This is a genomic window from Kocuria sp. CNJ-770 (genome assembly GCF_001942375.1).
GTDB classification, from domain to species: domain Bacteria; phylum Actinomycetota; class Actinomycetes; order Actinomycetales; family Micrococcaceae; genus Kocuria; species Kocuria oceani.
The window spans coordinates 1-56964 of record NZ_MKJW01000022.1 but is presented as its reverse complement, the minus strand read 5'-3'; the positions used below and the strand labels follow the sequence as shown (position 1 = coordinate 56964).

Here is a 56964-nt window from a genome sequence, read left to right as displayed (position 1 = left end):
GACGCAAACATCGATCATGACGGGCGTCCTGCCGTGCCCCCACTTGTGCTCACGCTACCCCTGCGGGACCGGCGCGGGCAGTGCCGCCAGGGACTGCGTGCCTACGATGAGGGCGTTCCGTCCGCGAAGTCCAGGAGGTACCCGTCATGGTCCGTTCCGTCATGGTCGAGCAGTCCGGAGGTCCCGGGGTCCTGTCCCTCGGCGAGCGCCCGGACCTCAAACCGGGCCCGCAGCAGCTGCTCGTCGAGACCCGCGCCGCGGGGGTGAACTTCATCGAGGTCTACCAGCGGGAGGGCGTCTACCCCGTGGAGCACCCCTTCACGCCGGGCTCCGAGGGCATGGGCGTGGTCACGGGCGTCGGCTCCGCGGTGGAGCACTTCGCCCTGGGCGACCGGGTCACCACGTCGCAGGCCACCCGGACGTACGCGGACGCCTTCCTGGTCGACGCGGACAAGGCCCTGCGGGTGCCCGCCGGGGTCTCCGACGAGGTCGCGGCGGCCCTGCCCCTGCAGGGGCTCACGGCCCACTACCTGGTCCGCTCCACCTACCCCGTGCAGGAGGGCGACGTCGCCGTGATCACCGCCGGCGCGGGCGGGGTCGGCGGTCTGGCGGTGCAGCTGCTGAGATCGCTGGGCGCCACGGTCGTCGCCCTGGTCGGCTCGCAGGACAAGGCCGAGACGGCGCGCTCGCTGGGCGCCGACCACGCGCTCGTCGGCTACGAGGGCTTCGCCGAGCGGGTCCGGGAGCTCACCGGCGGCCGCGGCGCGGACGTGGTCTACGACTCCGTGGGCAAGGACACCTTCGACGAGTCGCTCCGGGCGCTGCGCAAGCGCGGGGTGCTGGTGCTCTTCGGCGGGTCCTCCGGCCAGGTGCCCCCGTTCGACCTGCAGGGCCTGGCCCGGCACGGCTCCCTGTACGTCACCCGGCCCACGCTCAACGACTACCTGCTCGACGAGAAGGAGCGCAACTGGCGCGCCGGCGAGCTCTTCGACGCGGTGCTCGACGGCTCCCTGACCGTGCGGGTCGCGCAGACCTTCCCGCTGGCGCAGGCCCGGCAGGCCCACGAGGTGCTCCAGTCCCGGGCCGCCCAGGGCAAGCTGCTGCTGGTCCCGTGAGCGCGGCACCGATGCACCGCTACCTCGGGGCGGACGGCGCCCGGGACCCCTACACCCCGTTCGTCGGGTGCTGCGCGGCCACCGTGGAGCACTACGACCTGGACCTCGACTACGACGTCGAGGACAACGGGCTCGAGGCCCGGGCGGTCCTGACCTGCCGCGCCCTCCGGGACACGGACCGGATCGAGCTGGACCTCACCGAGCTCGCCGTGACCGACGCCCGCGTCAGCGGCGGCGGGCTCGGCGGACTGCTGGGTCCCCGCAAGGTCGGCGTGCAGCACCGGGGCAGCCGGCTCGTGCTCACCCTGCCGCGGCCGGTCGCCGCCGGGGAGTCCTTCGTGCTCACCGTGGCCTACGAGGGCTATCCGGAGTCCCTCGACGGACCGTGGGGCGAGATCGGCTGGGCCGAGCTCGACGACGGTGTGCTCGTCGCCGGGCAGCCCACCGGCTCCTCCACCTGGTTCCCGTGCGTGGACCACCCCTCGCACCGGGCGACCTACCGGGTGAGCGTGCACGCCGACGCCGACTACGAGGTCGTGGTGCACGGCGAGCTGGAGTCGGTGGCCGAGCGCGACGGCGAGCGGCACTGGGTCTACACGTCCCGGGTGCCGCTGCCGCCGTACCTGGCCACCGTGCAGATCGGGCCGTACCGGCGCAGCGAGCTCGCCGGCTCCCGGGTCCCGCAGTATCTCGTGTGCTCGAAGAAGCGGCAGAAGAAGGCCGAGAAGACCTTCGCCGATCAGGGCAGGATGCTCGAGGCCTTCACGGAGTGGTTCGGCCCCTACCCCTTCACCAGCTACACCGTGGTGGTCGTGGACGAGTCCCTCGAGGACCCGTTCGAGTGCTTCGCCTGCTCCGTGTTCGGCAAGAACCAGCTCGGCACGGACTGGGAGGAGCAGCGGCTGGTGGCCCACGAGCTGGCCCACCAGTGGTTCGGCAACAGCCTCGTGCTCGCCTCCTGGCAGGACATCTGGCTCAACGAGGGCTTCGCGTCCTACGCGGAGTGGGTCTGGTCCGAGGCCTCCGGGGACAAGCCGGCCCGCTGGCACGCGGAGAAGGCCCACCGGACCCTGTCCAAGATGCGCCAGGACCTGGTGATCGGCGATCCCGGGCAGGTGCGCCTGTTCGACGACGTGGTCTACGTGCGCGGTGCGCTGACCGTCCACGCCCTGCGCGAGGCGCTGGGCGAGGAGGCCTTCCGGGGCATGCTCCGCGGCTGGGTGGCGGCCCACCGCGACGGGTGGGTCAGCACGGCCGGCTTCCGCGAGCACCTGCGCTCCTGGGCGCCCCCGCAGCGCTGGGCCGAGCTCGACGGCCTGCTGGACGCGTGGCTGCTCCGCCCGGAGCTGCCCGCACTGTCCGCCCCCGCCCGGCGCTGACCCGTCCCGCGGCGGCCCGACACGGGACGGGCCCCCCGGACGCACCGCGTCCGGCGGGGGCCCCGTCCCGTGAGCCTGGCGGTCAGTGCCCGGCGGAGTAGAGCCGGCGGGCGTACCACACCCCGGCCACGGCCACGCCGAGACCGGCGAGGAGCAGCAGCGCGGCCCGGATCCGCTGGCCCGTGATCGTCCCGGCGGTGATGCCGTCCCCGAACTCGCCGGCCTCGGCGGTCTCGACGACCTGCAGGGTGCCGTCCTCGACGGCGAGCAGGGCGTCGGCCTCCTGGTGGAAGTGGCCCTCCCGCTCGCCGGTCTGCGTGCCGCGGAAGACGATCTCCTCCCCCGCCTCCGGGACACGCGGATCGGCGAGCCCGGAGTCGAACGGCTGCGCGGTGACCGCCTCGTCCGCGGGCAGTGCCCCCCGGTAGATGGGGTTGTACGTCTTGGTCTGCAGGTCGTTGGTCATGTCCTGGTACGTCCCGGTGATCACCCACGACCGGTCCGCGTAGCCGGCCAGTTTCCGGGAGTCGTCCCAGGCGAGGGCCCCGCTCACGGCCAGGACCAGCCCCAGGAGCAGTCCGAGCAGCCCCACCGCGGTGGGTTTCCAGGCGATCGGCCGGCGGGAGCGCCCGGGCTCCCGCTCGTCGTCGTCGAAGGCGAAGAACGCTTCCTGCCGGTCGGTGGTCTCCTCGGTCATGCTGGGCTCCTGGAACGGGGTCGGGAAAGGGGGGACGACCGCGGCGCCGGGCCGAGGTCGGGGACCCGGTGCCACAGTACCGAAGTTCCCCTCCGCCCCCGGGAACCGCGCGCGTGTGACCGGCGGGGCGTGCAACGGCGCACGGCCCGCTCCTGGGGGCGGGGAGCGGGCCGTGCGTCGGCGGGGCGGGTCAGCCGCGCAGTACGGCGCCGTGGCGCTCGGCGGCCACCGCGACGGCGGCCTCGCGGGCGGCGGAGGCCTCGTCCGCGGTCAGCGTGCGGTCCGGGGCCCGGAAGCGCAGCGCGAGGGCCACCGACTTCCGGCCCGGCTCGATCCCGGTGCCCCGGTAGACGTCGAAGACGCGGACGTCCTCGAGCAGCTCTCCCGCCCCCTCCTCCAGGGCGGCGCGCAGTGCGGCGGCGGGGACTGACTCCTCGACCACGAGCGCCACGTCCTGCGTGGCGGCCGGATAGCCGGAGATGGGGCGGGCCTGGACGACGTCGACCTCCGCGTCGATGAGCGAGCTGAGGTTCAGCTCCATCGCCACGGTGCGCGCGGGCAGGTCCTGGGCGGCCACCAGCTGCGGGTGCAGCTCGCCCGCGTAGCCCAGCGGGGTCCCGTCCGGGGCGCTGAGCACGGCCGTGCGGCCCGGGTGGAAGGCCTGGTGCGTGCCCTGCCGCACGGTCAGCTCCACGCCCAGGACCTCACCGGCGAGCCGGGCGGCGTCCAGGGCGTCCTGCCAGTCGACCGGGCGCGGGGTGACCCACGGGCTCTCGGCCGCGTCCCGGCCGGCGAAGACCGCGGCGAGGTGGCGCGGCTGGACCGGGATCCCGGTCTCCAGCTCGTCCAGCACCTCCTGGCCCGGGTGGGCCCCCAGCGGCGGCAGGGTCCGGGTGACCAGCTGCTGCACGGGCCGGAAGACGCGGCCGACCTCGTACAGGGCCAGGTCGCGGAAGCCGCGGGAGGTGTTGCGCCGCAGCACCTCGAGCAGCCCCGGCAGCAGGGAGACCCGCAGCATCCCCTGGGCCTCGCTGATCGGGTTGGCGAGCTTGACGGAGAGCACCGGGGCACCGGGCTCGGGGGCGCCCCACAGCTCGTTGTCGGCCTGGGAGACGAACGGGTAGGCGAGCACCTCGGTCAGTCCCGCGGCGGCGAGCGCGTCCGCCACGCGCTTGCGGGCCTGCTGCTCGGGGGTCAGCCCGCGGCCGGGCGGGGCCACGGGCAGGCGCGAGGGGATCGCGTCGTAGCCCACGAGCCGGGCGATCTCCTCGACGAGGTCCTCCTTGGCGAGCAGGTCCGTGCGCCACGTCGGCGGCACGACGCGCCAGCCCTCGTCGGTGGCCTGGACCTGGCCGCCGAGCTCGGTGAGGACGGAGACGACCTGCTCGGCGGTGTAGTCCACGCCCACCCGCCGTCCCGCGTAGTCCCAGGGCAGCTCGATGGGCTCGGGGGCCGTGGTCGCGTCCACGTCCGTCACCTCGGGCCCGGCGGTGCCGCCGGCCAGTTCCACGAGCAGCTCCACGGCCCGCTGGGCGGCGACCGGGGCGATCTGCGGGTCCACGCCGCGCTCGAAGCGCTTGGACGCCTCCGAGGGCAGCCGGTGCCGGCGGGTGGTGCGGGCGACGGAGACCTCGTCGAAGCGGGCCGCCTCCACGAGGACGTCGGCGGTTCCGTCGGAGACCTCGGTGGTGGCCCCGCCCATGACCCCGGCCAGGCCGATCGGCCCGGAGCCGTCCGTGATGAGCAGGTCCTCGGGGTCGAGGGTGCGCTGCTTGCCGTCGAGGGTGCCGAGGGTCTCCCCCGCGGCGGCCCGGCGCACGGTGATGCCCCCGGCCAGGGCCTGCAGGTCGTAGAAGTGCAGCGGCTGACCGAACTCGAGCATCACGTAGTTGGAGATGTCCACCGGCAGGGAGATCGAGCGGATGCCCGCCAGGCGCAGCCGCGCCGACATCCACGGGGGCGTGGGGGCGGTCGCGTCGATGCCGGTCACCGTGCGGGCGACGAAGCGGGTGCACCCGGGGTTGCCGTGGATGGGGGCGGCGTCGTCGACCGTCACGGGAAAGCCGCCCGCGGTGGGGGCGGGCACCCGCGCGGCCACGGCCTCGGCCGGGTCGGTGAAGGGCTGGTGCACGGCGTGGCAGTACTCGCGGGCCACCCCGCGCACGGAGAAGGCGTAGCCGCGGTCCGGGGTCACGTTGATCTCGGCGGCCTCGTCGTGGAGCCCGAGCAGCTCCAGCGCGTCCGTGCCGATCTCCGGGTCCAGGCCCAGCGTCGAGAGCACCAGGATGCCGTCGTGGTCCTCCCCGATCCCGAGCTCGCGCACCGAGGCGATCATGCCCGCGGACGTGTGCCCGTAGGTCTTGCGCGCCGAGATCCGGAAGTTCCCGGGCAGCACGGCGCCGGGCAGGGTCACCACGACCTTGTCCCCGACCTCGAAGTTGTGGGCCCCGCAGATCACGCCCTGCACCCCGGAGGGGTCGATGCCCTTGCCGGTCAGCGTCTGCTCCTGGCCCTCGGGCACCACGCGCACCGTGCACCAGTTGACGGTCTTGCCGTTGGAGTGGGTCTCCGGCTCCTTGGACAGCACCTGGCCCACGACGACCGGTCCGTGCAGCTCGTCCGCGGGGCGGTGGACGTCCTCCTCCTCGAGGCCGACCTGCACCAGGGTGGCCAGGACGTCCTCGGCGGTGGCGTCCGCGGGGACGGGGGCGTGCTCGCGCAGCCATGACAAAGGAACTCGCATGTCTTAGATCTCCATCCCGAAGTGCTCGCTGAAGCGGATGTCGCCCTCGACCATGTCGTGCATGTCCGGGACGTTGTTGCGGAACATCAGGGTCCGCTCGATGCCCATGCCGAACGCGAAGCCCGAGTGCACCTCGGGGTCGATGCCGGCGGCGCGCAGCACGTTGGGGTGGACCATGCCGCAGCCGCCCCACTCGATCCACCGCGGCCCGCCCTTGGCGTTCGGGTGCCACACGTCCAGCTCGGCCGAGGGCTCGGTGAACGGGAAGTAGTTGGGGCGCAGCCGGATCCGCGCCTCCGGGCCGAACATCTGCCGGGCGAAGTGCTCCAGCGTGCCCTTGAGGTCCGCCATCGACAGGCCCTTGTCCACGGCCAGGCCCTCGACCTGGTGGAAGACGGGGGTGTGCGTGGCGTCGAGCTCGTCGGTGCGGTAGGTGCGCCCGGGGACGACGACGTAGACCGGCAGGTCGCGGGTCAGCAGCGTGCGCATCTGCACCGGGGAGGTGTGCGTGCGCAGCACCAGGTGGGCCTCGGGCGGGTCCACGAAGAACGTGTCCTGCAGCTCCCGGGCGGGGTGGTCCGGCTTGAAGTTCAGGGAGTCGAAGTTGTACCACTCGGACTCGACCTCGGGCCCGTCGGCGACCTCCCAGCCCATGGCCACGAAGGTCTCGCCGATGCGCTCCATGAGGTTCGTCAGCGGGTGCCGTCCGCCCAGCTGCCGGCGGCGGCCGGCGGCGGTGACGTCCACCGCCTCCTCCACCAGGATCCGGGCGTCGCGCTCCTCCTCGAGCACCGCGGTGCGGGCGGCGATCGCCTGGTTCACGCGGCCGCGGGCCTGGCCCACGAGCTTGCCCGCGGCGGCCTTCTGCGTCTTGTCGAGCGAGCCGATCTGCCGGTTGGCCAGCGCCAGCGGGGACCGCTCCCCCGCGTGGGCGAGCCGGACCTCCTTGAGCTGGTCGAGGTCCTGGGCGTTTCCGACGGCGGTGAGAGCCGCCTCCACGGCCGCGGCGATCACCACCTCGTCCGTGGGGTCGAGCCCGGAATCAGCTAGAAAACTCATCATGGCGGCTAGTCTATCCGCATACGAGGTGCGCCTTAGGCCCGGAGGCACTAACAGGAAGAAGCGCGTACGGTGCCAACGTATGTAGCGCATAAAGTAGGAATTCGAGTATCAATTCCATCGGGCAACGATAGGACCCAATAGACGGATGCATAAAATTGAAACCCTATCGCGTATAGACGTCAAGGGAAACATATTAAAGCTCCCCGTATCAAAGCTCGCGCGCACAACAAAAATTTATAGCAATCGCCCCTATGCCTCCATGCTAGCTATGGTCGTAATAGATGAAGACATAGGAATCGACAAACTCAATTATGCAAGGGACATCGCAGGGTGGGATCACACGAGTACTGAAGAAGTGCACTGGTTACCCCAGAAAACATCCGCCATTTCCATCACTTCTTCCGCTGGCACTCACCCCCATAGCATAAGCCTGGGAAAAGTAGGGGATGCAATTCTAATTCAATTGACACCACACAAAAGCCTAACTTTTCTTGATTACGCCATACCATTGAGTCCCAGTTCAGTACTTAGCTTGATTGCAGAAGCATGCAGACGGACAGGAAGTGTAGACGCCCTGACCATCACGCCAGTATTCTGCGATCTATTGCATGTACATTCACTGCAGACGTTACAAATGCTTGAAGAAACATTAATGCGCCTCAGCGACACTCGAGATTTGCATGCGAGCCCAGGCGCCCCCACCCCCCCCTCTCTGGAAGTACCATTCTTCCAAATAAGAAGTGCCCTACTCCGGTACCTTTTTAAAATGCAGGCAGGCAACTTCATAGGACTCCATGAATCGAAAGCAATACGCGACACCATAAGTTCAATAGACGCCCTGTCCATGGCCTCCTATAATGCCCAACTATATCTTCTAAATCGGCAGTTGGAGTACGCCAACTATCAAGATAAAATACTTTCGGAAAACGAGCAAAAAAATCAGTCACGGCTAGCCAAAGCCGCCGGAGCCTTGGTATTTCCCACAATTTGGTTTGGATTCTTGGGTTCAAACTCACTTCCCGAGACAATATTTGGAATACCCTTGGACTCGGCAACGGCACTAGCACTGACCATCCTCGGCGCCGCCCTCTCGAGTCTAGTTGGAATACTGGCAATGGCAGCCCTAACTACCCCCATGTGGGGCCGAGAAAGCGACTTTCAGGGTTCCTAGTTAAGTCAAGCCAAAACTTTTGATGAGTTATTGTATGCAATTTAGGAGTGAAATTGAATTTTGACAGGATTTCTGGACTACTACCGACACTCGGCCCAGTTGAAAGACACAGCCTTTCCCCAAAGGGAAAAACCCCCATATTCACCTTGGCGGAAATTAATGAATCATTTATCCCTCCCGAGTTTTCAATGGTAAGCAAAGAAACACCGCCTGACGACATGCCACAGTTTGTCCTTCTTAGCGCTCCAGCAGCGACCGGAAAAAGTGAGATAGCCCGCCAGCTCAGCGCCAAAACGGGTAATCCCTTATGGGATTTATCAAAGTTCAACCTTGGTCACAATATATTCACCGGATCCCTGGTCCAACACTTTGGGTTCGATACAATAGCTGAATTCATGGGGCGATTAGGTGACGGCCGCGTCAGCTTGATTCTCGATGCCGCAGATGAAGCACTTGTTCGGTCGGGGATAAACAATTACGCCGCGGCCATGGAGGACCTTATTGGACTGGTCAAGTCCCAATCCGTAGACGTGCCAACAGCAGTGATTCTTGGCAGGCCCGATTCAATGCAAACCACGTCGGAGTTACTGAAATCCCACGGGGCCCACTACGAACATTATCACGTCAACTTTTTCGACGAGCCTATGAGCAGGGCTTTTGTCCAAGCTAAGGCGACATTAGGGCAACACTCTGTTTTGCCGGAGATGTCCGATTTTATGACTCGATTCTTTGAAGAGACAAAACTGAGTTTTGGAGTCACACGGTGGGAGGAGATCGATGATTTTTTGGGGTACGCCCCAGTGTTAGACGCCCTGGCTAGATTCTATATTGAAATTGACACCAACCCGCTGGCGTATCTCAATGAAACGTTGAAGGACGGAGGCAACCACCGCACATGGGGTCTGCTGTGGGATATCGTCGAAAGGATTTTGGCTCGGGAAACCAACAAATTTTCGCGCAGTTTTGCCGACAGCGACGAAGAAAAGTACGCCTATGGTGAAAAGTGTTACTCCATTTCTAACCAGATCAGGATGCTAGTATCCCCCAATCCCGCTGAAGCCGATCTCGACTTCCCGGAAACCAGCATCCCACAATGGGAAGAAGACGTTCGCGTTCAAATGCAACAACAATTCAGTGATCATCCATTTTTGTCACTGGACCCGAATCGAGATGCTCAATCCTCCCTCCAAAGGATTTGCAATGTAGCTTTCCGCGATTATATTATGGTTCGTGCTGTCTTGTCTAACCATGATGAGACGATGTATGAGGTTCTTATAGAGACGTCCACTCAAGAATTTACGCATTCTCCCTTATTCGCCAAATTCCTATTCGTTGCTCCTACTGATAGTAAACGAATATCGGAGGACGTACTGCCCCTGCTAATGGACTCTCACTTTAGCTCGCAGTTTTCGCGGACATCTCCTCTGTCCATTAGTCAGGAGTCACATTTTGGAGCCTCTGATGACCTGGCGTTCACACACAGTGACTCTATATTCGTGGCATATATGGATTTGGCCGACGGCGGCCTCGCCTCTACGACTTCAGAACTGCAGTTTGAGGGTCTGGCTTCTGGGTCTTTTCAGCTACGGTCTGGCGCATCAAATTGCTTCATTTTTCTACTTGATTACACGATTAGTTTTGGCATAGGGCGGATGGACTTCGTTTTGGGTCCACGCACGACAATCTTCTGCAAGTCTATCGAGGCGGATGCGAGTGAAATTCGAATAATTGCCGATACTCCGTTCTCAAACTTCCTTCGCACCCAGAGGATTAGTGGCAGTACTCGTGCGGTTCGAGCGCCGTTAGCCAATAGCTTCGCCATTTTCGGCACTCGCTCTGCCTACCCTTGGCATGACTACATAATCGAGCCCCGCCAAGCAGGCTCAACCTTATCTGGTTGGGTCGACCCGGAGGCGGCTGTCGGCCTTCGAGGTTTCGTTTTGTGGGCCAATAGATATGCTTCCAGCGCAGGACAGCCCTCTCGCTACAGGGCCCAACAGATTGACCATTTGCTTGCCCGGCGACGAGTAAGCGAAAGGGTGGTTAGTTTCCTAATCGACAAGGGCTATATGTCCAAACAGGGCTCGCTATACACCATTACCTTTCCATGTAATGTGAGGTCAATATTGCAGGTTGACAGTTCAGATGATACCTACCAACAGCTCATCCGCGAACTGAGCGCCTACAGCTTGTAACGCGCATTGAATGCTTGATCGGTGACAGTAAGACGACGTAATCGTTTTACTGACATGGGTCAACTGCTGATTGTCACCATAGTCAGCTTGTCGACTCGACGCGTTCCACCGAAGTACTGGCCAGCGCCAGCGGAGTTATGATGGACGATTGGAACAAGCTGTAGTGGTTTGCCGCCAACTGGCACACCGCAAAGAGAATTTGACATTGCGTCTTTAGTTCTTACGGATTCGTTGTTGCAACCAGCAGAACGCTAATGATCACTGTCCGGGGCGTGACTACCTTAAGTGGAGTCTTGTTTATCACTTATGCTGACAACTCTCGCACGTCGCATCGGGCGATTTCGTCGCTTTGGGTGGGGTTGTACGGTCAGGAGTTTCAGGTTGGAAAACTGACGGCCTTTGACGTGTACAGATAAGCGGCATTGTTGCAGGTGGGGCAAACAACTTTGCACTCGTCTTACCAAGTGTTCCGGATCGCACGAATGTATGGTTTTCTTGATCGAGCCAAATTCGTCACTAGGGCCTTAGTGATAGCCATATTTTCGGTTCCACCTTGAATTCGCGGTCCAGCCTGCCGGATGTACTTGGCGAGGTTGCTGATAGAAGGAGAGGAGGCGCTAGCGTTAGGAAGGCCTCCAGGTTAAGCGTGGCTTATCGAAGGCCCGCATTCACCACCGAGACTCCCGTGTCGCACCGCAACGCCCACACCAACATCCACGGCAGACTGCTCCTCGTCTCCCGGCACCATGCCGGAATGCCGAACTCCCGCACTTCCGAAGCCATGGAGTCTGGCGCAAGTGCATGACGCACTGGAACACTGGCTATGACGGTGAGGCCGCTTTGCAGCTCCGGTCCTATTCGGTTACACGCCACTTCAACCCTCGCCTGTCCAGGCTTGGAGCTTCGTGCGCGGACGCTGCGCGCGGCGACCTGATAAGGCCAGGACGGGATTGCCGTTGAGCTAGGTCGGCCTGCGCGCACGGTGAGTTGGGTGCCGCGTTGCTATGAGATGCCGTATAGGCCAGAGCTGCACCCGCCGACTGATGCGGTGATCCTTTTGTTGAAGGCCGACGCGGTGTGCCACTTATGCGAACGCCCCGGGGAGCTGGTGCACATGGACATGAAGGAACCCGAGCCGGTTCGCCTACGTGCGGTCGCTGGTCGACGGTTACGCACTCCTGACCTATTCGCAGATTTATGCTGATGGGACGTTCCTCGGCTGCGGAGGATTTCTAGCCCGTTCCAGTGTCTACTTCGCTGGCCATGGGATTTCCCACATCAAGGGGGATGATGACCGATAACACTCGGGCTTTTCCCCGCTCGATTTGCGGGGCGGTCGTCGGCCTCGGCACCACGCAGGTGTTCATACGCACACACTGCTATTGGCAGAATGGCAAGATCGAGCGCTGCAACGGCGGCTTGATCGGTGAGTGGGCATTTCGGCCCGTCTTTACCGGCAACGCACCGTATCCCTTGCCCCCCGGATTGAGAACTACAACTCTGAAAGACGCCACACGACATCTCGCAGACATCCACCGGTCAGCCGCCTGCGACCAAGGCCAGGACCAGCTACACCTAATCTGGGTTCATGGGCGTTCGAGAAAGTGGATCGGTCCGGCTGCGCGCGGCCTGGAACATGGCGAACCTGTCCACCCCCCTGGGGCTGCTGGTGGCCGCGCTCACGGGCACGCCCGTGGTGCGCGGGCCCGAGGGGCTGCTGCTGGGCTTCGGCTACCGGCCGCGGCTGCCCAAGGCGGGGGCGTTCACCGTGGGCAACGTGGTCCTCTTCCGGGCCGGGCCCGACGACGTCGCCGCCCGCCCGCGGCTGCTGGCCCACGAGTCCCGCCACGCCAGCCAGTACGCCCTGTGCCTGGGCCTGCCGTTCCTGCCCCTCTACGGCGCCGCCGCCGGGTGGTCGGTGCTGCGCTGCGGGCACCCGGCCCCGCACAACCCGTTCGAGGTGCGGGCGGGCCTGGCCGACGGCGGCTACCGTGTCCGGCCCCGCCGCCGGAGGAAGCGCACTCGCCCGTGACTGACCACGGTTCCCCCGAGTGACCACGGGACCGTGTGGTCACTCGGGGGTGATGTGGTCACTCGGGGAAGCCGCGGTCAGCAGGGGGCCGTGGTCGATCGGGGAACCGTGGTCGGTTGGGGATGACGTGGTCGGTTGAGGATGACGTGGTCAGTCGGGGAAGCCGTGCTCGGGCGGGGCTCTCGGCGGCCGCCCGGGCGACCGCGGCCGGACGGGGGCCGGGGCGGCCCGGAGGGTGGTGGGCGGCCGGTCAGTCGGTGAGCCGGGCGAGCAGCGCCCGCACGATCGGCAGATCGGCCGGGATCCAGGGCAGCGCCAGCGCGGCGGCGGCGTTCCCGAACGGCACCCAGCGCACGGCCAGGTGGTCCTGTCCGGCCGCGGGGACGGGCGATCCCGCCGCGAGCACACCGGTCCAGACGCGCATCGCCGCCGTCTCCTTGAGCGGCCAGCCCTGCGGGTGCGGGCCGGGCACCTCCGCCAGCAGCTCCACCTGTGCCCCCAGCTCCTCGGCGCACTCGCGGCGCAGGGCGGCCTCGCAGGTCTCGCCGGGCTCCTGCTTGCCGCCCGGGAACTCCCACAGCCCGCGCAGCCCTGCCGGATAGGCGCGCTGGGCGGCGAGGAACGCCGTGGGACGGTGCGGGTCGTCCAGCAGGGCAGCGCCCACCACCTGGGTGCGGAACGCGGCGGGCAGCGGCGCGGTCATCGGCGCGCCCGCCCGGCCCGCCGCTGCGCGCGCGCCGATGCGTAGAGGCACACGGTGGCCGCGGTGCCCACGTTGAGCGACTCCGCCCGGCCGTACACCGGCACGGCCACGCGGTGGTCGGCCAGGGCCTTCTCCTCCGCCGACAGCCCCTGGGCCTCGTTGCCGAACAGCCACACGGTGGGGCGGGCCAGGTCGTAGCCGGAGTCGTCGGCCGGGGCCCGGCGGCGCGGGCGGCGGAGAGGTCCTGGAGCCGGTCGAGGTCCACGTCGCCGCGCCCGTCGGCGGCGAGGACGCCGCAGCCGGCCGCGCGGGCGGCGCCGACCAGCTCGGGCAGGTCCGCGCCCACGGCCACGGGCAGGTGGAAGAGGGACCCGGCGGTGGACCGGACCGCCTTGGGGTTGTACACGTCCACGCTGCCGGTGCTCAGCACCAGGCGTCGGCTCCCGCGGCGTCCGCGGCGCGCAGCAGCGTGCCGGCGTTGCCCGGGTCCTGCACCCGGGCAAGGACGGCCACCAGCTGCGGGGCGGCCCGGAAGATCCCGTCCGCCGGCACGTCCAGGGACCGGCAGACGACCACGACGCCCTGCGGGCTCACCGCGTCGCTCATCGCCGCGAGCACCTCCCGGGTCACCAGGCGGAGGAACACGGCGCGGTCGGCGGCCACGCGCTCGAGCAGCCCGGTGATGTCCGGGTGCTGGGCCAGGGCGTCCTGGGTGACGTAGACGGCGTCCACGCACGGGGACTCGAGGTGCCGGGCCAGGGCCTCCCGGGCGTTCTGCGGTCCCTCGGCGAGGAACAGCCCGCGCTTGGAACGCGCGGAGCGCCCGGCCAGTCCCGCGACGTCCCGCACCCGATCGGCTCGGGGGTTGGACATCGGCCGGTCGGCCAGGCGCTCCGTGAGGTTCACAGCTCCGACGGGGTCAGGCTGCGGCTTCGCGCGGCGCGGAGGTGTCCTCCGGCAGGGCGTTCTTGGCGATCTCGACCAGCCCGGCGAAGGCCTGCGCGTCGTTGACGGCCAGCTCGGCGAGCATGCGCCGGTCGACCTCCACCTCGGCGGCCTTCAGGCCCTGGATGAAGCGGTTGTAGGTCAGGCCGTTGGCGCGGGCAGCGGCGTTGATGCGCTGGATCCACAGCCGGCGGAAGTCGCCCTTGCGCTTGCGGCGGTCGTTGTAGCTGTAGACGAACGAGTGGGTGACCTGCTCCTTCGCCTTGCGGTACAGGCGCGAGCGCTGGCCGCGGTAGCCGGAGGCCTGCTCGAGGATTTCCCGGCGCTTCTTGTGGGCGTTGACCGCCCGCTTCACACGTGCCACGTGTGTACTCCTTCACTTCGGTCCCGGCCGGTCGGCCGGGAGGTCAAATCTGTGCGGGGCGGGGAGGCGGGCTCCCCTGCGGATGCGGTGGGGGTTACTTGCCCAGCATCTTCTTGATGACCTTGGCCTCGCCCGGGGTGACGATCTGGTCGGACGCCAGGCGGCGGGTCAGGCGGGAGGACTTGTGCTCCAGGTAGTGGCGGCGGTTGGCCTGCTGGCGCTTGACCTTGCCGGTACCGGTGAGCTTGAAGCGCTTCTTCGCCCCGCTGTGGGTCTTCATCTTCGGCATGTGGGCCGTTCTCCTTGCGTCTCTTCCGGTGGTGGCCACCGGAGGGCACGACGACGTCCGTCGCACCTCAACGGTGCCCCCCGGGCACAGCCGGGACCGGCTGCGCCCACGGGGCGTTGTCAGTTCTGCTCCGCTCGTGCGGAAGGTCCTGCTGTCCGCTCAGACCCGGGGACCGGGCTTGGCGCCCGGCTTCGGGCCGGGCCGCGGAGCCTTGGGCGCCGGGCGCGGTGCCTGGGGGGCCGCGGCCTTCGGAGCCGGGGCCTTCGGAGCCGCCGGTGCCGCAGGCCGCGGCGCCGCCTCGGCGGGGGCGGCGGGCGCCGCCTCCTGCTCCGTGGCCGCGGCGGGGGCCGCCTCCTGCACCTCGGGCTCCTGCACCTCGGGCTCCGGCGCGGCCTGCTGCGCCGGCTCCTCGGTCCGGGCGGCCTGCTCGCGCAGCTCGGCCGGGAACGCGTCCCCGATCGACTGGGTCACGGGCTCGGCGGAGGAGGTGTCGACCTTCTCCTTGGCCTTGCGGTCGTTCTCGGCCCGGGCCTCCTCGCGCTGCTTCTGGCGGCGCGCCTCGGCCTTGGCCTCGGCCTTGTTCTTCAGCGGGCCCACGACCATGACCATGTTGCGCCCGTCGACCCGGGGGCTCGACTCGACCGCGCCGACCTCGGCGACGTCGTTCGCGAAGCGCTCGAGCAGGCGCACGCCCATCTCGGGGCGCTGCTGCTCACGGCCGCGGAACTGGATCATGGCCTTGACCTTGTCGCCGGCGCCGAGGAAGCGCTTGGCGTGGCCGACCTTGGTCTCGTAGTCGTGCGTGTCGATCTTGAGCCGGAACCGGACCTCCTTGAGGACCGTGTTCGTCTGGTTCTTGCGCGACTCCCGAGCCTTGACCGCGGCCTCGTACTTGTACTTGCCGAAGTCCATGAGCTTGGCCACCGGCGGCTTGGCGTTGGGCGCCACCTCGACCAGATCGAGATCCGATTCGCGGGCCAGCCTCAGTGCGTCCTCGACGCGGACGATGCCGACCTGCTCGCCTGCGGGTCCGACGAGACGGACTTCGGGGACTCGGATTCTGTCATTGATGCGTGGATCGCTGATGCCGTGCTCCTGATGTTCTGCGTGATCGCCCGGAGGCTTCCGGGGACCTCATGGTTCGGTCCGGTCCACAACGGCAAAAGCCCCCGCTGCGGTCGGCAAGCGGAGGCTCATCGGCGCACCACCCGGGGGTGGTGCACTGCGTGACGGCACCGGCACGGGGAACCCGGCGGGCCGTCGTGCGGACGATGTCGTCGCGAACCCGACGACCGTGGTCGGCGCGGGTGGGAGCTTCCTCCACTTGCACACTGCCCGCCAGTCTAGCGCATCGGCCGGGGGTTGGGGAACCGGGGCGCGGCCGGTCCCCATCCGACCCCTCACTCGTCCTCGGTCGTGTGCAGGCCGCGGTGCGCCGAGAGCAGCTCCGTCTCGGGGCGGGCGGCCACGAAGCGCTCGAGCTGGTCGAGGACGTCGACCAGGTGGGCGGAGTCCCCGGTGACGACTCCGGCCCCCACCAGGGCCCGGCGGTGCAGGTCGAGGTGACCGACCTCCGCGACGCTCACCGGGAAGCGGCGGCGCAGCTCGGCCACGAGGGGCCGCACCACCGACCGCTTGGCCTTGCGGGAGTGCACGTCCCCCAGCAGCAGGTCGAACTCGATCCACCCGATCCACACCTCGGTCCCGCCCCTCCCCGGCCGGCACCGGCCTCCCCTGCAGGATAGGCCCGGCGGGCGGGAGCGTTGTGGCAGAGTTGGACCATGACTTCCGAGAACACCTTCCGCTTCGACGACGACGCCGCCCGCTCCGGCCAGGACATCCCGCAGGAGACGGTGCAGGCCGTCGACGAGCAGATGCGCGACATCGCGGAGGTCCCCGCCATCGAGGTCATCACGACCGCCGCCGTCCACCTCATGAGCGCGGCCGCCGTGAAGTGCGGCCTGGCCGCCGGCGAGGACGCGGACGAGCTCAAGGACCTGGACGAGGCGCGCAAGCTCATCACCGCCCTGGCCGGGTTCGTCACGGCCGCCGCCCCGGAGATCGGCTCCCAGCACGCCGCCCCGCTGCGCGACGGCCTGCGCACGCTCCAGCTGGCGTTCCGCGAGGCCTCCCTCTACCCGGACGCCCCGGGGCAGGGGCCGGGCGAGAAGTTCACCGGTCCGGTGAGCTGACCGGGCTCCCGAGCACCACGTCGACGCGGGCTGATCCGAGACACCGGGTCAGCCCGCGGTCGTGAGGCGCAGCTGCATCGAGTCCACGTCCTCGGCCAGGGCCGGCTCGACGCTGAGCCGGGCCTGGAAGCGGGCGAGCACGTCGTCCACCTGCGTCCGGTCCAGCCCGGCGCGCAGGGAGAGCACGACCGCCAGCTCCGGGCCGGCTCCCCCGCCGTCGACCACCGCCCCGTCCGCGGCCCGGGCCGCGACACCGCTGCCGGGCGCGGTCCCCGCCGAGGTCACTCCGGGCAGTCCCTCGGCGCAGCGGCGCACCGCCTCGGCGACGGCCGGGCTCCGGTAGGACGGCGTCCAGGCCCGGCCCTGGGCCAGCGCCCAGAGCGCCGGCCGGCGCACCACGAAGGGCAGGTCCGCCCCGGGGTCGAGCACGAGCAGCTGGGTGCCGTCCTTGACCGCCGCGACCGCCGCCCGGCGGACGTCGGTGGCCACGGGCCGGGCCTGGGGGTGCCAGGCGGTCAGGGCCGCGGTGGACGTGAACACGGGCAGCACCGGGCGCCCGTCGGCCGCCCGCAGGGACACGAGCGCCATGTTCGCCTCCTTGTCGGCCACGTGCCCGGAGGCGGTCACGGTCGAGGAGGCCACCTCGGCCACGACCGGCACGAACACCCGGGTGCCGGCCAGGGCGGCGACCACCTGCGACTCGTCCACGGTGCCGGCCCGCAGGCCGGCGAGCGCCTCGAAGACCGCCGCGGCGGCGGCGCCGTCGTCGTCGGGGAACCGGTGGGTGTGGCTGGTGCCCTCCCCCAGGTTGCGCCCGGCCCAGGCCTGCCCGCCGGTGTCCTCCGTGCCCCCGGCGCTCGCGAGCTGGGCCTCGATGTGGGCGGGGAGCCGGCGCTCGGTCACCGCGCCGCCGGACGGCCCGCCACGTCGAGGGCCTCCCCGAGCGTGAACCGGCCCGCGTAGAGGGCCTTGCCCACGATGGCGCCCTCCACGCCGGAGGGCACGAGCGTGCGCAGGGCCGCGAGGTCGTCGAGGGAGGAGATGCCGCCGGAGGCGACCACCGGCTTGTCCGTGCGGGTGGCGACCTCCTTCAGCAGCTCGAGGTTGGGCCCTTTCAGGGTGCCGTCCTTGGTGACGTCGGTGACCACGTACCGGGCGCAGCCGTCCTCCTCGAGGCGGTCCAGGACCTCCCAGAGGTCACCGCCCTCCTCGGTCCAGCCGCGCGCGGCGAGCGTGGTGCCGCGCACGTCGAGGCCCACCGCGATGACCTCGCCGTGCTGGGCGATCACCTTCCGGGTCCACTCGGGGTTCTCGAGGGCGGCGGTGCCGAGGTTGATCCGGGCCGGGTCCAGGGACAGGGCCCGCTCCAGCGAGGCGTCGTCCCGGATGCCGCCGGACATCTCGATCTTCAGCTCGAGCTCGGCCGCGACGCGGCGCAGCACCTCGATGTTGTCCCCGCGGCCGAAGGCGGCGTCGAGGTCCACGAGGTGGATCCACTCCGCGCCGGCCTCCTGCCAGGCGAGCGCGGCCTCCAGGGGGTCGCCGTAGCCGGTCTCGGAGCCGGCCTCGCCCTGGACCAGGCGCACGGCCTGGCCGTCGGCGACGTCGACGGCGGGCAGCAGCTGCAGGCGGGGGGTCTCGCTCAGGGGCATGGGATCTCTTCCTTCTCGGGCTCCCGGACGGCGCGGGGCCGGCCGGGGCTGCTCGGGTGGTGGAGCCGCTCGGGGAGCCGCTCCGGGTCGGGGACGTGCGGGACGGGCGGGCTCAGCGGGCCTGGAACCAGGAGTACCAGCCGTAGCCGATGAGCCCGGCGGCGACCAGGGCCAGGACCACCACCGTCCAGGCCGGCATCTTCTGCCGGTGGAACGAGATGGCGCCGCCGGCGATGAAGGCGCCGAGGACCATCACGACGACGGCGGCGCTCACGCGGCGTCGTCCTCCTGCTGGAGGGTCGGGCGCCCGGCCAGGGTGTCCCCGCCCAGGGGGTCACCGGCCTTGAGGTGGTCCAGCCGCCCGGTCCGCGGGAGGGTGCCCAGCCAGTTGCGCAGCAGCTGGATGCCGGCCTCGGAGGACTTCTCCGGGTGGAACTGCGTGGCGCACAGCGCCCCGTTCTCCACGGCGGCGATGAACCGTCCCCCGTGCTCGGACCAGGTGACCTGCGGCGGCTTCATCTTCAGGATGTTCTGCGGGAAGTCCCACTCCTGCACCCCGTAGGAGTGCACGAAGTAGAAGCGCTCGTCCTCGATGCCCCGGAACAGCACCGAGTCCTCGGGCGGGTCGACGGTGTTCCAGCCCATGTGCGGGACCACGTCGGCCTTCAGCCGCTCGACGACGCCGGGCCACTCGCACATGCCCTCGGTCTCCTGACCGTGCTCGACGCCGGACTCGAAGAGGACCTGCAGGCCCACGCAGATGCCCAGCACGGGGCGCCCGCCGGCGAGGCGGCGGCCGATCAGGCGCAGGCCGTCGACGGAGCGCAGACCGTCCATGACCGCGGCGAACGCGCCGACGCCGGGCACCACGAGCCCGTCCGCGTCCAGGACGGCCTCGGGGTCGGCGCTGAGCACCACGTCGGCCCCGGCGGCCTCGAGGGCGCGCACGGCCGAGCGGACGTTGCCCGCGCCGTAGTCGAGGACCGTGACGGTGGGCCGGGCGGGGCGCTCCGGCCGGGTGGACTCCTCCGGCATGCGATCTCCTTCCGCGCTCACAGGGCGCCCTTGGTCGACGGGACGCCGCTGACCCGGGGGTCGGGCTCCACGGCCTGGCGCAGGGCGCGCGCGAGGGCCTTGAACTGGGCCTCGGCGATGTGGTGCGGGTCCCGGCCGGCCAGCAGCGTGATGTGCAGGCAGATCCCGGCGTGGTGGGCGAGGGACTCGAAGACGTGCTGGACCATCGAGCCGGTGAAGTGCCCGCCGATGAGGTGGTACTGCTGGCCCTCGGGCTCCCCGGTGTGCACCGCGTAGGGGCGGCCGGAGATGTCCACCACGGCGTTGGCCAGGGCCTCGTCCAGCGGGACGGTGGCCTCGCCGAAGCGGCGGATGCCGGCCTTGTCTCCCAGGGCCTGCCGCAGGGCGTCCCCGAGGACGATGGCCGTGTCCTCGACCGTGTGGTGGACGTCGATGTGGGTGTCGCCGGTGGCCCGGATCCGCATGTCGATGAGGGAGTGCTTCGACAGGGCGGTGAGCATGTGGTCGTAGAACGGCACCGAGGTGTCGATGTCGTTCGCGCCCGTGCCGTCGAGGTCGATCTCGACGGACACGGAGGACTCGCTCGTGCGCCGCTCCAGGGAGGCGCGGCGGGGGGCACGGGTGCCGGTGGGGCTCTGGTCGGTCATGCGGGTGGAACTCCTCGCGGGCGCGGCGCGGCCGTCGACGGGCCGCGGGGTGGCCCGGGCCGCCCCGGGCGGGCGGCGCGTCGGGCCCGGTGGTTGTCTGCCTCCATGCTATCCGGGACGGAGGGCCCCGGCTCGCGGGGCCTCAGCCGGCGGAGACGATCCGCTCCATGCTGGTCAGGAAGGCGGTGGTCTCCTCCTCCGTGCCGGCGGTGACCCGCAGGTGGCCGGGGATCCCGACGTCGCGCACCAGCACCCCGTCCTCGAGCAGCGCCTGCCACATGGCCCGGGAGTCCGGCATCCCGCCGAAGAACACGAAGTTGGAGTCCGACGCCGCCGGTGCGAGCCCGAGCCGACGCAGCTCCTCGACGATGCGGTCCCGCTGGCGCTTGATGTCCTCGACGTTGGCCAGCAGCGCCGCCGAGTGGCGCAGGGCGGCCAGGGCGGTCGCCTGGGTGACGGCCGAGAGGTGGTAGGGCAGGCGCACGAGCCGGATCGCGTCGGCGACCTCGGGAGCCGCGGCGAAGTAGCCCAGCCGGGCACCGGCGAGCGCGAAGGCCTTGCTCATGGTGCGGCTGACGATCAGGCGGGGCCGGCCCGCCAGCAGGGACAGCGCGGTGCCCGTGCCCCGGTGGGAGAACTCCGCGTAGGCCTCGTCCACGACCACGACGGCCCGGTTGGGCTCACCGGCCTCGTACACGGCCGTGACGACGTCCTCGTCCAGGGCCGTGCCCGTCGGGTTGTTGGGCGAGCAGAGGAAGACGACGTCGGGGCGGTGCCGGCGGACCTGCTCGGCCGCCGACTCCGCGGTGAGCCCGAAGTCCGCGGACCGTTCCCCCGCCACGAAACCGGTGTGCGTGCCCGCGGCCAGCAGGGGGTACATGGAGTAGGTCGGGACGAAGGTGAGCAGGGAGCGCCCGGGGCCGCCGAAGGCCTGCAGGACCTGCTGCAGGATCTCGTTGGAGCCGTTGGCCGCCCAGAGGTTCTCGGCCTCCAGCCCGTGGCCCAGGTATCCGGCGAGCTCCTCGCGCAGGGCCGTGAACTCCCGGTCCGGGTACCGGTTGAGGGTCCGGGCCGCCGCGGTGACCTCCTCCACGATCGCGGCGTGCACGTCCGCCGGGACCGGGTGGGTGTTCTCGTTGGTGTTGAGCGCCACGGCGACGTCCAGCTGCGGGGCGCCGTAGGGGGCCTTGCCGCGCAGGTCGTCGCGCAGCGGGAGGGCGTTGAGTCGGTCCAGGTTCTGCGTCACCCGAACAGTTTAGACCTGCCCGCGGCGCCCGCCCGCGGAGGGCTCGAGCGGGGTGGAGGGGTCAGTGGGCGGCGCCGAGCTCGATCAGCAGCACGCCGCCCATGATGAGCGCGATGCCCAGCACCATGAGCCGGCTCAGCGGCTCGCCGAAGAGCAGCCGGCCCGCGACCGCGGTGAGCGCCACGCCCGCCGCGGCCCAGATGCCGTAGGCCACGCCCAGCCCCAGACCCTGGCGGAGGGCGAGGGCGAGCAGCGTGAACGCGAGCAGGTAGCCGGCCAGCACGGCGGCGTACCAGCGCCGGCGGCCCTGCGCCGCGACCCGCAGGGACAGGGTGGCGGCGACCTCGGTGAGGATCGCCCCGGTCAGGTACAGCCAGGCCATCAGGCGCCGCCGTCCCCGGCTGCCCGGTGGGCGCCGACCTCCACGCAGAGCACCCCGGCGACCACCAGGCGATGCCGGCGAGCACCAGCGGGCTCAGGACCTCCCCGAAGACCAGGGCCGCCAGGAGGGCGGTGAGCGTCACGCCCGTGGCCGCCCAGATCCCGTAGGCCACGCCGACGGGCAGCCCGCGGCGCAGCACCGCCGCGAGGAACACGAACGCGGCGCTGTAGCCGGAGACGACGAGCAGGTACCAGCCGGGTGTTCCAGGGCGGCCTTCAGGGCCAGCGAGGCGGCCACCTCGCTGCAGATCGCGGCGCCCAGCAGCGGCCAGACGGTGTCCCTCCGGCTCCGGGGAGGCCGCGGGGCACCACGGGCGGACACGATGGACGGCGGGCTGCCGTGGTCGGGACGCGGACGGCGGGCTCCAGGGCTCATGCCCCGACCCTACCGACGCGGAGCACGGCGCCGGGACGGAGTGCCCGGCGGCAGGTCCGGCGTTCGGCCGGCCGGGACGGACGGCCCGTCAGGCGGCGGGGACCTCCAGGAGCTGGCCCGCGTGGAGGAGAGAGCTGTCGAGGTCGTTGAGCTCCACGATCTCGTCCATGACGTCCCGCGGGTCCCGCTCCGGGTCGGCCTGCACGGCCAGGTCCCACAGGCTCTGCCCGGGGTGCACCGTGGCCTGCTCCGTCCCGGCCCCCGTGACGGGCTCGCTGGTGGCCGTGGCCGTGGACGGGACGAGGAAGATCACGGCGAGCACGACCAGTGCCGCGGAGCCGGCCAGCACGGGCAGGCCCAGCAGCACCAGGCGACCCCGCCGGGTCAGGACCAGCGGAGCGCGGGAGGTCCCTGCCGACGGGCGGGCCCGGCGGGCCGCGCGGGCCGGGCCGCCGAGGGGCCGGGGGCGGCGCGCGACGACGGCGCTGAGGGTGGCACTGGCACTCATGACATGAACTCCTTGACGTTCCCGCACGGGGCGGGCGATCTCGAACACCGGTCCGACCGGCGGCCCGTCCGGGCCTGCATGCGATCGAACATACTTTCGAATACCGATGACCCATGTCTAGCACGCGTCTGCGAAGGCTGTCGACACCGGGTCGTACATATGTTTGAAGACACACGGCGTGTCGCCTAGGCTGGGAGCACGTTCGGGCCTCGGGCCGGCACGCGTTCCGACTTCCCCCGGCTCCCTGCTGGCTGAGACCCATCGAAGCACCCGGGTCCGACATCGGAACGGGGCCGGCGCGCACCGGAGGCACCACCAGCCGGACGCGAAAGGACGACGCTCCCATGGCTCAGCCCCCCACCCCCGAGGAGTCCCGCGCCCGGGCCGGGCGCACCGGCGGCCGCGCCCGCGGCCGGGGTCTCAGCGTGCGCCAGCGCACCATCCTCGAGGCCATCCAGCGCTCCATCGCCGAGCACGGATATCCGCCCTCGATGCGCGAGATCGGCGACCTCGTGGGCCTGGCCTCCCTCTCCAGCGTCACCCACCAGCTCTCCCAGCTCGAGAAGCTGGGCTACCTGCGCCGGGATCCGAAGCGCCCCCGGGCGATGGAGGTCCTCACGCCCCTGCAGCTGCGCGACGCGGCCGCCCCGGCGACCCCGGAGGCCCCGCACGAGCCGGCGGACGCGCCCCGCGGCCCCCGTGCCGGTGCACCGGGCGGCATGGCGGAGCTGTCCACCTCCGCGGACGTGACGATGGTGCCCCTGGTGGGCCACATCGCCGCCGGCGGGCCCATCACCGCCGAGCAGGACGTGGAGGACGTGCTGGCGCTGCCCCGCCAGCTGGTGGGCCACGGCGAGCTGTTCATGCTGCGGGTCAAGGGCGACTCCATGATCGACGCCGCCATCTGCGACGGCGACTGGGTCGTGGTCCGCCGGCAGAGCGCCGCCGACAACGGGGACATCGTGGCCGCCCTGCTCGACGACGAGGCCACGGTGAAGACCTTCCGCCAGCGCGACGGGCACACCTGGCTGCTGCCGCAGAACACCCGCTACGAGCCCATCCTCGGGGACCACGCCACGGTGATGGGCAAGGTCGTCTCGGTGCTGCGCAGCCTCTGAGAGCCGCTGTCCGGCACGCGCTGTCCGACAACCCGCTGTCCGGCGCCCGCAGCGGCACGGGGCCCGGCCGCTCGGCCGGGCCCCGTGCCGCGTCCTGACCGGGTCAGGCCGTCGCCAGGCGCGCCAGGGCCCCGAGCACCACCGAGCGGTCCGTGGTGGTCCACAGCGGCGGCAGCGACCCGCGCAGGAACCCCCCGTAGCGGGCCGTGGCGATGCGGGAGTCCAGGATCGCCACGACACCTCGGTCCCCACCGGCCCGGATGAGCCGGCCGGCGCCCTGGGCCAGCCGCACGGCCGCGTGCGTCGCGGAGACGGACATGAACCCGTTGCTCCCCGCCCGCTCGGCGGCCCGGCTGCGGGCCGTGGACAGCGGGTCGTCCGGACGCGGGAAGGGGATCCGGTCGATCATCACCAGCCGGCACGAGGCCCCCGGCACGTCGACGCCCTGCCACAGGCTCATCGTCCCGAACAGGCTCGTGGCGGGGTCGTCCGTGAACTCCTGGACGAGCCCGGCCAGCGAGGACTCCCCCTGGCAGAGGATCGGCAGGTCGGTGCGCCCGCGCAGGGCCTCCGCGGCCTCCTCCGCCGCCCGGCGGGAGGAGAACAGGCCCAGTGCCCCGCCGCGCGAGGCCTCGAGCAGGGCGAGCATCTCCTCCAGCTGGGCCTCGGTCAGGCGCCGGCCCGGCTTCTCCAGGTGCTTGGCGAGGTAAAGGATCCCCTGCCGCGGGTAGTCGAAGGGGCTGCCCACGTCCACGCCCTCCCAGCGCGGGGCGCCCTCGCCGCGGAGCCCGAGGGCCCCGGCGGCGGCGTCGAAGGAGGAGCCGACGGAGAGGGTGGCCGAGGTCAGCACCACGGTGCGGCCGTCGAAGAGGCCCTCCCGCAGGGTCCCGGCCACCGACAGCGGCGCCACGTGCAGGGTGGCCGGGTCGGTGTCCTCGGCGGGGACGTAGCCGCGGCCGGGCTCCCAGCCGCCCTGCCGCGAGATCCAGAGCACCTCGCGGGAGTCGGCGGCGGCGAGGATGCGCTCGGCCAGCTCCAGCACGTCGCTGACCCGTGAGCGGGCCATCTGCCGTCCGGCGTCCCCGTCCTTCTCACCCCCGGAGCCGCCCTTCGACTCGCTCATGACCGTGCGTGCGGCGTCCCGGACCTGGGCCACGGCCGCCGCCTGGGCGCCGTCGAGGCCCCGGTGCAGCAGTTCGGCGGGCGCGCCCAGCAGCGCGGCCTCCAGGTTGGCGGCACCGGCGGTGAGGGAGTCGGGGTTCGCGGCGGTGTGCTTGCGCGCGGAGGCCGCCGCCGCGCGCACCATGGCCGCGGAGAGCTGGCCGGTGACCGCCCCCGTGACCCGGTCCTGCAGCTCGTGGGCCTCGTCGATCACCACGACGTCGTGCTCGGGCAGGACCGTGATGCCCTCGAACGCGTTGATCGCGAGCAGGGCGTGGTTGGTGATCACGATGTCCGCCTCCCCGGCCCGCTGCTTGGCGAGCTCGGCGAAGCACTGCTCGACCAGGGGGCAGCTGCGGCCCAGGCACTCCTTGGCGGTCACGGAGACCTGGCGCCACGCCTTGTCGCTCACGCCCGGGAGCAGCTCGTCGCGGTCACCGGTGTCGGTGGCGCGCGCCCATTCCCGCAGGCGCTGGACCTCCTGGCCCAGCCGGCCGGGCTGCTCGGTGGTCTCCGGCTGCGCGGCGCCGGGGTGCGGGGCGGCGTCGGGCAGGGCGAAGAGCGCGCCGGGGTCGTCCTCGGACGGGTAGCCGCCCTCGAGCTTGTGCAGGCACGCGTAGTTGCTGCGGCCCTTGAGCAGGGCGACGTCGACCTCGTGCTCGAGCTCTCCCTCCAGGGCGGCCAGCAGGCGGGGGACGTCCCGGCCCACGATCTGAGACTGCAGGGCGAGGGTCGCGGTGGCCACGACCACCGGCTTGTCCGCGTGCTGGGCGTGGGCCACGAGCGGGGCCAGGTAGGCGAGGGACTTGCCGGTGCCGGTGCCGGCCTGGACCAGCAGGTGCCGGCCGCGGTCGAGGGCCTCCGCGACCTTGCCGGTCATCAGCCGCTGCCCGTCCCGGACCTGCCCGCCCATCGCCGTGACGGCGGTGTCGAGCAGGCCCAGGGCGTCCTGCGCCCCGGGCAGGGTCTCCGGCCGTGTGCCGGAGACGTCCTGCCCGGACTCGTCGACGAATGCTGCGGGCACCGGCTCAGGCGCTCTCGGCGCCGAAGCCGGGCGCGTCCTCCGGGGCGAACTCCGCGAGCTCGGCCGCCAGGTCCTCGCGGACCTTCACCAGCAGGTGCGTGCCCTCGGGCAGGTGCTCGGTGCGCAGGATCTCCGCGTCCCAGTCGTGCAGCCGGCTGACGACGTCGCCGCGCTGGTACGGGACCAGCAGGTCCAGCACCGTCTCGGGGCGCGGGATGGACTCGCTGATCCGCTCCCGCAGCGCGTCGAGGCCCTCCCCGGTGCGGGCGGAGACGACCACGACGTTGCGCTCGCGCTGCCGGATCCGCTCGACCACGAAGGGGTCCGCGGCGTCGACCTTGTTGAGCACGATGATCTCGGGGATGTTCTGCGCGTCGATGTCCGTGAACACCTGGCGCACGGCCCGGATCTGGCCCTCCGGGTCCGGGTGGGAGGCGTCCACCACGTGCAGGATGAGGTCTGCGTCGGCGACCTCCTCCAGCGTGGAGCGGAAGGCCTCCACGAGCTGGGTCGGCAGGGACCGCACGAAGCCGACCGTGTCCGAGAGCGTGTAGCCGATCCCGTCGGGGGTCTGCGCCCGGCGGACCGTGGGGTCCAGGGTCGCGAACAGCGCGTTCTCCACGAGCACCCCGCGTCGGTGAGCCGGTTGAGCAGCGAGGACTTGCCCGCATTGGTGTAGCCGGCGATCGCCACGGAGGGCACGGAGTTGCGGCGGCGGTTGAGCCGCTTGGTCTCCCGGGCCGGCTTCATGGCGGCGATCTCGCGGCGCAGCTTGGCCATCCGCGTGCGGATCCGGCGGCGGTCCAGCTCGATCTTGGTCTCACCGGGCCCGCGCGAGCCGATGCCCTCACCGGCGGCGGCGCGGCCACCGGCCTGGCGGGACAGGGACTCGCCCCAGCCGCGCAGGCGCGGGAGCAGGTACTCGAGCTGCGCGAGCTCGACCTGCGCCTTGCCCTCCTTGGACTTGGCGTGCTGGGCGAAGATGTCGAGGATCAGACCGGTGCGGTCGATGACCTTGACCTTGACGACGTCCTCCAGCCCGCGCCGCTGGGACGGGGCCAGCTCGGAGTCCACGATGACGGTGTCGGCGCCGGTGGCGGCCACGACGTCGCGCAGCTCCTTGGCCTTCCCGGAGCCCAGGAACGTGGCGGGGTCGGGCTTGAGCCGGCGCTGGACGATGCCGTCCAGCACCTCGGACCCGGCGGTCTCGGCGAGAGCGGCGAGCTCCCGCAGGGAGTTCTCCGCCTCCTCGAGGGTGCCCTCGGTCCAGAGACCGGCCAGGACCACGCGCTCGAGGCGCAGCTGGCGGTACTCGAGCTCCGTGACGTCCTCGAGCTCGGTGGACAGGCCCCCGACGCGGCGCAGCGCGCGGCGCTCGTCGAGGTCCTGCTGCTCGCCGTCGTGCTGCGAGTGCTCCTGGCCGCTGTCGGCCAGTTCGCGGGCGCGGCCGGTCAGGGGACCGCTCGCGGCGGACCCGGAGTCCTCGGGCCGGCGGTCGGCGCGCTCTCCGGCGTCGGCCTCCCGGGCCCGGGCCCGGGCCCGGGACAGGACGCGCTCGACGACGTCCTCGAGGTCCTGCCGGCTCAGGCCGTTGTCGGCCTCCACCGCGGGAGCCGCGGTGCTGTGGTCGGCAGGGGTGTTGTTCGACGGGGTCATGGTTCCTTTCGGAAAGGATGTGGTTGCTGGAATTCTAGTCGCGGGCTCCGACGGACGGGGCCTCGGCGGTGGAGCTGCGCGGAGCGGACCGAATCCGCGCGATCGGTAGCATGAACGTCTATGACACGGCGTTCCGACTCCCCCGATCCCACCGCCGGCCCGGCGGCCCCGAATCCGGGGACCGAGCACTACTTCTCGGAGGATCCCTCGGTGCCGGAGGTGCGCCGCCCGGTGACCGTGGCCCTGCGCGGGCGGGAGGTCGTCCTGCAGACCTCCAACGGCGTCTTCAGTCCGCGAGGTCTCGACAAGGGAACGTCCGTGCTGCTCCGAAATGTTCCCGATCCGGCCGGCGCGGAGCTGCTGGACGTCGGGTGCGGATGGGGCCCGATCGCCCTGAGCCTGGCGGAGGCCGCGCCCGGGGCCCGGGTCACGGCGGTGGACGTCAACGAGCGCTCGCTCGGGCTGACCCGTGACAACGCGGCTGCCCTGGGCCTGGGCAACGTCGAGGTGCTGCTGCCCGAGCAGGTGCCGGCGGACCGCCGCTTCGACACCATCTGGTCCAACCCGCCCATCCGGATCGGCAAGCAGCAGCTGCACGAGCTGCTCCTCCGCTGGCTGCCGCGGCTGAACCCCGGCGGGAGCGCGTGGCTGGTGGTGCAGAAGAACCTCGGTGCCGACTCGCTGCAGAAGTGGCTGGCGGCCGAGCTGGGCGGGTCCTTCCGGGTCTCCCGGCACGCCACCGACAAGGGGTTCCGCGTCCTGCGGGTCGACCGGGCGGCCTGAGCCGGCCGGAGCCGGTCCGAGCCGGGCGCGGCGGCGGGGCTCAGACGAAGGTGCCGTCGGCCACGAGCACGGCGGGGCCGGCGAGGACCACGTGCTCCGCGCCGTCCGGGGCGGGCACGAAGGTCACGGAGACGACCCCGCCGGGCACCTGCACGAGCCACTGGTCCGGAGCGGTGGGCCCGCCCCAGAACCGGGTCGCCGCCGCCGCCGCGCACGCGCCGGTGCCGCAGGACTGCGTCTCGCCCACGCCGCGCTCATGCACCCGCAGGCGGACCCGGCCCACGCCGTCGTCGTCGCCGTCGGCGGGGACGACGAACTCGACGTTCGTGCCGTCCTCGGGCTCCGGGCGCACCACCGGGGCGGTGAACAGCTCGAGCTGGTCGAGCTTCTCCCCCTCGGCGAGCGCCAAGACCGTGTGCGGGTTGCCCATCCCGATGGACAGCGCCGGGCGGGGCACCTTGAGCCCCTTCGCGGTCACGACGGCGTCCGAGCCGCGGGACCGGGCGGTCTCGCCGTCCAGGAAGCTCCAGGGGCCCATGTCCACGGCGTAGCCGGAGTCGGTGCGCGCGACGGTCTTCACCCCGGCGCGGGTGCCGATCCGCAGGACCTCGCCCTCGGGAACCTCGGCGAGACCGCGCTGGACGAGGTAGTGGACGAACACGCGCACGCCGTTGCCGCACATCTCGGCGATCGAGCCGTCGTTGTTGCGGTAGTCCATGAACCACTCGGCGTCCGGGGCGGTCTCCAGCACGGCCCGGCCCTCGGGCAGGGCCTCGCTGCGCACCGCCCGGATCAGGCCGTCGCCGCCGATGCCGCGGTGCCGGTCACAGACCAGGGACACGAGGTGGGCGTCGAGCGCGAGCTGCGCGTCCGGGTCGGTCAGCAGGACGAAGTCGTTGCCCGTGCCGTGGCCCTTCGCGAAGCTGCGCCCGCGCAGCTCCCCCCAGGGCACGGCGGCGTCCGGGGACGGGGCGGTCGGGAGGGTATCGGGCTGCGCTGAGGTCACCCGGACATGATACGCGGCCCGGCCCGTGCGCCGCGGCGGGGTCACGGCCTTCCCCGGTGCCGCCGCCGTGGCTAGCCTGGGGGCACACCGGCCGGGGTCCGGTGCAGCACGTGGGGGCGAGGACGGCCAGGTGGACGCACGAGGCAGCGACCGGGCACCGGACGCACGGAGCACGGTCCCGGGTGCGCGCCGGGGGCCCGGCCCGACCGCGGTCCTGTGGCTGCACCGCTCCGGGCGGCTGGTGACCGCGCTGCTGGCGGGCTGGGGGGTCTACCACCTCGTGCTCGAGGACGTCGACGACGGGGGACGGCTGGTGTGGGCCTTCGTGCCCGTCTGGGCGCTGTCGGCGTACGTGCTGCTCCCGTCCCTGAACCGGGTGCTCACCGGCCTCTACGTGCCCCACTACTTCATCGGGCGCGCCCGCACCGCCGACGGGCTGCTGGGCGATCCGGTCAACCTGGCGGTCACGGGCAGCCCGGAGCGGCTGGCCGCGGCCATGCGCGCGGCGGGCTGGACGGCCGCCGATCCCCTGACCCCCGCCACGGCCTGGCACATCAGCCGCGCCGCGGTGCTGCACCGCAGCTACCCGGCCGCCCCGGTCAGCCCGCTGTACGTCTTCGGCCGCCGCCAGGCGCTGGCCTTCGAGCGCGAGGTCGCGGACAGTCCCGCCCAGCGGCACCACGTGCGCTTCTGGGTCTGCCCGCCGGGTTGGCGGCTGCCGGGCGGCGCGCTCGTGGACCTGGTGGGCGCGGCGACCTTCGACCGACGGGTCGGGCTCTCCCTCTTCACGCTGCAGGTGACCCACAAGGTCGCCGCGCGCACCGACGCCGAGCGGGACCTGGTCGTCGCGGCGCTGCGCTCGGCCGGCGCCCGCGTGCACGTGCTGCGCAACTTCTCCTCCGGCTACCACGCCCGCAACGGGGGCGGGGACAGCATCGAGACCGACGGGCACCTGCCCGTCCTCGACGTGCGGGCGGCCCCGCCGGCCGAGCGCCCGGGGGTGGGCCCGATGGCCGATGAGTCGCCGGCCCGCCCGCCGCGCCGTGCCGGGCCCGCCCAGACGTACGGCCGGCTGTTCGGCGCCGGTGAGTCCACCGACCGGACCGTGTACTTCAGCGACGCCGTCTTCGCGATCGCGATGACCCTGCTGGTCCTGGAGCTCATCCTCCCCGGGGACCTCCCGCCGGAGCGGCTGGAGCCGGCGCTGCGGGCTCATCTGCCGCAGTTCCTCGCCTACGTCCTGAGCTTCGCCGTCATCGGCACGGCGTGGATGAGCCACCACCGCCGGTTCACCGTCATCCGCCGCATCGACGGGCGCCTGCAGTGGCTGAACCTGCTGTCCCTGTTCTTCATCGCCCTGCTGCCGATGCCCACGAGCCTGCTCAGCGACTACGGCGGGAGCGGCTCGCCCTGGCCGGCGGCGCTGTACGCCGCGGTGTCGGCGGCCGTTTACGCCTCGCTGAACCTGGTGTGGGCCCATGCGTGGCACGCCGGGCTGATGGCGCCCGAGGTCGACGCCGGCCTGTACCGCTACGTGCTGCGCGGGCTCCTGCCGGCGCCGGTGGTCTTCGCCCTCAGCATTCCGGTGGCGTTCTGGGACCCCGGACTCGCCGCGTGGAGCTGGCTGCTCATCGTCCCTGTCTCCGCCGCGGACGGGTGGTGGCTGCGCCGCTCCACCGCGGTCGACAGCGCCTCCGGCTAGGGGCCGGTGGGCTCGGTCCGGAACCGCTGCACGAGCCGCACCGCCCGTTCCACCGGCTCGGGTCCGGAACCGCCCAGCCAGTGCACCCGCGGGTCCGCCCGGAACCAGGTCAGCTGGCGGCGGGCGAACTGCCGGGTGGCCACCACCGTGGCCTCGGCGGCGTCCTCGGCCGAGGTGCGGCCGTCGACGACGTCGAGGAACTGCCCGTAGCCCAGGGCGCGGGAGGCGGTGCGCCCGGCGCGCAGGCCTCGCCCGGCCAGCTCGCGCACCTCGGCCTCCAGACCGGCCTCCACCATGGCCTCCACCCGCCGGGCGAGCCGGGCGTGCAGCTCCGCCCGGTCGACGTCCAGGGCCAGCTGCACCGTGGGGGCCACGTACTCCCGGCGGGGCATGAACGAGGCGAACGGGCGCCCGGTCAGCTCCCACACCTCCAGGGCGCGCACCAGCCGGCGGTCGTCGCGCACCCGGGCCGCGGACTCGGGGTCCACCCGCAGCAGGCGCTCGCGCAGCGCGCCGGCGCCCTGCGCGGCGAGCTCCCGCTCGAGCCGGGCGCGGATCCGCGGGTCCGTGCCCGGCAGCTCCAGCACGTCCAGGGCGGCCCGGACGTAGAGCCCGGAGCCGCCGACCAGGACGGGCACCCGGCCGCGGGCGCGGATCTGCGCGAAGCAGGACCGGGCCCGCTGCTGGAAGTCGGCCACCGAGGCCTCCTCGGTGACGTCCAGGACGTCGAGGAGGTGGTGGGGCACCCCGCGCCGCTCCTCGGCGGTGGCCTTGGCGGTGCCGATGTCCATGCCGCGGTAGAACTGCATCGAGTCGGCGTTGACCACCTCACCGCCCAGCCGCAGCGCCAGCTCCACGCCCAGGGCGGTCTTGCCGGTGCCCGTGGCGCCGACGACGGCGACGACCGGCGGGGCCTCGGCACTCACCGGACGGGCAGGCTCGGCATGCCCAGGCTCACGGGCCGCGGGCCGGCGCCGTCGGCGGCGGTGGCGGGCACGCCGCAGGAGTCGGCCTGGCGGCGGTCCCAGGCGTCACCGGCCCGGGAGCGCCGCAGCGCGTACTCCCCCGGTCCGCGGGGGTCGGCGATCAGGTGATAGGCGGCGGCGTCGGTCACGGTGACGGTCACGAAGTCGCCGGGCCGGGGTGCCTCCGCGCCCTCCGGCACGGAGAAGTGCACGAGCCGCTGGTCCTGGGCGCGGCCGGAGAGCCGGTGGGTCAGCCCGGACTTCTTGCCCGCCTCCGCCGTGACGAGCAGCTCGACCCGGCGCCCGACCACCCGGCGGTTCTCCTCCGCGGCGATCCGGTCCTGCAGGGCCACGAGGCGCTCGAAGCGCTCCTGCACCACGGCCTTGGGCACCTGGTCGGCCATCTCCCCCGCGGGGGTGCCGGGCCGGATCGAGTACTGGAACGTGTAGGCCGAGGAGAAGCGGGAGGCGGCCACGACGTCGAGGGTGTCCTGGAAGTCCTGCTCGGTCTCCCCCGGGAACCCCACGATGATGTCGGTGGTGATCGCGGCCTGCGGGATCCGCTCGCGCACTGTGTCGAGGATGTCGAGGAAGCGCCGGGAGCGGTACGAGCGGCGCATCCGCCGGAGCACGCGGTCCGAGCCGGACTGCAGCGGCATGTGCAGCTGGGGCATCACGTTGGGGGTCTCGGCCATGGCGTCGATGACGTCGTCGGTGAAGGCCGCCGGGTGCGGGCTGGTGAAGCGCACCCGTTCCAGGCCCTCGATCCGCCCGCAGGCGCGCAGCAGCTTGGCGAAGGCGCCGCGGTCCCCGAACTCCACGCCGTAGGAGTTCACGTTCTGCCCGAGCAGGGTGACCTCCACGGCGCCGTCGTCCACCAGCGCCTGCACCTCGGCGAGGACGTCGCCCGGCCGCCGGTCGCGCTCCTTGCCGCGCAGCGAGGGCACGATGCAGAACGTGCAGGTGTTGTTGCAGCCCACGGAGATCGACACCCAGCCCGAGTAGGCGCTGTCCCGCTTGGTCGGCAGCGTCGAGGGGAAGACCTCGAGGGCGTCGAGGATCTCGAGCTGGGCCTCGGCGTTGTGCCGGGAGCGCTCCAGCAGGGCCGGCAGCGAGCCGATGTTGTGCGTGCCGAAGACGACGTCCACCCACGGGGCCTTCTCCAGGATCGTGTCCTGGTCCTTCTGGGCCAGGCAGCCGCCCACCGCGATCTGCAGGTCCTTGTTGCGCTTCTTGGCCGGGACGAGCTGGCCGAGGTTGCCGTAGAGCTTGTTGTCGGCGTTCTCGCGCACCGCGCAGGTGTTGAAGACCACGAGGTCCGGCTCGCCGCCCGCGGCCGGGACGTAGCCGGCGGCCTCGAGCAGACCGGTGATCCGCTCGGAGTCGTGGACGTTCATCTGGCATCCGAAGGTGCGCACCTCGTAGGAGCGCGGGGCGGGGGCGGCGGAGGACGCGGTCGGGTCCGAGGGCGGGGCGGCAGGGGTCGGGATCACCGGGCAATTGTACGGGCCGAAGGCCGTGCCCGTCCCGTCCGGACCGGGGACACCGCGGCGCGCAGCAGGCGGACGTCCCGCCGCCCCGGGCACGCTGCCCGTCTCCCGGGTCAGGGGGTGTCCGGGTAGGCCTCGGTCACGTCGTCGTCCGCCGCGGCGCCGGTGCGGGCCTCGAGCTCCTCCTGGACGACGGCGAAGGCCAGTCCCGGGGCGTAGCCCTTGCGCCCGAGCATCCCCACCAGCCGGCGCACCGCCCGGTCCCGCTCCGTGCGGTCCGACAGGTCGAGTCCCGCGGGCAGCTTCCGGCGCACCAGCTCCGCGGCGTCGGCCCGCTCGTCCTCGTCGGTGCGCTGCTCCAGCGCCGCCTCGGCGAGCTCGCCCGAGACGCCGCGGGTGGCCAGCTCCCGGCGGATCGCGGAGCGGGCCAGTTTGCGGGAGCCCGCGCGGGAGCGGACGTAGAGCTCCGCGTACTGGGCGTCGTCGACGAGGCCGACCTCCTCGAAGCGGTCCAGCACCTCACGGGCCGTGTCCTCCGGGACGTTGCGGTCGGCGAGCTTGTCCTCGAGCTGCCGGCGGCTCTTGGCCGAGGCCGTGAGCTGGCGCAGCACGATCGCGCGGGCGACCTCGCGCGGATCGGGCTCCGGGTCCTGGGCGGCGGACGCCGGCGCGCCGGGCCTCCGGCCCGCGGTGGCGGGCGGAGGACCGGCGCGCCGGCGTGCGTACGGGCTCTCGGTCACGGACCCGCTCAGAAGGCCGGGCCGCCGATCTCGGAGGGCAGCCCGGCGACCGGCGACTCCTCCTCGACCTCCGCGGCGCTCTCGGGCTCGGCGACGATCCCGAGCTTGACCAGGATCCGGCGCTCGATCTCCTCCGCCAGCTCCGGGTTGTCCTTCAGGAACCGGCGGGCGTTCTCCTTGCCCTGTCCGAGCTGGTCGCCCTCGTAGGTGAACCAGGCCCCGGACTTCTTGACGATGCCGTGCTCCACGCCCATGTCGATGAGCCCGCCCTCGGTGGAGATGCCCTCCCCGTAGAGGATGTCGAACTCGGCCTGCTTGAAGGGCGGGGCCATCTTGTTCTTGACGATCTTGGCGCGGGTGCGGTTGCCCACCGGGTTCGCTCCGTCCTTGAGCGTCTCGATGCGGCGCACGTCCACGCGCACCGAGGCGTAGAACTTCAGCGCCTTGCCACCGGTGGTGGTCTCGGGGCTGCCGAAGAACACGCCGATCTTCTCGCGCAGCTGGTTGATGAAGATCGCGGTGGTGTTCGAGTGCGAGAGCCGCCCGGTGATCTTGCGCAGCGCCTGGCTCATCAGCCGTGCCTGGAGACCCACGTGGCTGTCGCCCATCTCGCCCTCGATCTCGGCCTTGGGCACCAGGGCCGCCACCGAGTCGATCACGATGATGTCGATGGACCCGGAGCCCACCAGCATGTCCATGATCTCGAGGGCCTGCTCACCGGTGTCCGGCTGCGAGACGAGCAGGCTGTCGGTGTCCACGCCCAGCTTCTCGGCGTAGGCGGGGTCCAGGGCGTGCTCGGCGTCGATGAAGGCGGCGATCCCGCCGGCCTTCTGCACGTTGGCCACCGCGTGCAGCGCCACGGTGGTCTTGCCGGAGGACTCCGGGCCGTAGATCTCCACGACGCGCCCGCGGGGGAACCCGCCGATGCCCAGCGCGACGTCCATGGCGATGGAGCCGGTGGGGATGGTCTCGATCTTGGTGGCCGGGCGGTCGCCCAGGCGCATCACCGAGCCCTTGCCGTAGTTCTTGTCGATCTGCGCGAGGACGGTCTCGAGAGCCTTCTCGCGGTCGCTGCCGAACTGCTGGTCGGCGCTCTGTTTGTTGCCCTTGGCTGCCATGGTTCACCTCGTGGTCGGGGGGTTCCGCCGGTGCGGCCGGAACCGTTCGTGCTGGTCGTTTCGTGTTCCACGGTATCGCCGCGGTCGGACACCCTAAGGCCTCCGCACCGGGCCTGGGGACGCCCACCGGCCGGCGGCCCGGGCGGGAGCGGGTTGTGCAGTCCACGCTGCGGTGTCGAATATACCTTCGAACCTTCCCGGGGTCCACGGGCGCGCCGGGACCGGGGCCGGTCAGCTCCGCGGGGGCCGGTCCGCGCCCCACCAGCGCGACTCCGGCACGTCCTGCGCCCGGCACAGGGCGAACCACACGGTGCGGGGGTCCACCCCGTCCTCGATGGCCTCCGCGGCCGTGCGGTGACCAAGCTCCCCGAGCACCAGGTCCCGGGCCAGGACCTTGCTGTAGCCCGCTCCGAACTCGTCGGCCATCAGCTCCCAGAAGCTGCTGAGCCTCATGCGCGTCCTCCTCGGTGGTGCTGCGGCCTGCTGGTCCGCGGTGCGTGGTCCGTGTCGTTCCCCGTCGTCGTGCGATGTCCCCGACGCCCGGGGTCCGTCGCGGTGCTGCCGGCAGGGCGGCCGGGCGGGCACATGCCGGAGGGCCCGGCGGTCCTCGGACCGACGAGCCCTCCGGGACGTCGTGGTGGGCGGGATGCCGCCCGGGTGCTCAGCGGGCGCCGGCCGCGGCGGCCTCGCCGCCGTTGACGCGCCCGAACTCCCGCGAGTACTGCTCGGTCAGGTCGCTGGGCACCGTGTCCGGGACCAGGAGGCCCTCGGCGTAGGCCAGCCGGTCCGCGACCTCGCGCAGCATCTGGGACATCGGGATGTCGAGGGCGGTGCAGATCGAGGCGAGCAGCTCCGAGGAGGCCTCCTTCTGCCCGCGCTCCACCTCGCTCAGGTAGCCGAGAGAGACGCGGGCGCTGTGCGAGACCTCCCGGAGGGTGCGCCCCTGACGCTGACGGACGTTGCGGAGAACCTCACCGATCTCCTGGCGGAGTACACCCATCTTCATGTCCTTCGTCTCGGTACCGCTGTGCTCGTCCAGGCCCACGTCCTTCCAACGGACGACACCATTGACGGACACGGGTTGCTTCGTCATGTGAATCGCTTGTCTCCTCATGTGTGCGGCAGTGTCACCGCCTGCTGCGGACGGTGTCCCCGGCGCCGGCCGGTCGACATCTTGACTTCGAACGGCTCAACTCGAGCCTGCGATCATTGCTAACCACGCTGACGGTTCCATTCTTCCCCGCCGACCGCACTTTTTCACTGGGAGTTGTCTGGGAGCAGGATGGCGGCGGTGAGCCGCTCCAGGGCCGCGGCGACGGTGGCCGCCCGGATGGCCGCGCGGTCGCCCGCGGCCTGCAGCTCCAGTGCGGTCGCGCCCCGGGGGCCGGCCAGGCCGAGGTAGACCGTGCCGACCGGGCGGCCGTCGTGCGGCTCCGGGCCGGCGACGCCGGTGGTGGCCACGGCCCAGTCCGTGCCCAGCACCCGGCGGGCGCCCTCGGCCATGGCCGCCGCGACGTCGGGGTCCACGGAGCCGCGCTCGGCCAGCAGCGCCGCCGGGACGCCGAGGACCTCGGTCTTGACCCTGTTGGAGTAGGACACGACCGCGCCCTCGAAGCAGCCCGAGGCCCCGGGGACGTCGACCACCGCGGCGGCCAGCGCGCCCCCGGTCAGCGACTCGGCGGTGCCGATGGTCAGGCCCCGCCGGACGGCCGCCTCGACGAGCGCGCCGGCGGCCGGCGCCGCGCCGCTCACGCCGGGTTCCGCCCGGCCGGCGAGCGGCGGCGCAGCTGCACGGCCTTGACCACGTAGTCCACGCCGGTCACCACGGTGACCACCAGCGCGGCGCCCATGACGGTCCAGCCCAGCCACGGCCACCAGGCACCCACCAGCGGCGCCAGGGGCAGGAGCAGCAGCAGCAGCGCGACGGTCTGCAGGACCGTCTTGAGCTTCCCGCCCTTGGAGGCGGCCATCACCCCGTAGCGGATCACGACGAAGCGCAGGACCGTGATGCCCCACTCGCGCACGAGGATCACCACGGTGACCCACCACCACAGCTCCCCCAGCATCGAGAGCACCACGAAGGCGGCCCCGGTCAGCAGCTTGTCCGCGATCGGATCGGCGATCTTGCCGAAGCTCGTGATCAGCCCGCGGGCCCGGGCGATGTCACCGTCGAGCTTGTCGGTGTACATGGCCACGGCGAACACCGCGAGGGCGGCCCACCGCATGGCCGCGGAGTCCTCCCCCTGGGTGCCGCCCGCCCACAGGAACCAGACGAAGAAGGGCACCAGCACGATGCGCAGGGCGGTGAGCGCATTGGGCAGGTTGACGTTGGAGGCCGGGTCCGCGGGGCTCATCGGGTGCTCGCTTCCTGGTGGTGGTGGTCGGTCGGCTCAGCGGCCGGTGAGCTGCCAGGCGTCCTCGGAGCCCTCGGGGTCCTCGGCGCCGTCGTGGTGGTCGACCGCGGTGGCCGCCAGCGAGGCCTCGACCGGGTCCTCCCCGTAGTCGACGGATCCGCCGGTCCCGCCGGCCGGCGCCGGCGGCTCCTCGCCGCGGAGCACGGCCAGGGTCGCGGCGAGGTCGTCCGGCTTGACGAGCACGTCCCGGGCCTTGGAGCCCTCGGAGGGTCCGACGACGCCCCGGGACTCCAGCAGGTCCATGAGCCGGCCGGCCTTGGCGAAGCCACCCGCAGCTTGCGCTGCAGCATGGAGGTGGAGCCGAACTGCGTGGTCACCACGAGCTCGGTGGCCTGCAGGAGCACGTCGAGGTCGTCCCCGATGTCCTCGTCGATGGCCTTCTTGGGGGCCTCCTGGACGACGTCCTCCCGGTAGTGGGCCTTCATCTGGCCCTTGACGTGGTCCACGACCTCGTGGATCTCCGACTCCGAGACCCACGCCCCCTGCACGCGCATGGGCTTGGAGGCGCCCATGGGCAGGAAGAGGGCGTCGCCCTGGCCGATGAGCTTCTCGGCGCCGGGCTGGTCCAGCACCACCCGGGAGTCGGTGACCGAGGAGGTGGCGAACGCCATCCGGGAGGGCACGTTGGCCTTGATCAGTCCGGTGACCACGTCCACGGAGGGCCGCTGGGTCGCGAGGACCAGGTGGATCCCGGCCGCGCGGGCGAGCTGGGTGATCCGCACGATCGCGTCCTCGACGTCGCGCGGGGCGACCATCATGAGGTCGGCGAGCTCGTCCACGATCACGAGCAGGTACGGATAGGGCCGGATCACCCGCTTGGAGCCGGGCTCGGGCTGGACCTTGCCGTTGCGCACGGCCTTGTTGAAGTCGTCGACGTGCTTGTAGCCGTAGTGAGAGAGGTCGTCGTAGCGGGCGTCCATCTCGCGCACGACCCACTGCAGCGCCTCGGCGGCCTTCTTGGGGTTGGTGATGATGGGGGTGATCAGGTGCGGGACGCCCTCGTAGGCGGTCAGCTCGACGCGCTTGGGGTCGACCATGACCATCCGCACCTCGTCGGGGGTGGCGCGCATCAGCAGGGAGACGATCATCGAGTTCACGAAACTCGACTTGCCCGCGCCGGTGGCGCCGGCCACGAGCAGGTGCGGCATCTTCGCGAGGTTGGCCACCACGTAGCCGCCCTCCACGTCCTTGCCCACGCCCATGACCATGGGGTGCTCGGTCTTGCGGGCGTTGTGCGAGCGCAGGACGTCGCCGAGGGACACCGTCTCGCGGTCGGTGTTGGGGATCTCGATCCCGATCGCGGAGCGGCCCGGGATCGGGGAGAGGATGCGGACGTCGGCGGAGGCCACCGCGTAGGCGATGTTCTTCGACAGCGCCGTGACCCGCTCCACCTTCGTGCCGGAGCCGAGCTCGATCTCGTACCGGGTGACGGTGGGCCCGCGGGAGAAGCCCGTGACCACGGCGTCGACGTTGAACTGCTCCAGGACGCTGGTCAGGGCGGCGACCACGGCGTCGTTGGCCTCGGAGCGCTCCTTGGGCGGCGGGCCCTGCACGAGCGCCCCGGGCGTGGGCAGGGAGTAGGCGATGTCCCCCTCGAGCTTGAGCTGCTCCGCCCGGGCCGGGATGGGGGCCTCGGGGGTGTGCGTGCGGGCGGTGACGGAGGTCGAGCCCGCCGGGGCGGGCTCGACGTCCTCGAGCGCCGGGGAACCGGAGCCGGCGGCCGTGTCCGCGGCCGGCTCGAGGCCCTGCTCCCGGCGCAGCTTCGTGGCGGCGAGCTGCTCCTGGGTGGGACGCTTCTGCCCCGGGCGCGGGCCGGCCGCCGGCTGCGGCGCCTGCTCGGCGGGGGCCGGTGCCCCGGACGGTTCCGCGGCGTCGGCGGCCCCTGCGGCGGCGGCCTTCCGCCGGGCGGCGCGGGCGGAGTCGACGTCGAAGACGCGGGTGGGGGCGTCTCCCCCGGACCGCTCCTGGTCGACGACGGCCCGTTCGAAGGCCTCGTCCCCGCGGTAGCCGTCGAGGGCGCGCCGCTCGGCCTCGGCCTCCTTGCGCTCGCGGCGCTTCTGCCGCCGGGTCTTGCCCGCCTCGGCGCGCGCGTGGTGCTCGTCCAGGTAGGAGCGGTCGTGGTCCGCGGAGGACAGGTCGGTCGCGGAGACGGGCCCGTCCTGGCCCATCAGCCGCCAGTAGCCCTGCTTGAGCCGGGGTCCGATGAGGTTCACGGGGGTGGCGGTGATCACGAGCACGGACAGGAACAGGACGGCGACGAACACCGCCCCGGCCCCCACCGGGGTGACGAGGGCGCTGAGCGGGTCGGCGGCGAGGAACCCGACGGTGCCCCCGGCGGTGCCCAGGGCCCCGGGGCCGTCGCTCATCGAGGGGCGGCCCAGGAACAGGTGGGCCAGGCCCGAGCCGGCCACCACCGCGGCGCCCAGGCCGATGGCGATCCGGTTGTTGGCGGAGGTCTCCTCCGGGTGCCGGAAGCGGCGCAGGGCGAAGCCGGCGAGGGGCAGGGGCAGGACCAGGGCCATCCAGCCGAAGGTGCCGGCGAGCACCTGGTGGACCACGGCGGCGGGCACGGCGATCCAGGCGGCCGGGGCGGCGGGCAGGTTCCACCACTCGACGGCGGCGCTGAGCAGCCCGAGCAGCAGCAGGAACAGCGCCCCGCCGTCCCGCAGCCGCTCGGCGGGCACGTCGGTGCGCAGGGTGCCCATCCGGCGCACCGCGCCGCCGACCACGTGGGCGACGGCCGTCCAGGCGCCCCCGATCACGCGGGCGCACCACAGCAGGGCGGCGCCGAGGGCGTGCAGCGCCCCCGGCGAGCTGTCGGCCGGGCGCGCGGAGGAGCCCCGCGCCGCGGTGGCGGGGCGGGAGGAGCTTTTCCGGCTGGTTCCCGACGACCGCGCGGAAGACGTGCTGTTCTTGCCACGCGACGTCGAGGCGCCCTTGCGGGCAGGGGAAGTACGAGTCGCCATGCTCCCAGGGTAGACCACGGCCTCCCCCCGCCCGCGGTGCCGCACGGGCGGAGGAGGCGGGGTGGTCAGGCCTCGATGACCACCGGGACGATCATGGGCTTGCGGCGCAGCTTGCGGCTGACCCAGGAGCCGATCGTGCGGCGCACCACCTGCTGGAGCTGCTGGGTGGTGTGGTTCTTGCCCGAGTGGTTGATCGCGTCCTCGAGGGCGGCGGTGATCTTCGGCTTGATGTCCTCGAAGACCTGGTCGTCCTCGGCCACGCCCCGGGCGTGCACGTCGGGGCCGGAGACCACCTTGCCGGTGTCGCGGTTGACCACGGTGATCACCGAGATGAAGCCCTCCTCGGCCAGCACCAGGCGGTCCTTGAGGTCGGCGTCGGTGATGGTGCCCACGGAGGAGCCGTCCACGTAGACGTCCCCGCACTCCACCTGCCCGGTGATCCGGACCTGGCCGGCGGTCATGTCCACCACGGTGCCGTTCTCGGCCAGCAGCACGTGGTCGGTCGGGACGCCCGTCTCCTCGGCGAGCTTGCCGTTGGCGATGAGGTGGCGGACCTCGCCGTGCACCGGCATGACGTACTCGGGCTCGATGATGTTGTAGCAGTACAGCAGCTCCCCGGCGGCGGCGTGCCCGGAGACGTGGACCTTGGCGTTGCTCTTGTGCACGACGTTCGCGCCCAGGCGCATGAGCCCGTTGATGATCCGGAACACGGAGTTCTCGTTGCCCGGGATCAGGGAGGACGCGAGGATCACGGTGTCCCCCTCGGTGAGCTGGACCTTGTGGTCCCCGTTGGCCATCCGCGACAGCGCGGCCATCGGCTCGCCCTGCGAGCCGGTGCACATGATGACCAGCTGGGAGTCGGCGTGGTCCTCGATCTTCTTCTGGTCCACCAGGGTGTTCGGCGGGACTTCGAGGTAGCCGAGCTTCTCGGCGATGGTCATGTTGCGGACCATGGAGCGGCCCATGAAGACGACCTTGCGCCCGTGCTCGGCGGCGGCGTCGAGCACCTGCTGCACCCGGTGGACGTGGGAGGAGAAGGACGCCACGACCACGCGCTTGGGGGCCCGGCCGATCACGTCGGCCAGGACCGGGCCGATGTGCTTCTCCGTGGGCGTGAAGCCGGGGACCTCGGCGTTGGTGGAGTCGGTGAGGAACAGGTCGACGCCCTCCTCGCCCAGCCGGGCGAAGTGTCGGAGGTCGGTGATCCGGCCGTCCAGGGGCAGCTGGTCCATCTTGAAGTCGCCGGTGTGCAGCACCGTGCCGGCCCGGGTGCGCAGGAACACGGCCAGCGCATCGGGGATGGAGTGGTTGACGGCGACGAACTCGACCTCGAACTCGCCGAGCCGTTCGACCTGCCCCTCCCGCACCGCCATGGTGTAGGGCTTGATGCGGTGCTCCTGCAGCTTCGCCTCGATGAGCGCGAGCGTGAGCTGGGAGCCGATGACGGGGATGTCCGGCCGGCGCTTGAGCAGGTAGGGCACGGCGCCGATGTGGTCCTCGTGCCCGTGCGTGAGCACCACGGCCACGACGTCGTCGAGCCGGTCGATGATGTAGTTGATGTCCGGGAGGATCAGGTCCACGCCGGGCTGGGTCTCCTCGGGGAAGAGGACCCCGCAGTCGACCACGAGCAGCTGCCCGTTGATCTCGAACACCGTCATGTTTCTGCCGACCTCGCCCAGCCCGCCCAGGGGGACGACGCGCAGCGCGTCCTTGCCGAGGGCGGGGGGAGCGGACAGGTCAGTGTGCCATTGGGTCATGGAACTCTTTCGTCATTCGATGGTGCCGGAGACGATCGAGCCCTCCAGATCCGCGCGGATCAGGGCGGCCTCGGCCTCCGTGGGTGGGACGTGCGGGAGCCGCACGGTGTTGTGCGGCAGCTTGCCCTGCCACATGAGGATCGTCTTGGCCGCCACGGCGCCGGGCGCGCGGGTCATGGTGGCGCGGACCACGGGCTCGAGGTCCAGGTTGAGGCGCTGGGCCGTGCCCAGGTCGCCGGCGCGCACGGCGTCGATGAGCCGGCGGTACTCCGCGGTGGCCACGTGCGTGGTGACGCCCACCAGGCCGGCCGCGCCGAGGGACATCCACGGCAGGGTCAGCCCGTCGTCGCCGGAGTAGTAGAGCAGGTCCGTCTCGGCCAGCACCCGGGTGGCGGCGAGCAGGTCCGCCTTGGCGTCCTTGACGGCCACGATGTTGGGGTGGCCCGCGAGGGAGATCAGGGTCTCGGTGGCGATGGGGATGCCGGTGCGGCCGGGGATGTCGTAGAGCATGATCGGCAGGTCCACGGAGTCGGCGAGGCTGCGGAAGTGCGCCTCGACCCCGGCCTGGGTGGGCTTGTTGTAGTACGGGGTGACGATGAGCAGCCCGTCCATGCCGATCTGCTCGGCCGCCCGGGAGAGGTAGCGGGAGTGCTCGGTGTCGTTGGAGCCGGTGCCGGCCAGCAGCGGCACGCGGGAGCCCACGGCGTCCTTGACCGCGCGGAACACGGAGAGGTTCTCCTCGTCGGTCATGGTCGAGTACTCGCCCGTGGTGCCGCAGACCACCAGGCCGTCGCAGCCGTCGTCGACGAGCCGCGACGCCACGGCCGCGGTGCCCTCCAGGTCCACGGAGCCGTCCTCGGCGAAGACGGTGATCATCGCGGTGAGCAGCGTCCCGAACAGGGGCTTGTCCGGGGTGGTGGGGCGGTCGGCGGAGGAGGACGTGGCGAAGTCAGTCATGGGCCCCAGGCTACCGTCTCCGCGCCGGGGTCCGCGCCGGGGCGGGTGGTCCCGGGGCCGCCGAGGGGGCAGGTCGCGACGGCCACGGCTCAGTCCAGGCCCTCGCCGGCCGGTCCGGCGGCCTCCACGTTGCGGGCCGGGCGCCCCTGGGACAGGGCCACGGCGTCGCGCATCGCGGAGCGGGCGCGGCGGCGGTCCCCGGCGTCGGCGTAGGCCAGGGAGAGCCGGTACCAGTTGCGCCAGTCCCCGGGGTCCTCCTCGGTCTGGGCCCGGCGGACGTGGAACCGCTCGTCGGCGGCCGCGCGCACGATCCGCCCGCCCGGAGTGCGCGGCAGGTCGTCCGCGGGCAGCCCGCCCTCCGCCTCCAGGGTGCGGCCGAGCTGCTCGGTGCGGACGCCGAAGAGGACCTCGCGCACCAGCGCCCACACGCCCACGGCCGGCAGCACCAGCAGGGCGAGGCCGAAGGCCTTGGGGATCCAGCCCTCGGTGCCCATCAGCAGGACCGCGCGGTGCAGGCTCAGGACGAGGTAGACGACGAGCAGGGCGGTCATGGCCGCGGCCAGCGCCTTCGCCCGGCTCGTCGACTCCAGCAGCGTGAAGACCCCGGCGAAGACGAGCACCGCGAGGATCCACAGCTTCGAGCCGTCCGGGATCGGCAACAGCCACAGGGTCACGGCGCCCGCCGCGAGCAGCACCCAGCCCCAGACGCGCATCGAGCTCATCGGGTCACAGCTCCAGGTCGAGGTAGCCCTCGAGGCCGTGCGTGAGCCCCGGGTGGGAGCCGACCTCGCGCACGCCGAGGACCACGCCGGTCATGAAGGAGATCCGGTCGAAGGAGTCGTGCCGGATGGTGAGCTGCTCCCCGACGCCGCCGAGCAGCGTCTCCTGGTGGGCCACCAGTCCGCGCAGGCGCACGGAGTGCACCCGGACGTCGTCGACGAGCGCCCCGCGCGCGCCGGCCGGTCGTGCTCGGTGCGTCGGGCGACGGCGCCGTCCCGGCGGCCCGCCGGGCCTCGCCGACGAGGGCCGCGGTGCGCGCGGCGGTGCCGGAGGGGGCGTCGACCTTGTCCGGGTGGTGCAGCTCCACGATCTCCACCGACTCGAAGAACCGGGCGGCCTGGGCGGAGAAGCGCATCGCCAGCACCGCCCCGACCGAGAAGTTGGGGGCGATCAGCACGCCCACCCCGGGGTGCTCGGCCAGGAGCGCCCCGAGCCGGTCCAGCCGCTCGGCGTCCCAGCCGGTCGTGCCGACCACGCAGTGCATGCCGTGCTCCACGGCGAAGCGGACGTTGGTCTCCGTGGCGGAGGGGACGGTGAGGTCGACCACGACCTCGGCGCCGGCGGCGACCAGGGCCTGCAGGGAGTCCTCCCGGCCGAGCTCGGCGACGAGCTGCAGGCCGTCGGCGCGGCGCACCGCCTGGACGGCCTCGCTGCCCATCCGGCCGCGGGCGCCGAGGACGGCGACCCGGAGCTCGGCGGGGACGGACGCCGCGGCGTCGGTGGTCTCGGGGGCGGTGCTCTCGGTCATGGCTCCAACTCTAGGCGACGAGGGGTGGGCGGGGACGGCGGTCAGCGGCGGGAGGGCGCCACGATGGTGGTGACGACGGGGCCCTCGGCCAGCCAGCCGGCGAGCTCCCGGACCTGCTCGGGGGTCACCGAGCGCACCCGGTCCAGCGACTCGTCGATGTCGAGGAACTCCCCCGACTTCAGTTCCGCCGAGCCCAGCCGCGACATCCGCGAGCCGGTGTCCTCCAGGGCGAGCACGGTGCCGCCGCCGAGCTGGCCGACGACCTTGCGCAGCTCGTCGGCGCCGATCCCGTCCGCGGCGAGGGTCTCGAGCCCGCCGGTCATCAGCGCCACGACCTCGTCGGTGCGCGCCGGCAGGCACCCGGCGTACATCCCGAAGTAGCCCGCGTCCGAGTACGCCCCGGAGAAGGAGAAGGTGCTGTAGGCCAGCCCGCGCTTCTCCCGGATCTCCTGGAACAGGCGGGAGGACATCCCGCCGCCCAGCGCGGCGTTGAGCACGGTCATCGCGAAGCGGCGCTCGTCGCCGGCCACGATCCCGGGCCGGCCCACGAGCACGTTGGTCTGCTCCACGGGCCGCTCCAGGAAGTGCTCGCCCCACTCGGGGACCAGCGGGGCGGGGGTGCGCACGCGCCGGGCGACCGGGGCGGCGGGTGCGGACGGGTCCCAGCCCGCGCGGCCGAGGGCCTCCGCGACGAGGGCCACCACCACGTCGTGCTCCAGCCCGCCCGCGGCCGTGACCACGAGGCCCTCGGGCCGGTAGTGCCGCCGGTAGTGCTCGAGCACCGCGTCGCGGGGCACGGCCAGGATCTCCTCCGGCGTGCCGCCGATGGGACGGCCCAGCGGGTGGTCGCCCAGCACCCGCTGGGTGAACTCCTCGAAGGCGACGTCCTCGGGATCGTCCTTGTCCATGGCCAGCTCCTCGAGGATCACCCCCCGCTCCCGTTCGAGCTCCTCCGGGTCGAGGACGGCCGAGGTGACCATGTCGGTGATCACGTCGATGGACATCGGCAGGTCCTCGGCGAGCACCCGGGCGTAGTAGCAGGTGTGCTCCTTGGCCGTGGCCGCGTTGGACTCCCCGCCCACCTCGTCGAAGGCCTCGGCGATCTGCAGCGCGGAGCGCCGGGTGGTGCCCTTGAACAGCAGGTGCTCCAGGAAGTGGGTGGAGCCCAGCCGCCCGGGCTGCTCGTCGCGGGAGCCGACGCCCACCCAGAAGCCGACGGTCACGGCGCGCTGGGCCGGCATCCGCTCGGTGAGCACGCGGGTGCCGCACGGCAGCACGGTGCGCCGCACCACGTTGCCGCCCTCGCCCTCGTGCAGGGTGTGCGTGAACCCCCCGGCCGCGGCGGTCAGCGCCCCGGCGGTGGTGGTCGGTGAACTGCTCAGGACCGCCGAGAGGCGGGCGCCCGGTCCCGGGGTGGTCCCCGAGCCGCGGTCGCCCGCCTCCAGCGGCAGATCGACTGCCGTCATCCAGATGTGCTGCTTTCTGTGCTCGTGCTCTGCTGCGCGCGGGAGTGTCCCGGCTCAGACCTCGGAGGCCGCGTCGTCCTCGGCGAAGACGTTGGGCTCCTCGGCGACCACCGGGGCCAGCGACAGCTTGCCGCGGTCGTCGACCTTGGTGATCTCCACCTGGACCTTCTGGCCCACGCCGAGGACGTCCTCGACGTCGGTGACGCGCTTGCCCTCGTTGAGCTTGCGCAGCTCCGAGATGTGCAGCAGGCCGTCCTTGCCGGGGGTCAGGGAGACGAAGGCGCCGAAGGTCGTGGTCTTCACCACGGTGCCCAGGTAGCGCTCGCCGACCTCGGGGACCTGCGGGTTGGCGATCGCGTTGATCGCCGCGCGGGCCGCCTCGGCCGAGGGGCCGTCGGTGGCGCCGATGTAGACGGTGCCGTCGTCCTCGATCGAGATGTCGGTGCCGGTGTCCTCCTGGATCTGGTTGATCATCTTGCCCTTGGGGCCGATGACCTCGCCGATCTTGGAGACGGGCACCGACACGGAGATCACGCGCGGGGCGAACTCGCTCATCTCGTCCGGCTGGTCGATGGCGGCGTTGAGCACCCCGAGGATGTGCAGGCGGGCCTCGCGGGCCTGGGTGAGGGCCGCGTCCAGGACGGAGGAGGGGATGCCGTCCAGCTTCGTGTCGAGCTGGATCGCGGTGACGAACTCGGCGGTGCCGGCGACCTTGAAGTCCATGTCGCCCAGCGCGTCCTCGGCGCCCAGGATGTCGGTCAGCGCGGCGTAGCGGGTCTCCCCGTCCACCTCGTCCGAGACCAGGCCCATGGCGATGCCGGCCACCGGGGCGCGCAGCGGCACGCCGGCGTTGAGCAGCGACAGGGTCGAGGCGCACACGGAGCCCATCGACGTGGAGCCGTTGGACCCCAGCGCCTCCGAGACCTGGCGGATGGCGTAGGGGAACTCCTCGCGGGAGGGCAGCACCGGGGTGATGGCCCGCTCGGCCAGCGCGCCGTGGCCGATCTCGCGGCGCTTCGGGGAGCCCACGCGGCCGGTCTCGCCGGTGGAGTACGGCGGGAAGTTGTAGTGGTGCACGTAGCGCTTGTGCTTGACCGGGGACAGCGAGTCGATCTGCTGCTCCATCTTGAGCATGTTCAGCGTGGTGACGCCCATGATCTGGGTCTCCCCGCGCTCGAAGATCGCCGAGCCGTGGACCCGGGGCAGGACCTCGACCTCGGCGGTGAGCTGGCGGATGTCCGTCAGGCCGCGGCCGTCGATGCGCACCTGCTCGGTGAGGATCCGCTGGCGCACGGTCTGCTTGGTCAGGGCCTGGTAGGCGCCGTTGACCTCGTCCTTGCGGTCCGCGAAGGGCTTGCCCTCCCCGGTCAGCTCCGCGAGGGTCGACTGGTGCAGCTCGTCGGTCGCGGCCTCGCGCTCCTGCTTGCCGGCGATCGAGTAGACCTCGGCGAGCCGGGTGCCGGCGGTGGCCGCCACGGCCTCCTTGACGTCGTCGCCGAAGCCGCCGAAGCGCGGCAGCTCCATGTCGGGCTTGCCGGCGCGGGCCTTGAGGTCGGCCTGGGCGTCGCACAGGGCCTTGATGGCGGGCTTGGCGGCCTCGAGGCCCTGGGCCACGAGCTCCTCGGTGGGGGCCGTGGCGCCGTTGCTCTTGATCAGGTTCCAGGAGTTGTCGGTGGCCTCGGCCTCGACCATCATGATCGCGACGTCCTCGGTGCCGTCCTTGCCGGTGACGACCCGGCCGGCCACGGCCATGTCGAACACGGCGTTCTCGAGCTGGGAGTGCTTCGGGAAGGCCACCCACTGGTGCTGGCCGTTCTCCCCGGCCATGAGAGCCATGCGCACGCCGCCGACCGGGCCCTGGAAGGGCATGCCGGACAGGGTCGTGGACATCGACGCGGCGTTGATCGCCACGGTGTTGTAGATTTCGTCCGGGTTGATGGACAGGATCGTCACGACGACCTGGACCTCGTTGCGGATGCCCTTGCCGAAGGCCGGGCGCAGCGGGCGGTCGATGAGCCGGCAGGTGAGGATCGCGTCCGTGGAGGGGCGGCCCTCGCGGCGGAAGAACGAGCCGGGGATGCGCCCGGCGGCGTACATGCGCTCCTCGACGTCGACCGTCAGGGGGAAGAAGTCGAAGCCCTCGCGGGGGGACTTGCCCACCGTGGTGGCGGAGAGCATGGTGGTGTCCTCGTCGATGGAGACGAGGGTGGAGCCGGCGGCCTGCTTGGCGAGGCGGCCGGTCTCGAAGCGCACGACGCGCTTTCCGTAGGAGCCGTTGTCGATGACGGCTTCGGCGTACTGGATCTCGGGACCCTCCAAGGGTCACCTCCGTTTCGTGTCGGCGGGGCGGCCCGCGCGCCACCCGGTCTTCGATCGAGATCCACGGACCGCCGGGGCCCGCAGGGGCCGTCCGGTTTCCGGAGATCACTACCGAGGACCGCGAATGATCGGCGCGGTGGCCCCGTCTGGGGTTCGGTGGTGCTGCAGTGTGCGGTGGTGCTCACCCGTCCGGGACGGACGGGGGTGGTGCTCGGCGGCGCCCTCCCGGGGGCCGGGGGGACGCCGCCGGGTGCCGACTAGCGGCGCAGGCCGAGGCGCTCGATGAGCGTGCGGTAGCGCGTGATGTCGGTGTCGCGCAGGTAGGTCAGCATGCGACGACGACGACCGACCAGGGCCATCAGGCCGCGGCGGGTGTGGTGGTCGTGCTTGTGCTGCTTCAGGTGCTCCGTCAGATCGGCGATCCGGCGGGTCAGGACCGCGATCTGCACCTCGGGCGAACCGGTGTCGCCCTCGTGGGTGGCGAAGTCCTGGATGATCTGCTGCTTGACGGCGGCGTCGAGTGCCACGTGTAACTCCGTTCGAGTCAGTACCGTGCGGCCCGGTCGGCGGGTTCGCCGCCGGGTCCCGGGAGCTCCCGGGGGTCCGACAACCACGGACTGCAGTCGGACCGCCGTCAAGTCTACCGGACGCGCGCAGATCACCCCAGCGGGGCGGCCCGCGGCGCGCTGGGCTGGGTGCTCCCGGGGCCGTGGGCCAAGATGGGAGGGACACCACGACCAGGGCCCGAGCGCGCTCGGGCACGGAGCACAGGAGCAGCCCGTGAGCAAGGACACCCAGGAGGGCCGGGGCCTCGAGCCCGCCGGCCGCACGCACACCATGCGGGACGGCCGGCGCATCCCCGCGATCGGTCTGGGGACCTACCCCATGGACGACGCCGAGGCGGAGGCGAACGTCGCCGAGGCGCTGATGCGCGGCTACCGGATGGTCGACACGGCCGTGAACTACGGCAACGAGACCGGGGTGGGCCGCGGGGTCGCCGCCTCCGGCGTGCCCCGCGGCGAGCTGTTCCTGACCACGAAGCTGCCGGGCCGGGACCACGGCACCGACGCCGTGCGCCGCTCCCTCGACGGGTCGCTGCGGCGGCTGGGCACCGACCACGTGGACCTTTACCTCATCCACTGGCCGAACCCGTCGGTGGACCGCTACGTGGAGACGTGGCGGACCATGCTGGAGCTGCAGGAGGAGGGCCTGGTCCGCTCGGTGGGGGTGTCCAACTTCACCCCGGCGCACATCCGCCGGCTGGTGGCGGAGACCGGGACGACCCCGGCCGTGAACCAGGTCGAGCTGCATCCGCAGTACCAGCAGGAGCGGCTGCGGGAGTTCCACGAGGAGCACCGCATCGTCACGCAGGCCTGGTCCCCGCTGGGCCGCAAGACGGACGTCCTCCAGCACGAGTGGATCGCGCGGATCGCCCGGCGGACCGGGCGCACCCCGGCGCAGGTCGTGCTGCGCTGGCACCTGCAGTCCCGGACCGTGCCGATCCCGAAGACCTCCGACACCCGGCGGATGGCCGAGAACCTGGACGTCTTCGACTGGGAGCTGGACGAGGAGCAGATGCAGCGGCTGCAGATGCTGCACACCGGGATCAGCGGCTCGGGCTTCGACCCGAACACGCACGAGGAGATGTAGCGCCGGGCCGCCGGGGGCTCAGCCCTCGGCGGCCAGGATCCGCCGGGTGCGGGCCACGTCGTCGTCCATCTGTGCCACGAGCTTGTCGACGCCCTCGTAGGCGACCATCCCGCGCAGCCGCTCCACGAACTCGACGACCACGTCCTGGCCGTAGAGGTCGAAGTCCTCGACCCGCTCCGCGGGGCGGTCGATGACGTGGGCCTCCACCTGGCGCGGGACGTTCTCGAACGTGGGGTTGGAGCCCACGGAGATCGCGGTGGGCCAGCGGGTGCCGTGGGCGTCGACCAGCCACCCGGCGTAGACGCCGTCCGCGGGGACGAACCCGGCGGTCTCCGGGGACAGGTTGGCCGTGGGGTAGCCCAGCTCCCGTCCCCGGGCCGCCCCGTGCACGACCTCCCCGCGCACCCGGTGGTTGCGCCCGAGCAGCCGGGCGGCGGCGCGCACGTCCCCGGCCTGCAGGCAGGAGCGGATCCACGTCGACGAGCAGCGGCGCTCCCCCGACGGGGCGTGCCGGGTGTCCTCGCCGTCCAGCGGGTCGAGCAGGTCGTCGACCACCCGGACCTCGAAGCCGTGGCGCTCCCCCAGCTCCCGCAGCGTGTCGATGTTGCCGGAGTTGCCGCGGCCCAGGCGGGTGTCGGAGCCCACCACCAGGCAGCGGGCGCCGAGCGGCCCGACCAGGGTGCCCAGCACGAACTCCTCGGTGGTCTGCTCGGCGAACTCCAGGGTGTACCGCAGCACGAGCACCGCGTCCGCCCCGGTCTGCTCGAGGGCGTCGAGCTTGTCCTCGGTGCCCATGATCAGCCCGGGCGAGCTGTCGGGCCGGTGCACCTGGGCCGGGTGCGGGTCGAACGTCACCACCACCGAGGCCCAGCCGCGCTCGCGGGCGGAGCTGACGAGCTGGGACATCACCTGCTGGTGGCCCCGGTGGACGCCGTCGAAGTTGCCGAGGGTGACCACCGACGGGCCGAAGCCCGGGGGGACGTCAGAGAGATCTCGCCAGCGGAACACGGTTCTCCTCGCAGGATCGGGACAGGCAGGAACGGGACGGGACGGGCCGGGGGGTCGAGGCGCGGGGGCGCCGGGCGGGGGCGGGCCGTCCCAGGCGGTGGCGGGGGGTGCGGGGGTCGTCGGCCCCGAGGGTGAGGATCCAGGCGTCGACGGAGGCGCCGCGCTGCTCCATGAACCCGTCGATGCGCACCGGCGACCGGAAGCCCAGCTTCCACGCGAGCTTGCGGCTGGCCCAGTTGGGGACCTTCGCCATCCAGTAAGCATAGGTCAGTCCCAGGTGCTCGAAGCCGTGGTCGAGCAGCAGCCGGCAGGCGGCCTCGGCGGCCCCGGTGCCCCGGGCGTGCGGGCCGAAGTTGAGCCCGACGTCGGCGGTGGTGCCGCGCAGCGCGTTGAACCCCACGGTCCCGTAGAGGCGGTCGGTCGCGGCGTCGGCGGCGGCCCAGTTGTACTCGCGGCCCGCACGCCAGGCCTCGGGGACGAAGTGCTCGACGTACCAGCGGGCGTCGGACTCCGTGTAGCCCAGCGGCACGGTGGTGAACTCGGCGGCCGCCGGATCGGCGCAGTTGCGGGTCAGCTGCGGGACGTCGCGCTCGTCGAGCCGGCGCAGGACCACGGTCCCGTCGGTGAGGACCGGGACGTCGTAGTCTCCGGCGCCGTCGGGGCGTGCGGGCATGGGTGTGGTCCTTTCGGGAGGGTGCGGCGCGGGGCGCTCCGGCCCGCGCACGAGCCTACCCGCTGCGGGCGCCGCCCGGCGCGGGGAGGCCGGGCTCCCCCGGCGGCGGGTTCAGGCGCCGGGAACTGCGGCCCGGGGCCGGGAGCGCCACAGCCACGCGAAACCGACCAGGGGCAGGACCAGCGGTACGTAGCCGTAGCCCTGGCCGAAGTGCGACCACACGCTGGCCTTCGGGAACAGCTCGGGGGCGAGCACCGAGAGCAGCCCCACGCCGAGCACCCCGCACAGCTCGACCAGCACGGCCGCCACGGCCACGCGGTGCCAGCGGGCACCGGGCCGGGCGAGGGCCACGGTGGCCAGCACGTACACCGCCGCGGCGAAGGCGGAGAGCAGGTACGGCAGCGGGGCGGCGCCGAAGTCGGTGAGGATCTGGTACAGGGACCGCACCCCGGCCGAGAGCGAGAACACCGCGTAGACCACCACGACCAGACGGCCGAAGCCCGAGGACTTCCGGTCGGCGCGCCCGCCGCCGCGCCGGGGACCGAAACGCTGCTGCAGGCGGGTGCGCCCGGGGTCGGGGTGGTGGGTCATCGGGCGGTCTCCTGGTCGGGCGGGGCGGACGGCCGGCGGGGGCTCACTGGTAGTACCAGATGAAGTTCATGCGGTAGACCATGATCGCCACCACGGGCCCCGCGGCGGCGAGCACGTAGTTGGACCAGGCCGAGCGCTCCACCAGCGACCACACGAAGGTCCCGGCGGGGATGAGCAGCGCGGTCAGCAGGTAGCCCCAGTACTCCAGCGCCGAGCCGGTGGGTGCGGGGCCCACCAGGTGCATGACGACCGAGCCCACCGCGTAGGCCAGGAGGAAGGCCTCCAGCAGCAGCACGGAGCCCTGGGTCCAGTCGTCGGGCCGCCGGCCCCGCAGGGCCTGCACCGCGCACACCAGGAAGGACGCCCCGCCGAGCAGGACCGCGGCCCAGAACCAGCCGTCGTAGCCCCACAGCATCAGCGGTCCCGCCCCCGCTCCGCGGGCGGCCCGGGGGTCTCGGGAAACCGTTCCCCGGGCAGGAACACGAGCACGGGCTTGGCCGTGCGGGCACCGCGCTCGCCCCGGTCGCGGAGCAGGGCGACGAGCCGTCCGTCCGGGGCCAGCCCGGCGGTCACCGCCTCGTTGTCGAGGGGGCCCTCCGCCGGGTCCCCCGCGGACGGCCCGATCCGGCGCCCGTCGGCGAGGTCGCCCGCCTCGGCGGCCGTGAGCCGGCGGACGGGGAAGAGCCCTGCGGCGGCCTGCTCCAGGGTGGTCACGGGCAGGGGGCGGCCCGCGGCGACGTCGGCGGCGAGCTCGTCCAGGGTGGAGGCGTGCTCGAGCGTCAGCGCGCCCACGCGGGTGCGGCGCAGGGCGGTGAGGTGCCCGCCGACCCCCAGGGCCTCGCCGAGGTCCCGCGCCAGGGCGCGCACGTAGGTGCCGGTGCTGCAGGAGACGGTGGCCTCGACGTCGAGGACCGGCCGGCCGGCGTCGTCGTGGGTCCGCGTGATCCGGTGCACGTCGAAGGCGGAGACCGTCACGGGGCGGGCGGCGAGCTCCACGTCCTGCCCGGCGCGCACCTGGGCGTAGGCCCGCCGGCCGTCGACCTTGATGGCGCTGACCTTGGCCGGGACCTGCTGGAGGGCACCGGTGAGCCGGGCGACCGCCGCGGTGACGGCCTCGTCGGTGAGCGCCTCGACGTCGGCGGGCTCGGCCACGGCGACCAGCTCGCCCTCGGCGTCGTCGGTCACCGTCGCCTGCCCCAGCCGCAGGGTGGTCTCGTAGGTCTTGTCCTGGCCGACCACCCAGGTCAGCAGGCGGGTGGCCTTCTCGACGCCCACCACCAGCACCCCGGTGGCCATGGGGTCCAGGGTGCCGGCGTGGCCGACCTTCCGGGTGCCGGCGAGCCGGCGCATCCGGGCGACGACGTCGTGGCTGGTCCAGCCGGCGGGCTTGTCCACGACCACGAGCCCGGACACCGTCGGCAGGGACGGGTCCGGGCTCGGGACGTCGTGCGGGGCGCGGGCCATCGGTCCGGTGCCTGCCGCGCTCAGCGGGACGGGGAGGACTCGTCGTCCTCCTCGGCGGGCCGGCGGTAGGGGTCCTCCCCCGCCGCCCAGGTGGCCGAGGCGGCCTGCGCGGCGACCTCGGCGTCCTTCTCCTTGGCGGCGCGCAGCACCTCCTCCAGGTGGGAGGCGTTCACGGGGATCTCGTCCGGGACGAACGTGAGGGTCGGGGTGAGGCGGGCTGTGATGTTGCGGCCGACCTCGCTTCGCAGGACGCCCTTGGCGGACTCCAGGGCCGCGCGGGTGCTCTCCTGCTCCTCGGCGGTGCCGAATACCGTGTAGTACAGCGTCGCGTGCTGCAGGTCGTTGGTCACCCGGGCGTCCGTGATGGTCACGAAGCCGAGCCGGGGGTCCTTGACCCGGCGCTCGAGCGCCTGGGCGACGACCACCTTGATCCGGTCGGCGAGTCGGGCGGCGCGTGCTGCGTCAGCCATGGTGGGTGCTCCTCGGTTGTTCGACGGTGCGTCCGTCCGGCAGTGCCGTCGTCCGTCAGTGCCGTCGTTCGTCAGTGCTGTCGTTCGGGGGTGCTGCGGTTGGGATGTGCTGTGGTGCACACGGTGGCGGCGGCACGGACGGGCACCGGGCCCGTCCGTGCCGCCGCGGCGGCCCCGCGCACGGGGCGCGGGGCCGGGGACGGGTCAGGCGCGCGGCTTCTCGCGCATCTCCCACGTCTCGATGAGGTCGCCCTCGCGGATGTCGTTGAAGGAGCCGAGCCCGATACCGCACTCGTAGCCCTCGCGGACCTCGGTCGCGTCGTCCTTGAACCGGCGCAGCGAGTCGATGGTGAGGTTCTCGGCCACGACGCTGCCGTCCCGGACCAGCCGGGCCTTGGAGTTCCGGCGGATGGTGCCCTTGGTGATGTAGGCACCGGCGATGTTGCCCCACTTGGAGGAGCGGTACACCTCGCGGATCTCGGCGGTGCCGAGCTCCACCTCCTCGTACTCCGGCTTGAGCATGCCCTTGAGCGCGCTCTCGACGTCGTCGATGGCGTTGTAGATCACCGAGTAGAACTTCATCTCGACGCCCTCGCGGTCGGCCAGTTCCGTCACGCGCTCGGCGGGGCGGACGTTGAAGCCGATGATGATGGCGTTGTCCACGGTCGCCAGGTTGACGTCGTTCTGGGTGATCGCGCCCACGCCGCGGTGGATGACGCGCAGCTGGACCTCCTCGCCCACGTCGATCTTCAGCAGCGAGTCCTCCAGCGCCTCGACGGCACCGGACACGTCGCCCTTGATGATGAGGTTGAGCGTGTCGATCTTGCCCGCGGCCACGGCCTCGTCGAAGGACTCCAGCGTGATCCGCTTGCGGCGCTTGGCGAGCAGCGCGTTGCGGTCCGCCGCCTGCCGCTTCTCGGCGATCTGGCGCGCGGTGCGCTCCTCCGGGGTGGACAGGAACGTGTCACCGGCGCGGGGCACCGAGTCCAGGCCGAGGACCTGCACCGGCCGCGAGGGACCGGCCTGCTCGACCGACTTGCCGTTCTCGTCGAACATGGCGCGCACGCGGCCGTACGCGGCGCCGGCGACGATCGCGTCGCCGACGCGCAGCGTGCCGGACTGCACGAGCACGGTCGAGACCGCACCGCGGCCCTTGTCCAGGTTCGCCTCGATGGCCACGCCGCGGGCGTCCTTGTTGGGGTTCGCCTGCAGCTCGAGCGCGCCGTCCGCGGTCAGCACGATCGCGTCCAGCAGGTCGTCGATGTTCAGGTCCTGGCGGGCCGAGACGTCGACGAACATGGTGTCGCCGCCGTACTCCTCCGGGACCAGGCCGTACTCGGTGAGCTGACCGCGGATCTTGTCCGGGTTCGCCTCGGGCTTGTCGATCTTGTTGACCGCCACCACGATCGGCACACCGGCGGCCTGGGCGTGGTTGAGCGCCTCGACCGTCTGCGGCATGACGCCGTCGTCCGCGGCGACCACGAGCACGGCGATGTCCGTCACCTGGGCACCACGGGCACGCATGGCGGTGAACGCCTCGTGACCCGGGGTGTCGATGAAGGTGATCTGCCGCTCCTGGCCGTCCACCTCGGTCTCGATCTGGTAGGCGCCGATGTGCTGGGTGATGCCGCCGGCCTCCCCCTCGATCACCTTGGTGTTGCGGATCGCGTCGAGCAGGCGGGTCTTGCCGTGGTCGACGTGGCCCATGACGGTCACGACCGGCGGGCGCGCCTCCAGCACGTCCTCGCCCTCGGCCGCGGCCTCGGCCTCCAGGTCGATGTCGAAGGACTCGAAGAGCTCGCGCTCCTCGTCCTCCGGGGAGACGACCTGGATCTTGTACCCGAGCTCGGCGCCCAGCAGCTGGAAGGTGTCCTCGTCGAGGGACTGCGTCTGGGTGGCCATCTCGCCGAGGTGGATGAGCACTGTGACGAGGGAGGCCGGGTTCGCGTTGATCTTCTCGGCGAAGTCCGTCAGGGACGCGCCGCGGCGCAGGCGCACGACCGTGGTGCCGTCACCGTGGGGCACGGAGACGCCACCGACGGACGGGGCCTTCATCTGCTCGAGCTCCTGGCGCTTCGCCCGCTTCGACTTGCGCTGCTTGCCGCGCGCACCGCCGCGCCCGAAGGCGCCTGGTGCCGGCGCGGCC

49 protein-coding genes and 5 pseudogenes are annotated in these 56964 nt (G+C 71.8%); 10 read left to right on the top strand and 44 right to left on the bottom strand.

Features of this window, described 5'->3' with window-relative positions; all coding sequences use genetic code 11:
- The first annotated feature begins 146 nt into the window (after nucleotides 1-146).
- Both BJF77_RS01210 and BJF77_RS01205 read left to right on the top strand, forming a co-directional pair.
- Nucleotides 147-1115, top strand: a complete 969-nt coding sequence (locus BJF77_RS01210; RefSeq protein ID WP_075871050.1) for a quinone oxidoreductase — start codon at nucleotides 147-149, stop codon at nucleotides 1113-1115.
- Complete coding sequence (locus BJF77_RS01205; RefSeq protein WP_139318378.1) at nucleotides 1112-2494, top strand: M1 family metallopeptidase; 1383 nt, start codon at nucleotides 1112-1114, stop codon at nucleotides 2492-2494. The genes BJF77_RS01210 and BJF77_RS01205 overlap by 4 nt, the downstream gene beginning before the upstream one ends.
- An 82-nt stretch (nucleotides 2495-2576) precedes the next feature.
- Here the strand turns inward: BJF77_RS01205 and BJF77_RS01200 are convergent, their stop codons facing one another.
- From BJF77_RS01200 to pheS, 3 genes are all read right to left on the bottom strand, one after another.
- Nucleotides 2577-3191: a hypothetical protein gene (locus tag BJF77_RS01200; protein WP_047803993.1), complete on the bottom strand. Its 615-nt coding sequence runs from the start codon at nucleotides 3189-3191 to the stop codon at nucleotides 2577-2579.
- Nucleotides 3192-3381: 190 nt separating this feature from the next.
- On the bottom strand, nucleotides 3382-5934 hold the full coding sequence (pheT, locus tag BJF77_RS01195) for a phenylalanine--tRNA ligase subunit beta (protein ID WP_075871048.1): 2553 nt from the start codon (nucleotides 5932-5934) through the stop codon (nucleotides 3382-3384).
- Between the two features lie 3 nt (nucleotides 5935-5937).
- The gene (gene pheS, locus BJF77_RS01190) at nucleotides 5938-6996 is read right to left on the bottom strand and encodes a phenylalanine--tRNA ligase subunit alpha (protein WP_075871047.1); all 1059 of its coding nucleotides are present in this window, start codon (nucleotides 6994-6996) and stop codon (nucleotides 5938-5940) included.
- Nucleotides 6997-7141: 145 nt separating this feature from the next.
- On the opposite strand from pheS, the gene BJF77_RS19825 reads away from it, so the two are divergent.
- The 3 genes from BJF77_RS19825 (at nucleotide 7142) to BJF77_RS01185 (ending at nucleotide 12394) form a co-directional block, all read left to right on the top strand.
- Nucleotides 7142-8167: a hypothetical protein gene (locus BJF77_RS19825; protein WP_139318377.1), complete on the top strand. Its 1026-nt coding sequence runs from the start codon at nucleotides 7142-7144 to the stop codon at nucleotides 8165-8167.
- 47 nt (nucleotides 8168-8214) lie between these two features.
- Complete coding sequence (locus BJF77_RS19820; protein WP_139318376.1) at nucleotides 8215-10362, top strand: hypothetical protein; 2148 nt, start codon at nucleotides 8215-8217, stop codon at nucleotides 10360-10362.
- Nucleotides 10363-11950: 1588 nt separating this feature from the next.
- On the top strand, nucleotides 11951-12394 hold the full coding sequence (locus tag BJF77_RS01185; protein WP_075871046.1) for a DUF4157 domain-containing protein: 444 nt from the start codon (nucleotides 11951-11953) through the stop codon (nucleotides 12392-12394).
- Nucleotides 12395-12644: 250 nt separating this feature from the next.
- On the opposite strand, the gene BJF77_RS01180 is transcribed toward BJF77_RS01185, so the two are convergent.
- From BJF77_RS01180 to BJF77_RS01155, 6 genes and pseudogenes are all read right to left on the bottom strand, one after another.
- A complete protein-coding gene (locus BJF77_RS01180) occupies nucleotides 12645-13097 on the bottom strand; it encodes a (deoxy)nucleoside triphosphate pyrophosphohydrolase (protein WP_075871060.1) in 453 nt (150 codons plus the stop codon).
- Nucleotides 13094-14003 (bottom strand): annotated as a pseudogene (locus tag BJF77_RS01175) (TrmH family RNA methyltransferase). The gene BJF77_RS01180 and the pseudogene BJF77_RS01175 overlap by 4 nt, the downstream one beginning before the upstream one ends.
- 13 nt (nucleotides 14004-14016) lie before the next feature.
- Nucleotides 14017-14406, bottom strand: coding sequence for a 50S ribosomal protein L20 (gene rplT / locus BJF77_RS01170; protein WP_047803997.1), 390 nt, complete (start codon nucleotides 14404-14406; stop codon nucleotides 14017-14019).
- A 94-nt stretch (nucleotides 14407-14500) separates the two neighbouring features.
- On the bottom strand, nucleotides 14501-14695 hold the full coding sequence (rpmI, locus tag BJF77_RS01165; RefSeq protein WP_047803998.1) for a 50S ribosomal protein L35: 195 nt from the start codon (nucleotides 14693-14695) through the stop codon (nucleotides 14501-14503).
- A gap of 159 nt (nucleotides 14696-14854) precedes the next feature.
- Entirely contained in the window at nucleotides 14855-15754 is a 900-nt protein-coding gene (gene infC / locus BJF77_RS01160) for a translation initiation factor IF-3 (RefSeq protein ID WP_369821341.1), read from the bottom strand.
- A 341-nt stretch (nucleotides 15755-16095) separates the two neighbouring features.
- Complete coding sequence (locus BJF77_RS01155; protein WP_075871044.1) at nucleotides 16096-16392, bottom strand: DUF503 domain-containing protein; 297 nt, start codon at nucleotides 16390-16392, stop codon at nucleotides 16096-16098.
- Nucleotides 16393-16476: 84 nt separating this feature from the next.
- Here BJF77_RS01155 and BJF77_RS01150 point away from each other — a divergent pair, with 84 nt between their 5' ends.
- The gene (locus BJF77_RS01150) at nucleotides 16477-16887 is read left to right on the top strand and encodes a DUF1844 domain-containing protein (RefSeq protein WP_047804001.1); all 411 of its coding nucleotides are present in this window, start codon (nucleotides 16477-16479) and stop codon (nucleotides 16885-16887) included.
- A gap of 48 nt (nucleotides 16888-16935) precedes the next feature.
- Here the strand turns inward: BJF77_RS01150 and BJF77_RS01145 are convergent, their stop codons facing one another.
- From BJF77_RS01145 to BJF77_RS01110, 9 genes and pseudogenes are all read right to left on the bottom strand, one after another.
- Entirely contained in the window at nucleotides 16936-17790 is an 855-nt protein-coding gene (locus tag BJF77_RS01145; protein ID WP_075871043.1) for an SseB family protein, read from the bottom strand.
- The gene (gene priA / locus BJF77_RS01140) at nucleotides 17787-18539 is read right to left on the bottom strand and encodes a bifunctional 1-(5-phosphoribosyl)-5-((5-phosphoribosylamino)methylideneamino)imidazole-4-carboxamide isomerase/phosphoribosylanthranilate isomerase PriA (protein WP_075871042.1); all 753 of its coding nucleotides are present in this window, start codon (nucleotides 18537-18539) and stop codon (nucleotides 17787-17789) included. Before priA ends, BJF77_RS01145 begins: the two co-directional genes overlap by 4 nt.
- Before the next feature lie 112 nt (nucleotides 18540-18651).
- Nucleotides 18652-18813 (bottom strand): hypothetical protein, encoded by a 162-nt coding sequence (locus tag BJF77_RS20765; protein ID WP_187347231.1) that lies wholly within the window; start codon nucleotides 18811-18813, stop codon nucleotides 18652-18654.
- Nucleotides 18810-19574, bottom strand: a complete 765-nt coding sequence (gene hisH, locus BJF77_RS01135) for an imidazole glycerol phosphate synthase subunit HisH (RefSeq protein WP_075871041.1) — start codon at nucleotides 19572-19574, stop codon at nucleotides 18810-18812. Before hisH ends, BJF77_RS20765 begins: the two co-directional genes overlap by 4 nt.
- 17 nt (nucleotides 19575-19591) lie before the next feature.
- Complete coding sequence (gene hisB, locus BJF77_RS01130) at nucleotides 19592-20221, bottom strand: imidazoleglycerol-phosphate dehydratase HisB (RefSeq protein ID WP_047804005.1); 630 nt, start codon at nucleotides 20219-20221, stop codon at nucleotides 19592-19594.
- A 142-nt stretch (nucleotides 20222-20363) separates the two neighbouring features.
- Nucleotides 20364-21467: a histidinol-phosphate transaminase gene (locus BJF77_RS01125; protein WP_075871040.1), complete on the bottom strand. Its 1104-nt coding sequence runs from the start codon at nucleotides 21465-21467 to the stop codon at nucleotides 20364-20366.
- 61 nt (nucleotides 21468-21528) lie between these two features.
- Nucleotides 21529-21849 carry a multidrug efflux SMR transporter gene (locus BJF77_RS01120; protein ID WP_047804007.1) on the bottom strand — a complete coding sequence of 107 codons (321 nt, stop codon included), beginning with the start codon at nucleotides 21847-21849 and terminating at the stop codon, nucleotides 21529-21531.
- A 130-nt stretch (nucleotides 21850-21979) separates the two neighbouring features.
- A pseudogene (locus BJF77_RS22440) lies at nucleotides 21980-22048 on the bottom strand (QacE family quaternary ammonium compound efflux SMR transporter); the annotation flags it as partial.
- Nucleotides 22049-22372: 324 nt separating this feature from the next.
- A complete protein-coding gene (locus BJF77_RS01110) occupies nucleotides 22373-22792 on the bottom strand; it encodes a LysM peptidoglycan-binding domain-containing protein (RefSeq protein WP_047804009.1) in 420 nt (139 codons plus the stop codon).
- Nucleotides 22793-23136: 344 nt separating this feature from the next.
- Between BJF77_RS01110 and lexA the strand changes: the two genes are divergently transcribed.
- Nucleotides 23137-23910 carry a transcriptional repressor LexA gene (lexA, locus tag BJF77_RS01105; protein ID WP_047804010.1) on the top strand — a complete coding sequence of 258 codons (774 nt, stop codon included), beginning with the start codon at nucleotides 23137-23139 and terminating at the stop codon, nucleotides 23908-23910.
- A gap of 103 nt (nucleotides 23911-24013) precedes the next feature.
- On the opposite strand, the gene BJF77_RS01100 is transcribed toward lexA, so the two are convergent.
- Nucleotides 24014-26095, bottom strand: a complete 2082-nt coding sequence (locus BJF77_RS01100) for an ATP-dependent DNA helicase (RefSeq protein WP_075871039.1) — start codon at nucleotides 26093-26095, stop codon at nucleotides 24014-24016.
- A gap of 4 nt (nucleotides 26096-26099) precedes the next feature.
- A pseudogene (gene hflX / locus BJF77_RS01095) lies at nucleotides 26100-27751 on the bottom strand (GTPase HflX).
- 120 nt (nucleotides 27752-27871) lie between these two features.
- Between hflX and BJF77_RS01090 the strand changes: the two are divergent.
- On the top strand, nucleotides 27872-28534 hold the full coding sequence (locus tag BJF77_RS01090; protein ID WP_082157445.1) for a class I SAM-dependent methyltransferase: 663 nt from the start codon (nucleotides 27872-27874) through the stop codon (nucleotides 28532-28534).
- A gap of 40 nt (nucleotides 28535-28574) precedes the next feature.
- Here the strand turns inward: BJF77_RS01090 and dapF are convergent, their stop codons facing one another.
- Complete coding sequence (dapF, locus tag BJF77_RS01085) at nucleotides 28575-29540, bottom strand: diaminopimelate epimerase (RefSeq protein WP_075871038.1); 966 nt, start codon at nucleotides 29538-29540, stop codon at nucleotides 28575-28577.
- Between the two features lie 130 nt (nucleotides 29541-29670).
- Here dapF and BJF77_RS20940 point away from each other — a divergent pair, with 130 nt between their 5' ends.
- On the top strand, nucleotides 29671-31242 hold the full coding sequence (locus BJF77_RS20940) for an LssY C-terminal domain-containing protein (protein WP_075871037.1): 1572 nt from the start codon (nucleotides 29671-29673) through the stop codon (nucleotides 31240-31242).
- Here the strand turns inward: BJF77_RS20940 and miaA are convergent.
- The 16 genes and pseudogenes from miaA to rpsO form a co-directional block, all read right to left on the bottom strand.
- On the bottom strand, nucleotides 31239-32168 hold the full coding sequence (gene miaA / locus BJF77_RS01075; protein ID WP_075871036.1) for a tRNA (adenosine(37)-N6)-dimethylallyltransferase MiaA: 930 nt from the start codon (nucleotides 32166-32168) through the stop codon (nucleotides 31239-31241). The two genes, BJF77_RS20940 and miaA, sit on opposite strands and share 4 nt — an antisense overlap.
- Nucleotides 32165-33697 (bottom strand): tRNA (N6-isopentenyl adenosine(37)-C2)-methylthiotransferase MiaB, encoded by a 1533-nt coding sequence (gene miaB / locus BJF77_RS01070; RefSeq protein ID WP_047804020.1) that lies wholly within the window; start codon nucleotides 33695-33697, stop codon nucleotides 32165-32167. Before miaB ends, miaA begins: the two co-directional genes overlap by 4 nt.
- A gap of 113 nt (nucleotides 33698-33810) precedes the next feature.
- Nucleotides 33811-34437: a regulatory protein RecX gene (locus BJF77_RS01065; protein ID WP_083664907.1), complete on the bottom strand. Its 627-nt coding sequence runs from the start codon at nucleotides 34435-34437 to the stop codon at nucleotides 33811-33813.
- Between the two features lie 8 nt (nucleotides 34438-34445).
- Nucleotides 34446-35555, bottom strand: a complete 1110-nt coding sequence (gene recA, locus BJF77_RS01060) for a recombinase RecA (protein WP_047802785.1) — start codon at nucleotides 35553-35555, stop codon at nucleotides 34446-34448.
- Nucleotides 35556-35786: 231 nt separating this feature from the next.
- Nucleotides 35787-36008 carry a DUF3046 domain-containing protein gene (locus BJF77_RS01055; RefSeq protein ID WP_047802786.1) on the bottom strand — a complete coding sequence of 74 codons (222 nt, stop codon included), beginning with the start codon at nucleotides 36006-36008 and terminating at the stop codon, nucleotides 35787-35789.
- A 208-nt stretch (nucleotides 36009-36216) separates the two neighbouring features.
- A complete protein-coding gene (locus BJF77_RS01050; protein WP_047802787.1) occupies nucleotides 36217-36648 on the bottom strand; it encodes a helix-turn-helix domain-containing protein in 432 nt (143 codons plus the stop codon).
- A 164-nt stretch (nucleotides 36649-36812) separates the two neighbouring features.
- On the bottom strand, nucleotides 36813-37307 hold the full coding sequence (locus BJF77_RS01045) for a CinA family protein (RefSeq protein ID WP_075871035.1): 495 nt from the start codon (nucleotides 37305-37307) through the stop codon (nucleotides 36813-36815).
- Nucleotides 37304-37909 carry a CDP-diacylglycerol--glycerol-3-phosphate 3-phosphatidyltransferase gene (gene pgsA, locus BJF77_RS01040; protein WP_075871034.1) on the bottom strand — a complete coding sequence of 202 codons (606 nt, stop codon included), beginning with the start codon at nucleotides 37907-37909 and terminating at the stop codon, nucleotides 37304-37306. The genes BJF77_RS01045 and pgsA overlap by 4 nt, the downstream gene beginning before the upstream one ends.
- Before the next feature lie 36 nt (nucleotides 37910-37945).
- Nucleotides 37946-40935 (bottom strand): annotated as a pseudogene (locus tag BJF77_RS01035) (DNA translocase FtsK 4TM domain-containing protein).
- Nucleotides 40936-41000: 65 nt separating this feature from the next.
- On the bottom strand, nucleotides 41001-42692 hold the full coding sequence (locus tag BJF77_RS01030; protein WP_047802791.1) for a ribonuclease J: 1692 nt from the start codon (nucleotides 42690-42692) through the stop codon (nucleotides 41001-41003).
- Nucleotides 42693-42704: 12 nt separating this feature from the next.
- Nucleotides 42705-43649: a 4-hydroxy-tetrahydrodipicolinate synthase gene (gene dapA, locus BJF77_RS01025; RefSeq protein WP_075871033.1), complete on the bottom strand. Its 945-nt coding sequence runs from the start codon at nucleotides 43647-43649 to the stop codon at nucleotides 42705-42707.
- 89 nt (nucleotides 43650-43738) lie between these two features.
- The gene (locus tag BJF77_RS01020; protein ID WP_255396070.1) at nucleotides 43739-44371 is read right to left on the bottom strand and encodes a hypothetical protein; all 633 of its coding nucleotides are present in this window, start codon (nucleotides 44369-44371) and stop codon (nucleotides 43739-43741) included.
- A gap of 4 nt (nucleotides 44372-44375) precedes the next feature.
- Nucleotides 44376-45177 (bottom strand): annotated as a pseudogene (dapB, locus tag BJF77_RS01015) (4-hydroxy-tetrahydrodipicolinate reductase).
- Between the two features lie 41 nt (nucleotides 45178-45218).
- Nucleotides 45219-46643 (bottom strand): pitrilysin family protein, encoded by a 1425-nt coding sequence (locus BJF77_RS01010; protein ID WP_075871032.1) that lies wholly within the window; start codon nucleotides 46641-46643, stop codon nucleotides 45219-45221.
- A gap of 54 nt (nucleotides 46644-46697) precedes the next feature.
- Nucleotides 46698-48962, bottom strand: coding sequence for a polyribonucleotide nucleotidyltransferase (locus BJF77_RS01005; protein WP_075871031.1), 2265 nt, complete (start codon nucleotides 48960-48962; stop codon nucleotides 46698-46700).
- A 257-nt stretch (nucleotides 48963-49219) separates the two neighbouring features.
- Nucleotides 49220-49489: a 30S ribosomal protein S15 gene (rpsO, locus tag BJF77_RS01000; protein ID WP_047802795.1), complete on the bottom strand. Its 270-nt coding sequence runs from the start codon at nucleotides 49487-49489 to the stop codon at nucleotides 49220-49222.
- A 253-nt stretch (nucleotides 49490-49742) separates the two neighbouring features.
- Between rpsO and BJF77_RS00995 the strand changes: the two genes are divergently transcribed.
- A complete protein-coding gene (locus BJF77_RS00995) occupies nucleotides 49743-50612 on the top strand; it encodes an aldo/keto reductase (RefSeq protein WP_238986004.1) in 870 nt (289 codons plus the stop codon).
- 18 nt (nucleotides 50613-50630) lie between these two features.
- On the opposite strand, the gene BJF77_RS00990 is transcribed toward BJF77_RS00995, so the two are convergent.
- From BJF77_RS00990 to infB, 7 genes are all read right to left on the bottom strand, one after another.
- The gene (locus BJF77_RS00990) at nucleotides 50631-51620 is read right to left on the bottom strand and encodes a bifunctional riboflavin kinase/FAD synthetase (protein WP_075871030.1); all 990 of its coding nucleotides are present in this window, start codon (nucleotides 51618-51620) and stop codon (nucleotides 50631-50633) included.
- Nucleotides 51595-52293, bottom strand: coding sequence for a GNAT family N-acetyltransferase (locus tag BJF77_RS00985; RefSeq protein ID WP_075871029.1), 699 nt, complete (start codon nucleotides 52291-52293; stop codon nucleotides 51595-51597). The genes BJF77_RS00990 and BJF77_RS00985 overlap by 26 nt, the downstream gene beginning before the upstream one ends.
- A 111-nt stretch (nucleotides 52294-52404) precedes the next feature.
- Nucleotides 52405-52884, bottom strand: coding sequence for a hypothetical protein (locus tag BJF77_RS00980; RefSeq protein ID WP_075871028.1), 480 nt, complete (start codon nucleotides 52882-52884; stop codon nucleotides 52405-52407).
- Between the two features lie 43 nt (nucleotides 52885-52927).
- Nucleotides 52928-53299: a hypothetical protein gene (locus BJF77_RS00975; protein ID WP_075871027.1), complete on the bottom strand. Its 372-nt coding sequence runs from the start codon at nucleotides 53297-53299 to the stop codon at nucleotides 52928-52930.
- Nucleotides 53299-54348: a tRNA pseudouridine(55) synthase TruB gene (gene truB / locus BJF77_RS00970; protein WP_075871026.1), complete on the bottom strand. Its 1050-nt coding sequence runs from the start codon at nucleotides 54346-54348 to the stop codon at nucleotides 53299-53301. The genes BJF77_RS00975 and truB overlap by 1 nt, the downstream gene beginning before the upstream one ends.
- A gap of 20 nt (nucleotides 54349-54368) precedes the next feature.
- Nucleotides 54369-54818 (bottom strand): 30S ribosome-binding factor RbfA, encoded by a 450-nt coding sequence (gene rbfA, locus BJF77_RS00965; protein ID WP_047802801.1) that lies wholly within the window; start codon nucleotides 54816-54818, stop codon nucleotides 54369-54371.
- A gap of 204 nt (nucleotides 54819-55022) precedes the next feature.
- The coding region (gene infB, locus BJF77_RS00960; protein WP_075871025.1) for a translation initiation factor IF-2 at nucleotides 55023-56964 on the bottom strand (1942 nt) is incomplete at its 5' end.

Excerpts from the sequence above, each read along its gene's own strand:
- BJF77_RS19825 (WP_139318377.1), top strand. The coding sequence starts at position 7,142 with ATGCATAAAATTGAAACCCTATCGCGTATAGACGTCAAGGGAAACATA.
- BJF77_RS01150 (WP_047804001.1), top strand. The coding sequence starts at position 16,477 with ATGACTTCCGAGAACACCTTCCGCTTCGACGACGACGCCGCCCGCTCC.
- BJF77_RS01090 (WP_082157445.1), top strand. The coding sequence starts at position 27,872 with ATGACACGGCGTTCCGACTCCCCCGATCCCACCGCCGGCCCGGCGGCC.
- BJF77_RS01050 (WP_047802787.1), bottom strand. The coding sequence starts at position 36,648 with ATGACGAAGCAACCCGTGTCCGTCAATGGTGTCGTCCGTTGGAAGGAC.
- BJF77_RS01120 (WP_047804007.1), bottom strand. The coding sequence starts at position 21,849 with ATGGCCTGGCTGTACCTGACCGGGGCGATCCTCACCGAGGTCGCCGCC.
- rpmI (WP_047803998.1), bottom strand. The coding sequence starts at position 14,695 with ATGCCGAAGATGAAGACCCACAGCGGGGCGAAGAAGCGCTTCAAGCTC.
- BJF77_RS01030 (WP_047802791.1), bottom strand. The coding sequence starts at position 42,692 with ATGACCCAATGGCACACTGACCTGTCCGCTCCCCCCGCCCTCGGCAAG.
- BJF77_RS01200 (WP_047803993.1), bottom strand. The coding sequence starts at position 3,191 with ATGACCGAGGAGACCACCGACCGGCAGGAAGCGTTCTTCGCCTTCGAC.
- priA (WP_075871042.1), bottom strand. The coding sequence starts at position 18,539 with ATGCCCCTGAGCGAGACCCCCCGCCTGCAGCTGCTGCCCGCCGTCGAC.
- pheT (WP_075871048.1), bottom strand. The coding sequence starts at position 5,934 with ATGCGAGTTCCTTTGTCATGGCTGCGCGAGCACGCCCCCGTCCCCGCG.
- BJF77_RS00975 (WP_075871027.1), bottom strand. The coding sequence starts at position 53,299 with ATGCTGTGGGGCTACGACGGCTGGTTCTGGGCCGCGGTCCTGCTCGGC.
- BJF77_RS01210 (WP_075871050.1), top strand. The coding sequence starts at position 147 with ATGGTCCGTTCCGTCATGGTCGAGCAGTCCGGAGGTCCCGGGGTCCTG.
- rbfA (WP_047802801.1), bottom strand. The coding sequence starts at position 54,818 with ATGGCTGACGCAGCACGCGCCGCCCGACTCGCCGACCGGATCAAGGTG.
- BJF77_RS01010 (WP_075871032.1), bottom strand. The coding sequence starts at position 46,643 with ATGACGGCAGTCGATCTGCCGCTGGAGGCGGGCGACCGCGGCTCGGGG.
- truB (WP_075871026.1), bottom strand. The coding sequence starts at position 54,348 with ATGGCCCGCGCCCCGCACGACGTCCCGAGCCCGGACCCGTCCCTGCCG.
- lexA (WP_047804010.1), top strand. The coding sequence starts at position 23,137 with ATGGCTCAGCCCCCCACCCCCGAGGAGTCCCGCGCCCGGGCCGGGCGC.
- BJF77_RS01185 (WP_075871046.1), top strand. The coding sequence starts at position 11,951 with ATGGGCGTTCGAGAAAGTGGATCGGTCCGGCTGCGCGCGGCCTGGAAC.
- BJF77_RS01020 (WP_255396070.1), bottom strand. The coding sequence starts at position 44,371 with ATGAGCTCGATGCGCGTCTGGGGCTGGGTGCTGCTCGCGGCGGGCGCC.
- BJF77_RS01180 (WP_075871060.1), bottom strand. The coding sequence starts at position 13,097 with ATGACCGCGCCGCTGCCCGCCGCGTTCCGCACCCAGGTGGTGGGCGCT.
- BJF77_RS00980 (WP_075871028.1), bottom strand. The coding sequence starts at position 52,884 with ATGACCCACCACCCCGACCCCGGGCGCACCCGCCTGCAGCAGCGTTTC.
- BJF77_RS01055 (WP_047802786.1), bottom strand. The coding sequence starts at position 36,008 with ATGAGGCTCAGCAGCTTCTGGGAGCTGATGGCCGACGAGTTCGGAGCG.
- dapA (WP_075871033.1), bottom strand. The coding sequence starts at position 43,649 with ATGACTGACTTCGCCACGTCCTCCTCCGCCGACCGCCCCACCACCCCG.
- recA (WP_047802785.1), bottom strand. The coding sequence starts at position 35,555 with ATGGCAGCCAAGGGCAACAAACAGAGCGCCGACCAGCAGTTCGGCAGC.
- pgsA (WP_075871034.1), bottom strand. The coding sequence starts at position 37,909 with ATGAGCCCCGCGGACCCGGCCTCCAACGTCAACCTGCCCAATGCGCTC.
- hisH (WP_075871041.1), bottom strand. The coding sequence starts at position 19,574 with ATGCCGGAGGAGTCCACCCGGCCGGAGCGCCCCGCCCGGCCCACCGTC.
- BJF77_RS01110 (WP_047804009.1), bottom strand. The coding sequence starts at position 22,792 with ATGAGTGCCAGTGCCACCCTCAGCGCCGTCGTCGCGCGCCGCCCCCGG.
- hisB (WP_047804005.1), bottom strand. The coding sequence starts at position 20,221 with ATGACCGACCAGAGCCCCACCGGCACCCGTGCCCCCCGCCGCGCCTCC.
- pheS (WP_075871047.1), bottom strand. The coding sequence starts at position 6,996 with ATGATGAGTTTTCTAGCTGATTCCGGGCTCGACCCCACGGACGAGGTG.
- BJF77_RS00985 (WP_075871029.1), bottom strand. The coding sequence starts at position 52,293 with ATGCCCGCACGCCCCGACGGCGCCGGAGACTACGACGTCCCGGTCCTC.